Annotated in this window: 38 protein-coding genes (2 of these 38 only partly in view); 14 read left to right on the top strand and 24 right to left on the bottom strand. The window is 62.4% G+C overall.

The window, feature by feature from the left end:
* The 8 genes from QMA15_RS09185 to QMA15_RS09220 form a co-directional block, all read right to left on the bottom strand.
* Window positions 1-916, bottom strand: partial view of a ferrochelatase gene (locus tag QMA15_RS09185; RefSeq protein ID WP_279163905.1) — the 5' portion only. 149 nt of this gene lie to the left of the window's left edge; the window shows 916 of its 1,065 coding nt (coding positions 1-916); the start codon lies at window positions 914-916; its stop codon lies beyond the left edge, outside the window.
* A gap of 72 nt (window positions 917-988) precedes the next feature.
* Window positions 989-1,786, bottom strand: a complete 798-nt coding sequence (inhA, locus tag QMA15_RS09190; RefSeq protein ID WP_003944803.1) for an NADH-dependent enoyl-ACP reductase InhA — start codon at window positions 1,784-1,786, stop codon at window positions 989-991.
* A 54-nt stretch (window positions 1,787-1,840) separates the two neighbouring features.
* The gene (fabG1, locus tag QMA15_RS09195; protein WP_007727875.1) at window positions 1,841-2,590 is read right to left on the bottom strand and encodes a 3-oxoacyl-ACP reductase FabG1; all 750 of its coding nucleotides are present in this window, start codon (window positions 2,588-2,590) and stop codon (window positions 1,841-1,843) included.
* Between the two features lie 70 nt (window positions 2,591-2,660).
* A complete protein-coding gene (locus QMA15_RS09200) occupies window positions 2,661-3,641 on the bottom strand; it encodes a VWA domain-containing protein (RefSeq protein WP_019748426.1) in 981 nt (326 codons plus the stop codon).
* Window positions 3,638-4,630, bottom strand: a complete 993-nt coding sequence (locus QMA15_RS09205; protein ID WP_020969608.1) for a DUF58 domain-containing protein — start codon at window positions 4,628-4,630, stop codon at window positions 3,638-3,640. Before QMA15_RS09205 ends, QMA15_RS09200 begins: the two co-directional genes overlap by 4 nt.
* Window positions 4,627-5,730: a MoxR family ATPase gene (locus QMA15_RS09210; RefSeq protein ID WP_290284201.1), complete on the bottom strand. Its 1,104-nt coding sequence runs from the start codon at window positions 5,728-5,730 to the stop codon at window positions 4,627-4,629. Before QMA15_RS09210 ends, QMA15_RS09205 begins: the two co-directional genes overlap by 4 nt.
* Window positions 5,731-5,958: 228 nt before the next feature.
* Window positions 5,959-7,506 carry an NlpC/P60 family protein gene (locus QMA15_RS09215; RefSeq protein ID WP_030245593.1) on the bottom strand — a complete coding sequence of 516 codons (1,548 nt, stop codon included), beginning with the start codon at window positions 7,504-7,506 and terminating at the stop codon, window positions 5,959-5,961.
* Between the two features lie 450 nt (window positions 7,507-7,956).
* The gene (locus QMA15_RS09220; RefSeq protein ID WP_020969605.1) at window positions 7,957-8,547 is read right to left on the bottom strand and encodes a DUF6676 family protein; all 591 of its coding nucleotides are present in this window, start codon (window positions 8,545-8,547) and stop codon (window positions 7,957-7,959) included.
* A 456-nt stretch (window positions 8,548-9,003) separates the two neighbouring features.
* Here QMA15_RS09220 and acnA point away from each other — a divergent pair, with 456 nt between their 5' ends.
* Window positions 9,004-11,805: an aconitate hydratase AcnA gene (gene acnA / locus QMA15_RS09225; RefSeq protein ID WP_019748421.1), complete on the top strand. Its 2,802-nt coding sequence runs from the start codon at window positions 9,004-9,006 to the stop codon at window positions 11,803-11,805.
* Window positions 11,806-11,985: 180 nt separating this feature from the next.
* Window positions 11,986-12,552 (top strand): TetR/AcrR family transcriptional regulator, encoded by a 567-nt coding sequence (locus QMA15_RS09230; protein ID WP_003944970.1) that lies wholly within the window; start codon window positions 11,986-11,988, stop codon window positions 12,550-12,552.
* Between the two features lie 60 nt (window positions 12,553-12,612).
* On the opposite strand, the gene QMA15_RS09235 is transcribed toward QMA15_RS09230, so the two are convergent.
* Complete coding sequence (locus QMA15_RS09235; protein ID WP_020907739.1) at window positions 12,613-14,244, bottom strand: ABC-F family ATP-binding cassette domain-containing protein; 1,632 nt, start codon at window positions 14,242-14,244, stop codon at window positions 12,613-12,615.
* Between the two features lie 129 nt (window positions 14,245-14,373).
* Between QMA15_RS09235 and QMA15_RS09240 the strand changes: the two genes are divergently transcribed.
* Window positions 14,374-15,159, top strand: coding sequence for an SDR family oxidoreductase (locus tag QMA15_RS09240; RefSeq protein ID WP_019748418.1), 786 nt, complete (start codon window positions 14,374-14,376; stop codon window positions 15,157-15,159).
* A 10-nt stretch (window positions 15,160-15,169) separates the two neighbouring features.
* Entirely contained in the window at window positions 15,170-16,300 is a 1,131-nt protein-coding gene (locus QMA15_RS09245; RefSeq protein ID WP_279163906.1) for a lycopene cyclase family protein, read from the top strand.
* A gap of 32 nt (window positions 16,301-16,332) precedes the next feature.
* On the opposite strand, the gene QMA15_RS09250 is transcribed toward QMA15_RS09245, so the two are convergent.
* On the bottom strand, window positions 16,333-17,304 hold the full coding sequence (locus QMA15_RS09250) for an alpha/beta hydrolase family protein (RefSeq protein ID WP_141487273.1): 972 nt from the start codon (window positions 17,302-17,304) through the stop codon (window positions 16,333-16,335).
* 140 nt (window positions 17,305-17,444) lie between these two features.
* On the opposite strand from QMA15_RS09250, the gene QMA15_RS09255 reads away from it, so the two are divergent.
* Complete coding sequence (locus QMA15_RS09255) at window positions 17,445-18,293, top strand: Ku protein (protein WP_020907736.1); 849 nt, start codon at window positions 17,445-17,447, stop codon at window positions 18,291-18,293.
* 1 nt (window position 18,294) lies between these two features.
* On the opposite strand, the gene QMA15_RS09260 is transcribed toward QMA15_RS09255, so the two are convergent.
* The 8 genes from QMA15_RS09260 to QMA15_RS09295 form a co-directional block, all read right to left on the bottom strand.
* Window positions 18,295-32,619 (bottom strand): non-ribosomal peptide synthetase, encoded by a 14,325-nt coding sequence (locus tag QMA15_RS09260; RefSeq protein WP_290284084.1) that lies wholly within the window; start codon window positions 32,617-32,619, stop codon window positions 18,295-18,297.
* 340 nt (window positions 32,620-32,959) lie between these two features.
* A complete protein-coding gene (locus QMA15_RS09265; protein WP_003944963.1) occupies window positions 32,960-33,382 on the bottom strand; it encodes a metal-sulfur cluster assembly factor in 423 nt (140 codons plus the stop codon).
* The gene (gene sufU / locus QMA15_RS09270) at window positions 33,379-33,882 is read right to left on the bottom strand and encodes a Fe-S cluster assembly sulfur transfer protein SufU (RefSeq protein ID WP_003944894.1); all 504 of its coding nucleotides are present in this window, start codon (window positions 33,880-33,882) and stop codon (window positions 33,379-33,381) included. The genes QMA15_RS09265 and sufU overlap by 4 nt, the downstream gene beginning before the upstream one ends.
* Window positions 33,883-33,885: 3 nt before the next feature.
* Entirely contained in the window at window positions 33,886-35,151 is a 1,266-nt protein-coding gene (locus QMA15_RS09275; protein ID WP_003944865.1) for a cysteine desulfurase, read from the bottom strand.
* Window positions 35,152-35,156: 5 nt separating this feature from the next.
* Complete coding sequence (gene sufC / locus QMA15_RS09280; RefSeq protein ID WP_141487276.1) at window positions 35,157-35,963, bottom strand: Fe-S cluster assembly ATPase SufC; 807 nt, start codon at window positions 35,961-35,963, stop codon at window positions 35,157-35,159.
* Between the two features lie 61 nt (window positions 35,964-36,024).
* Window positions 36,025-37,245: a Fe-S cluster assembly protein SufD gene (gene sufD, locus QMA15_RS09285; RefSeq protein WP_020907733.1), complete on the bottom strand. Its 1,221-nt coding sequence runs from the start codon at window positions 37,243-37,245 to the stop codon at window positions 36,025-36,027.
* A complete protein-coding gene (gene sufB, locus QMA15_RS09290; RefSeq protein ID WP_003944799.1) occupies window positions 37,245-38,705 on the bottom strand; it encodes a Fe-S cluster assembly protein SufB in 1,461 nt (486 codons plus the stop codon). The genes sufD and sufB overlap by 1 nt, the downstream gene beginning before the upstream one ends.
* Before the next feature lie 155 nt (window positions 38,706-38,860).
* Window positions 38,861-39,607 (bottom strand): metalloregulator ArsR/SmtB family transcription factor, encoded by a 747-nt coding sequence (locus QMA15_RS09295; RefSeq protein ID WP_269455348.1) that lies wholly within the window; start codon window positions 39,605-39,607, stop codon window positions 38,861-38,863.
* A 130-nt stretch (window positions 39,608-39,737) separates the two neighbouring features.
* On the opposite strand from QMA15_RS09295, the gene mptB reads away from it, so the two are divergent.
* The 4 genes from mptB to QMA15_RS09315 are packed head-to-tail and all read left to right on the top strand — an operon-like array spanning window position 39,738 to window position 44,723.
* Window positions 39,738-41,492, top strand: a complete 1,755-nt coding sequence (gene mptB / locus QMA15_RS09300) for a polyprenol phosphomannose-dependent alpha 1,6 mannosyltransferase MptB (RefSeq protein WP_283308917.1) — start codon at window positions 39,738-39,740, stop codon at window positions 41,490-41,492.
* A complete protein-coding gene (locus QMA15_RS09305; protein WP_007727917.1) occupies window positions 41,489-42,430 on the top strand; it encodes an ABC transporter ATP-binding protein in 942 nt (313 codons plus the stop codon). The genes mptB and QMA15_RS09305 overlap by 4 nt, the downstream gene beginning before the upstream one ends.
* A complete protein-coding gene (locus tag QMA15_RS09310; RefSeq protein WP_290284097.1) occupies window positions 42,427-43,281 on the top strand; it encodes an ABC transporter permease in 855 nt (284 codons plus the stop codon). Before QMA15_RS09305 ends, QMA15_RS09310 begins: the two co-directional genes overlap by 4 nt.
* Window positions 43,282-43,328: 47 nt before the next feature.
* Window positions 43,329-44,723, top strand: a complete 1,395-nt coding sequence (locus QMA15_RS09315) for a hypothetical protein (RefSeq protein WP_021344236.1) — start codon at window positions 43,329-43,331, stop codon at window positions 44,721-44,723.
* A gap of 1,897 nt (window positions 44,724-46,620) precedes the next feature.
* Here QMA15_RS09315 and QMA15_RS09320 read toward each other — a convergent pair.
* The 4 genes from QMA15_RS09320 to QMA15_RS09335 form a co-directional block, all read right to left on the bottom strand.
* Window positions 46,621-47,328, bottom strand: coding sequence for a hypothetical protein (locus QMA15_RS09320; protein ID WP_279163871.1), 708 nt, complete (start codon window positions 47,326-47,328; stop codon window positions 46,621-46,623).
* A 471-nt stretch (window positions 47,329-47,799) separates the two neighbouring features.
* Window positions 47,800-48,093 carry a hypothetical protein gene (locus QMA15_RS09325; protein ID WP_290284099.1) on the bottom strand — a complete coding sequence of 98 codons (294 nt, stop codon included), beginning with the start codon at window positions 48,091-48,093 and terminating at the stop codon, window positions 47,800-47,802.
* Window positions 48,094-48,399: 306 nt separating this feature from the next.
* Window positions 48,400-48,624 carry a hypothetical protein gene (locus QMA15_RS09330; RefSeq protein ID WP_279163869.1) on the bottom strand — a complete coding sequence of 75 codons (225 nt, stop codon included), beginning with the start codon at window positions 48,622-48,624 and terminating at the stop codon, window positions 48,400-48,402.
* Window positions 48,625-48,881: 257 nt separating this feature from the next.
* A complete protein-coding gene (locus tag QMA15_RS09335; RefSeq protein WP_279163868.1) occupies window positions 48,882-49,622 on the bottom strand; it encodes a site-specific integrase in 741 nt (246 codons plus the stop codon).
* Between the two features lie 80 nt (window positions 49,623-49,702).
* On the opposite strand from QMA15_RS09335, the gene QMA15_RS09340 reads away from it, so the two are divergent.
* On the top strand, window positions 49,703-50,677 hold the full coding sequence (locus tag QMA15_RS09340; protein WP_269577220.1) for a heme A synthase: 975 nt from the start codon (window positions 49,703-49,705) through the stop codon (window positions 50,675-50,677).
* A 63-nt stretch (window positions 50,678-50,740) separates the two neighbouring features.
* On the opposite strand, the gene QMA15_RS09345 is transcribed toward QMA15_RS09340, so the two are convergent.
* Window positions 50,741-51,103 carry a hypothetical protein gene (locus QMA15_RS09345; RefSeq protein ID WP_020969598.1) on the bottom strand — a complete coding sequence of 121 codons (363 nt, stop codon included), beginning with the start codon at window positions 51,101-51,103 and terminating at the stop codon, window positions 50,741-50,743.
* 83 nt (window positions 51,104-51,186) lie between these two features.
* On the opposite strand from QMA15_RS09345, the gene QMA15_RS09350 reads away from it, so the two are divergent.
* Entirely contained in the window at window positions 51,187-52,152 is a 966-nt protein-coding gene (locus QMA15_RS09350; RefSeq protein ID WP_279163867.1) for a quinone oxidoreductase, read from the top strand.
* Window positions 52,153-52,208: 56 nt separating this feature from the next.
* Here the strand turns inward: QMA15_RS09350 and QMA15_RS09355 are convergent, their stop codons facing one another.
* A complete protein-coding gene (locus QMA15_RS09355; protein WP_003944994.1) occupies window positions 52,209-53,192 on the bottom strand; it encodes a heme o synthase in 984 nt (327 codons plus the stop codon).
* A gap of 201 nt (window positions 53,193-53,393) precedes the next feature.
* Between QMA15_RS09355 and tkt the strand changes: the two genes are divergently transcribed.
* The 3 genes in view from tkt to zwf are tightly spaced (at most 5 nt apart) and all read left to right on the top strand, a layout consistent with a single transcriptional unit that may run on beyond the window.
* The gene (gene tkt / locus QMA15_RS09360) at window positions 53,394-55,496 is read left to right on the top strand and encodes a transketolase (RefSeq protein ID WP_047888340.1); all 2,103 of its coding nucleotides are present in this window, start codon (window positions 53,394-53,396) and stop codon (window positions 55,494-55,496) included.
* A gap of 5 nt (window positions 55,497-55,501) precedes the next feature.
* Window positions 55,502-56,626, top strand: coding sequence for a transaldolase (gene tal / locus QMA15_RS09365; protein WP_279163866.1), 1,125 nt, complete (start codon window positions 55,502-55,504; stop codon window positions 56,624-56,626).
* 4 nt (window positions 56,627-56,630) lie between these two features.
* On the top strand, window positions 56,631-57,671 hold the 5' portion of the coding sequence (zwf, locus tag QMA15_RS09370) for a glucose-6-phosphate dehydrogenase (protein ID WP_020907722.1). 504 nt of this gene lie beyond the right edge of the window; the window shows 1,041 of its 1,545 coding nt (coding positions 1-1,041); its start codon is at window positions 56,631-56,633; its stop codon lies beyond the right edge, outside the window.

Here is a 57,671-nt window from a genome sequence, read left to right on the forward strand (position 1 = left end):
GCTGATCGCGGCCGGGTGTCGCTGCGCGCACGAAATCCATACCGAGTTCGGCCGCCTTGTCCTTGGCCTCGGTGTCCAGGTCCCACACCACTTCGAGGTGATCGGAGACGAAACCGACAGGACACACGATCACGGCGCGAACGTCCTTGGCGGACAGCGTATCCAGGTGATCACAGATGTCGGGGTCGAGCCACGGAACCTGCGGCGGGCCTGATCGCGACTGCCACACCAGATCAAAATCTTCGACGCCGACGGCCTCGGCAACCAACTTCGCAGCCTCGGCAACCTGTCGGCTGTAGAGGTTTCCGCCCTCTGCCGGCGGCCCTGCATTGCGGTCTGCGGCACTCGGGACCGAATGCGCCGTGAACACCAGGCGCGCGGTATCGCGAGTCGCTTCGGGCAACTCTGCGCGGGCCGCGCGCACACCGTCGGCGAACGCGCCGACGACGAGCGGATGGTCGTAGTACTGGCGAAGTTTTGTCAGCGTCGGTGCGCCGTCACCGACGGCTTCACGGGCACGGACGATGTCCTCGTGGTACTGCCGACACCCCGAGTAACCGCCCCACGCCGACGTGGCGAACACGGCGGCATTGCGGACACCGTCCTCGCGCATCTTGGCGACGGTGTCTTCGACCATCGGGTGCCAGTTGCGGTTGCCGAAGTACACGGGCAGGTCCACGCCGGCTGCTGCCAACTCACCTTCGACCCGTTCGATCAGGTCTCGGTTGAGCGCGTTGATGGGCGAAACTCCACCGAAATGCATGTAGTGCTCGACAACGGCGTCGAGCCGCTCCGGTGGCACTCCCCTACCGCGCGTGACGTTTTCGAGGAACGGTCGCACGTCTTCGGGTTTTTCGGGACCGCCGAACGACAAAACGAGAAGAGCATCGAACTGCATGTCCATACTTGCGGTCATGAGTTCAATCTTGCGTGATGCCGTTCGGCGGGGGTCACCCGGGTACTCACCTGTGTAGTAGAAGGGGTGCTACTAGCCGACCATCGCGTGGAAGCCGCCGTCGACGTAGATGATCGACGCGGTCGTGCCGGGCAACCAATCCGAGAGAACGGTGCAGACCGTTTTGGCGACCGGCTCGCGATCGTCGACGTCCCAGCCGATGGGCGCAGCACCGTCCCATGCGGTGTTCAGCTTGTCCAACTCCGCGCCCGGACCGGTGCTGTCGCCGGCAATGGCCTTGGCGGCCAGGGTCTTGATCGGGCCGGAGGACACCAGGTTCGAGCGGATGCCGCGGACGCCCACCTCTTTGGCCACGTAACGGTTGACGGCCTCGAGGGTTGCCTTGGAGACACCCATCCAGTTGTAGAAGGGCATTGCGCGTGCCGGATCGAAGTCCATTCCGACGATGGACGCGTTGTCGTTGAGCACCGGCAGCAAGGCCTTGGCCAGTGCGCTGTACGAGTATGCGGACACCTCGAGTGCGACCGCCACGTCTTCCCACGGCGCGTCCATGAACGGGCTTCCCAGGCAGGAGCGGGGAGCGAAGCCGATCGAGTGGACCACGCCGTCGATACCCTCGGGAGCCAGCTCGCGCACACGCTCGGCGAGAGATGCGAGATCCTCCGAGCTCTGGACGTTGAGCGAGATTGCCGGCGGCACGGGCTGCGGCAGTCGCTGGGCGATGCGATCGATGAGGCGCAGACGATCGAATCCGGTGATCAGCACCTTCGCACCCTGCTCCTGCGCGACCTTGGCCACGTGGAACGCGATCGACGAATCGGTGATGATGCCGGTGACAAGAATGGTCTTACCCTCGAGCAAACCGCCCATGAGATGTCCTCCTGATTTCAGACGTACGAGAAAGGTGTGTGTGCGAAAAGCGGGTCAGTGCCCCATGCCGAGTCCGCCGTCGACGGGGATGACTGCACCCGAGACGTATGCCGAATCGTCGGAGGCGAGGAAACTGACAACTGCTGCAACATCTTCCGGCTTTCCGGTCCGCTGCAACGGGATGAACTCGGTGGCCTTGTCCTTCACGTCGTCGCCCAGTGCTGCCGTCATGTCGGTCTCGATGAAACCCGGTGCGACGACGTTGGCGGTGATCGAACGCGAGCCGAGTTCCCTTGTCAGGGAACGAGCGATACCGACGATGCCTGCCTTGGACGCGGCGTAGTTGACCTGGCCGGCTTGTCCCGCCAGACCCACCACCGAACCGAGGAAGATGAAGCGTCCGAAACGCGCGCGCAGCATCGACCGGGTCGCACGCTTCGAGAGGCGGAACGTACCGGTGAGGTTCGCGTCGACGACGCTCGTGAACTGCTCTTCGCTCATTCGCATGATCAGTGTGTCGTCGGTGACGCCGGCATTGGCGACGATGACCTCGACCGGCCCCTGGTGCGCTTCGACCTCTTTGAATGCACGGTCGATCGACTCGGTGTCGGTGACGTCGCAAACGACGCCGAACAACCCTTCGGGGACACCGGAACCGCGGTGCGTGACGGCTACCTTGTGGCCGTCTGCGGCGAGCCGCTGAGCGACGGCCAAGCCGATTCCGCGGTTACCGCCGGTGACGAGCACCGAGCGCGGTGTGGTGACGGTCCGTTCGGAAACCACTGTCGTGGGAGGGGTAGACATGGCGATCAACCTATCAATTCTCTGCGGGCCGCGTACCAGCGGTATTTGGACAATTCGGAACTGCTCTCGATCAGGGCAGACGCTGCCTGCGTACCAGGGCAATCGTCAGACCAGCGGTCGCGAACACGACGCCGAGGACCAACCACGGTCGACTCGCATCGCCTCGTGTCGTCTCGAAACCGATCTGCTCTTCGAGCGTGTCGTACACCTGGCGCAGTTCTTCGAGGCTCGATGCCGTGAAGAAACTTCCGCCGGACAGGTTGGCGATCTCCTTCAGCGACGCATCGTCGACCGGGACGGGGATTCGGTCTCCTTCGATCTCGACTCGCCCGTATGTCGTTCCGAAGGAAATGGTCGAGATCGGAACGCCCTTGTCCTTGGCCTGACGGGCAGCGGTGAATCCGCCCCTCGGATCGTCCGAGTTCTCGGGAACGGTCTGCTTACCGTCGGACAGCAACACGATGCGCGCCGGTGGCGCCTGATCGCTGCCGCCGAGAACAGCCGACAGCGTGTCGATCGACTGCAACGAGGTGAAGATCGCTTCGCCCGTCGCCGTTCGCTCACTGAGCTTGAGGTTGTCGATGGCGACCTTCGTCGCGTCACGATTCGTGGTGGGCGACACCAGAACCGAAGCGGTTCCGGCAAATGCGACCAACCCGAGGTTGATGCCGGGAGTCAGACCGTCGGCGAACGACTTCGCAGCTTCCTGCGCTGCTGCCAATCGCGTCGGCTCGACGTCGGTGGCCTGCATCGACAGCGACACGTCGATCACGAGGATCACCGTGGCACGGTTTCGCGGGACCTTCTTGTCTGCCGTCGGACCGGCAAGGGCGACGGTGAAGAACACCAATGCGACGACCATCAGAATCGCCGGAATATGACGCCACCGCCCGGGCCGCGAAGGCGCCACCTTCTCCAACAGTGCGAAGTTCGTGAACCGAAGTGTGTGCTTGGCTCGCTGCTTCTGTACGAGTACGTAACCGACCACCAACGCGGCAATGACAGCGAGGAACAGCAGCCACCACGGTGCGGTGAATTGAGAAAGACTCACGAACGAACGCCCCCAGTTCCGGCGCCGGCACCATAACTGTGGCGGCGTGCCGAGATGAATCTCACGACGTCGGCGATCCAGTCCCGATCGGTGTGCAGGGACATGAGCGGTGCGCCACAACGACGTAGAGCTTGCCTGACCTCGACGCGGTGCTCGGCGGCGACTCTGGCGAAGTCGGCGCGCAGTTGCGGCGTCGTGGTGAATTCTCTGGTCCGGCCGGACTCGGGATCGTGGAGCACAACGTCGCCGACGTCCGGAAGTTCGAGGTCGCGCGGATCTACCACCTCGACGCCGAGCACGTCGTGACGTCCCGAAATGGCGCGCAGCGAGCGTTCCCAGTCGATCGGCCCGAGGAAGTCGCTGATGACGACCGCGAGTCCGCGCCGACGCTGTGGCCGTCTGAGCGCTTCGATCGCGCCGACCAGATCACCGCGTACCCCGTCCGGAGCGTGCGGAGTCGTCGCGATCTTGCGGAGCATCGCCTGTGCGTGAATGCGCCCACCGCGGGCCGGAATTCGAGTTGTCTGGGCGCCCGTCGAGATGATGGCGCCGACGCGGTTACCGCCCGAACTGGTCAGGTGAGTGATCGCCGCGGCTGCGGCGACAACCAGGTCGCGCTTCTCGCATCCAGCGGTCCCGAAGTCGAGACTTGCAGACAGGTCGATGACAAGCCACGTCTCGAGCTCACGATCCGCGACCGACTGGCGCACGTGTGGGTGCGTCGTCCGCGCGGTCACGGACCAATCCATCTGCCGCACGTCGTCGCCCGGCTGATACTCGCGGGCGTCACCCGGTTCGGAACCCGGGCCGGGAATCAGGCCGAGGTGATCGCCGTGCAGCACACCGTCGAGGCGACGACGAACCGTCAGCTCGAGGGTGCGCAGCGCAGCGGTGAGTTTGGGATCGCTGAGCTCGCCGGATCGGAACGACGGCGGAGAACCGGTGGTTCCGGCGGGTGTCGCCTGGCCACCGTCGCGGCCTTCGGTCACTGCGGGCGACTCATCGTCTCAGCGGTCACGATCGGCGCGCCGTTTCCCTGTGGATTGACTGCGGTGCCCTGTGCGTTGAACTGAGGTGCCTGCGGTGCGCCCTGCTGAGGCGGACCGGGAACGGTGGGAACCGGCCGCGCGGCGATCTGCGGCAGTCCGACGGTCTGCAGCACCCTGGCGATGACCGCGTCGGGAGTCACCTCGTCGGCCATGGCGTCGTAGGAGAGAACGAGGCGGTGGCGCAACACGTCCGGGATCACCTCGATGACGTCCTGCGGCACGACGTAGTCGCGGCCGCGGACCAGAGCGAGAGCCCGCGACGCGGCGATGATGCCGAGCGTCGCGCGGGGTGAGGCGCCGTACGCGATCCAGCCCGCGACGTCCTCGAGTCCGACCTCACGCGGCGTACGCGTAGCGGCGATGACCCGGACAACGTAGTCGACGAGCGCGTGGTGGACGAAGACGTTGCTGGCGACGCGTTGGAGCCTGACCAACTCCTCCGGACCGAGGATCTGGTGCGGCTCCGGGGCTGCCACACCCATCCGGTAGACGATTTCGCGTTCTTCCTCGACAGTCGGGTAGTCGACGAGGATCTTGAACAGGAAGCGGTCGCGCTGCGCCTCGGGGAGCGGATAGACACCCTCGTTCTCGATGGGGTTCTGCGTCGCCATCACCAGGAACGGATCGGGCATGTGGTACCGCTTGCCACCGATCGAGACGTGGCGTTCTGCCATCACCTCGAGGAGCGCGGACTGCACCTTGGCCGGGGCACGGTTGATCTCGTCGGCCAACACGAAGTTGGCGACGACGGGTCCGAGTTCGGTGTCGAACTCCTCGCGGCCCTGACGGTAGATGCGCGTGCCGATGAGGTCGGTTGGCACCAGGTCGGGGGTGAACTGGACGCGGGAGAACGAACCGCCGACGACCTTCGCGAAAGTCTCGACGGCCAGCGTCTTGGCGACACCGGGTACGCCTTCGAGGAGGACGTGACCCTTGGCGAGAAGTCCGACGAGAATGCGCTCGACAAGCCGGTCCTGCCCGACGATGACTCGCTTGACCTCGTAGATCGCTCGTTCCAAGGTCTGAACGTCGGCTGCCAGGGAAGGTGCTGCTCCGTCCGCACTTCCGCTCGCCTTGCTTACGTCGACCGTTCCGACCGAATCTTCACGTGAGGTCACCAAGAATCCATCGCTTTCACCTAGAAAAGTACCGACAGTAACGTGTTCCCCGTCAACTATTCCAGGTAGTTGCGCTCGATGCCGTAACACCACGTCGGGAACTTGATAGTTCCCTGACAATGCGGGTGTCAGCGGCATTTCCTCTGACGGTCAGGACACCAGTCGGACGGCGTACGGCGTCATTCCGCCCCAGCGAACCGGGGAGACCATGACACTCGAACCGGATTGTGGTGCCTCGAGCATCTGCCCGTTACCGAGGTAGAGCGCCACGTGCTGGCTGGCGTTGGGGCCGTAGAAGATCATGTCGCCGCGTTTCATCTCCGAAGACGGAACCTGCGTGCCCGCGGTGTACTGATAGCCGGTGTAGTGCGGCAGCGAGATTCCGATGCCGGCGAAGGCGTAGATCATCAAGCCCGAGCAGTCGAACCCGACTTTGTTGAAGTCGCCGTAACTGTCGGCGACGCCGCCGTCACGGATGCCTCGCGTCGGACCGTTTTCGTCGCCGCCGCCCCAGGCGTACTGCACGCCGAGCTGAGACATTCCGCGGTCGATGACGGATTCGATTGCAGCGCTTCCGGTAACGGAAGGCTTCGGCGTGCTGGGCTTCGGCGTCGTCGGCTTGGGGGTGGTGGGCTTGGGCGTCGTGACCGTTTCCTCTTCGGTACCGGTCTCTTCGTCCGTGCCTGTTTCCTCGTCGGTCCCGGTTTCCTCGTCAGTCCAGGTGTCGTCGTCGTCCGGGATGACGGTCGGAGTCGGGTCTTCCACAGCGGTGTGCGGACGCTGAGCCGCTGCCAGTGCTGCAGCTCGATCCTTGGCGGCCTGGTCGGCAGCTGCGCGGGCAGCAGCCTGTGCGGCAGCTTCCTTGGCGGCAGCTTCGAGAGCCTTCTGATGAGCTTCCTCGGCGCGACGCTGCTCGTCCCACGTCGCATACGCCTGGCGTTGGCCCTGCAAACCTGCGACTGCATTGCGGGCGGCGTCGAGCTGAGCCTGAGCGGAGTTCCGCTCGGCTTCGATCGCGGCCTTCTTGGCAACCTGCTGATCGAGAGCGTTGCGCGCGATCTGAATCGCCTGCTCGGCCAGATCCTTCAGTTGTGCCGCGACCTCGGCGGCGGCGTCGGCCTGCTGCTTTGCCTGGCGGGTCGCGGAGTCCTTGTTCGCCTGCTCGGTACGTGCTCGTTGGAGACCGTCAAGCACTGCGCTCTGCGTATTGGCGAGCAGTTTGAGGACCTGCGCGCGGTCGAGGACGTCGCCCGGGCCCTTGGCGTCGAGGAACGACGAGATGGACGCGGTGTTGGTGCCCTTGACGTAGCTCGAGCGTGCGTACTTGTCGAAGTCCGTCTGAGCGACCTCGATCTGCGCCGACGCGTCCTTAAGAGCTTGTTTGGTGACGCCGACGGCCTGCGCTGCGGTGTCTGCGGCGCCGCGAGCGTTCTGCAGATCCACGAGCGTCTTGTTGACGTCTTCACGCTTGATCGCAACTTCGTTGTCGAGTGCCGACAACTGTTCGTTGGCCGATGCGACTTGATTGATGAGCGCGCTGACGGTGCCGACGCTCGACGAGACCTGCGAATCGGCCGCAGCGATGTCCGAGTCACTCGGATTCGGCGGCGGCGGTGGTACGGCCGAGGACATGGCGGGCGTACCGACGATCAGGGACCCGACAATGCCGAATCCGATGACCAGTTGCGCCAGGCGCATCGACTTACGGGAAGGACCACGACGGGACTCGCCGCCACGTGTTACTTGCCTCACAAATAACTCTCCCTCGCGTGTAACGCCACGGCCCGCTGGGTCGCCGATCCGTGCGGGGAGGGAATGCGCAGACCAAGCACCGGTCGCCCACAGCCCGAGAGCTGCTCGTCGACCTGGACGTGCCGTACGAACGCCACCGTCGACACCTCGAGAACAAGGCAACCGACAAGTACGCGTCGAACAACATCAGCCTGTCTGCGACACTTCTTCCCCAAAAAGTGCCAGTTGTACCGTACGACACTCAAGCGTTCTTTGGAAACTTTAGCCACAAATAACACAAACGGTATTTGAGCTGGTCGAATGGCATGCAGGTACCAAAAAGGGCAGGTACTCACCGCAAACAGCGGTGAGTACCTGTTTTCGACGAGTTACTGAAAATCTCGCAAAGGACCAAGGTCAGACGGAATCGGCCCGGTGGTCGGAAGATGTCGCCGTTTCTGAAGTCGAAGCGATATGTCTGGTTTGCGCGTTTTCCGGCTCTCGCCGCCACTTGACGGCAAAGGTAATTCCGGCAATAACCGCAACCAGTGCGATCACAAGGACCGTGTAAAGCGTCCACGGCGGACCCGGCGCCACGATCTCGTGCGAGAAGCGGTCCGCGGTCACGCTCGCGCTTTCTCCGAAAGATCGGTCCTGCGCGGTTTCGAGCTGCACACGACTGATCGAGTCGCTGTAGCTACCCATCCAGTCTGGGCTCAGAACGAGAACCGTGCCGCCTTCGGTTTTGCCGACCGTCGTGGCCAGGTCGCGAAGATCGGACGGCCGGCCCGGATTTGCGTCGACCACTACGACGCTCAAGTCGACACCACGTTCACGGGCGTCGGTCACCACCGCAGTCAGCCCCACAACATCGGACTCCGGGGCGGAGACGCCGTCCGTCGAAAGGTCCGCGAGCACGTCGTCGAGATCGACATCCGACGGAACAGCGACGTGCAACGGGGACTTCACGTGCACAGGCGCAAAAGCGTGATTGGTAGGAGCAGACATCTCTCATCCGGGTGCTGTTCGGATTCCGTCCACCGCTGAGATGCGGGGAGTTCTTCCGAGGTCGTTTTTCGGCGGCCGACCCGCGACGGGCCTGCATGCAGCCTACTTCAGGTCGACTGCCACCAGGCGTCACACGCAACCGCCGCGCGTGCCGCCCGAGCGGTAACTGTGGGTGTGGTCACCCAGCCAAGCCTGCGTTGCGCAGGCCCGCAGTCTGCATGAAGATTGTTTCGGTCAACTTGCCCTGAATTCTCACAGGACAAGCGTACTGTTAGACTTGGACCAAGAGGTACCACCGGTCAGGACAGGTTCTACTGCAGCTCCGATGTTCGGACAGTTCTCACGCGAACTGTGCGATTGGCGTGAGCTACGGAGGGTCTTCCCGGCCGAAGTACCTCGCTTCAGCTGCCGACACAGCCCCGTCGGTAGCGACCCTCATAGACGAGTGGAGCAGACGTGAGCACCAGTATCGATTCATTCGGAGCCAAGGGAACCCTCGAGGTCGGTGAGAACTCTTACGAGATCTTCCGCCTCTCGGCCGTCCCCGGCACCGAGAAATTGCCCTATTCCTTGAAGGTTCTCGCCGAGAACCTTCTCCGCACCGAAGACGGTGCCAACATCACCGCGGATCACATCCGCGCAATCGCGAGCTGGGATCCCTCAGCCGAGCCGAGCATCGAAATCCAGTTCACGCCTGCCCGCGTGATCATGCAGGACTTCACCGGTGTTCCTTGCATCGTCGACCTCGCCACCATGCGTGAGGCCGTCACCACCCTCGGCGGCGACCCGAACAAGGTCAACCCGCTCTCCCCCGCCGACATGGTCATCGACCACTCGGTCATCCTCGACGTCTTCGGCCAGGCCGACGCACTCGAGCGCAACGTCGACCTCGAATACGAGCGCAACGGCGAGCGTTACCAGTTCCTCCGTTGGGGCCAGGGCGCATTCGACGACTTCAAGGTCGTCCCCCCGGGAATGGGCATCGTTCACCAGGTCAACATCGAATACCTGGCGCCCACCGTCATGTCCCGTAACGGACAGGCATACCCCGACACCTGTGTCGGCACCGACTCGCACACCACGATGGTCAACGGCCTCGGCGTGCTCGGCTGGGGCGTCGGCGGCATCGAGGCCGAGGCAGCAATGCTCGGCCAGCCCGTCTCCATGCTGATCCCCCGCGTTGTCGGCTTCAAGCTCTCCGGTGAGATCAAGCCCGGCGTCACCGCAACCGACGTCGTGCTCACCGCCACCGAGATGCTCCGTAAGCACGGCGTCGTCGGCAAGTTCGTCGAGTTCTACGGCAACGGTGTTGCCGAGGTTCCGCTCGCGAACCGCGCAACGCTGGGCAACATGAGCCCCGAATTCGGTTCCACCGCAGCGATCTTCCCGATCGACGCCGAGACCATCGAGTACCTGCGCCTCACCGGCCGCAGCGACGAGCAGCTCGCTCTCGTCGAGGCGTACGCCAAGGAACAGGGCCTGTGGCACAACCCTGACAAGGAACCCGTCTTCTCGGAGTACATCGAGCTGGATCTGGGAACCGTTGTTCCCTCGATCGCCGGCCCGAAGCGCCCGCAGGACCGAATCCTGTTGTCGGAGTCCAAGACTGCGTTCCGCAAGGACATCCACAACTACGTGGAAGAGAACTACCCGACCGAGCACACCCAGCTCGACGAGGCCGTCGAGGAGTCCTTCCCGGCTTCCGATCCCGCGGTTCTGTCGTTTGCCGACGACGGAGCGGTCGACGTTCTCTCTGCTGCCAACGGTGCAGAAGGCCGTCCGAGCAAGCCGGTCGTCGTCAAGTCCGACGCCGGTGAGTTCGTTCTCGACCACGGCGCCGTCGTTGTTGCAGGTATCACCTCCTGCACCAACACGTCCAACCCGTCGGTCATGCTCGGTGCTGCACTGCTCGCACGCAACGCCGTCGAAAAGGGCCTCGCCACCAAGCCGTGGGTCAAGACCAACATGGCTCCCGGTTCGCAGGTCGTCACCGATTACTACGAGAAGGCCGGCCTGTGGCCGTACCTCGAGAAGCTCGGTTACTACCTCGGCGGTTACGGCTGCACCACGTGCATCGGTAACACCGGACCCCTGCCCGAGGCAGTCTCGAAGGCCATCAACGACAACGACCTCTCGGTCACCGCGGTGCTCTCGGGTAACCGTAACTTCGAGGGACGTATCTCCCCCGACGTCAAGATGAATTACCTGGCTTCCCCGCCGCTCGTGATTGCATACGGCCTCGCCGGAACCATGGACTTCGACTTCGAGACCGATTCGCTCGGTAACGACACCGACGGAAACCCCGTCTACCTCAAGGACATCTGGCCGTCCACGCAGGAAATCGAAGAGACGATCAAGTCCTCGATCGACCAGGACATGTTCCGCAAGTCGTACGCAACCATCTTTGCGGGCGACAGCCGCTGGCAGAACCTCGAAACCCCGAAGGGTGACACCTTCGAGTGGGACGTGAACTCCACCTACGTGCGGAAGCCACCTTACTTCGACGGCATGACGATGGATCCGGCTCCGGTCAAGGACATCAAGGGCGCTCGCGTCCTCGCACTGCTCGGCGACTCGGTCACCACCGACCACATCAGCCCGGCAGGTCCGATCAAGGTCGGTACCCCCGCTGCTCAGTACCTCGACTCCCACGGCGTCGAGCGTGCGGATTACAACTCGCTCGGCTCGCGTCGCGGTAACCACGAGGTCATGATTCGCGGAACGTTCGCGAACATCCGTCTGCGCAACCAGCTCCTCGACGACGTCTCCGGTGGTTACACCCGCGACTTCACGCAGGAAGGCGCACCGCAGGCATTCATCTACGACGCGTCGCAGAACTACCAGGCAGCCGGCATCCCGCTGGTCGTCCTGGGCGGCAAGGAGTACGGCTCCGGATCCTCGCGTGACTGGGCAGCCAAGGGCACCAGCCTGCTCGGCGTCAAGGCCGTCATCACCGAGTCGTTCGAGCGCATCCACCGCTCCAACCTCATCGGCATGGGCGTTGTCCCGCTGCAGTTCCCGGTCGGCGAGTCCGCAGGTTCGCTCAAGCTCGACGGCACCGAGACCTTCGACATCGAAGGCGTCGAGAAGCTCAACGAGGGCGTCACCCCGAAGACCATGAAGGTCACGGCGACGCGCGAGAACGGCGAGAAGGTCGTGTTCGACGCAGTCGTACGCATCGATACCCCCGGCGAAGCGGATTACTACCGCAACGGTGGCATCCTGCAGTACGTGCTTCGCAACATGATCCGGGGCTAGTAGGCACTACGTGCCTGTGAGCACTTTCGGCCCCTGACGGGTCACAAAGCGCTCACGACCACTTTCGCCGGAAGGCGAACCATGTTTCATCGGTGGTCGTGAGCGCTTTGTGCACTGAGTCGACATTCAGCGCCTAAGGCCGAAAGTGCTCACAGGCGACCCGACAAAGGAGGGATGCCCGTGCCCAAGGTCAGTGAAGACCATCTCGCGGCACGGCGCAGTCAGATCCTTGACGGCGCCCGCCGCTGCTTTGCGGAATACGGCTACGACGGCGCCACAGTTCGCCGTCTCGAAGAAGTCACCGGTTTGTCCCGAGGAGCGATCTTTCATCACTTCAAGGACAAGGACGGCCTGTTCCTCGCTCTCGCAAGCGAGGATGCGAGCCGGATGGCAGATGTCGTCGCCGAAGAGGGCCTTGTCCAGGTCATGCGGGACATGCTCGCGCAGCCCGATCAATTCGATTGGCTGGGAACGCGACTGGAGATAGCGCGTCGACTGCGCAACGACGCCGACTTCCGCGAGAAGTGGTCACAGCGCTCCGTAGAACTGACGGAAGCGACCAGTGCGCGCCTCGCCAGACAGAAATCGGCCGGTCGGCTCCGTGACGACGTTCCCACCGAAATTCTGATCGGATACCTGGATCTGGTGATGGACGGCCTGGTCGCGAGAATCGCCTCCGGCCACGGCGTCGACAACCTGTCAGCGGTTCTCGATCTGGTCGAGGAATCGGTGCGGCGGCGAGATTGAGGGGCTTCGCCCCTGTGCGCCTTTTTGGTAGTTCCCACTACCAAAAAGGCGCACAGGGGGTTAGGCGAGCTGGATCAGCTCGAGGTATTCCTGCGACCAGTGGTCCTCGTTGCCGTCGGGCAGGAGGATGACTCGCTCGGGGTTGAGTGCCTCGGCAGCGCCCGGATCGTGGGTGACCAGGACGACGGCACCGGTGTAGCTGCGGAGCGCGTCGAGCACCTGCTCGCGTGAAATCGGGTCCAGGTTGTTGGTGGGCTCGTCGAGAAGCAGAACGTTGGCAGCGGACGACACCAGACCGGCCAGAGCCAGACGCGTCTTTTCACCACCCGAGAGCGTTCCGGCCGGCTGTTCGAGCTGTGGGCCGGTGAACATGAAGGCACCGAGCAGAGAACGCAGTTCCTGCTCCCCTGTATCCGGCGCAGCGTGGCGGATGTTCTCCCACACGGACGCGTCGTCGTCGAGGGTGTCGTGCTCCTGAGCGAAGTAGCCGACCTTGAGTCCGTGACCGGCGATCAGCTCACCCGCGTCCGCCTTCTCCGCGCCCGCAAGGATGCGGAGCAGTGTGGTCTTACCTGCACCGTTGAGTCCGAGGATAACCACACGAGACCCACGATCGATCGCGAGATCGACACCGGTGAAGATCTCGAGCGAGCCGTACACCTTGGTGAGGTTCTTGCCCATCAGCGGAGTCTTGCCACAAGCGGCGGGCTCGGGGAAACGAATCCGCGCAACCTTGTCCGAGACACGTTCGGCATCGAGGTTCGCCATCAACTTGTCGGCTCGCTTGGCCATGTTCTGAGCCGCGACGGCCTTGGTTGCCTTTGCACCCATCTTCGCTGCCTGAATCCGCAGCGCACCGGCCTTCTTCTCGGCGTTCGCGCGCTCGCGGCGACGACGCTGCTCGTCAGTGGCACGAGCGTCGAGGTACTTCTTCCAGTTCATGTTGTAGACGTCAGCCTCACCGCGGACGGCATCGAGGAACCACACACGGTTGACGACGTCGTTGAGCAGGTCGACGTCGTGACTGATGACCACCAGTCCGCCCTCGTGGTTCTGGAGGAATCCACGCAGCCAGGTGATGGAGTCGGCGTCGAGGTGGTTGGTGGGCTCGTCGAGCAGCAGAGTCGTGTCCGAGCGGGCACCGCTGCCGTCGGAGGCGGCAAAGAGGATTCGCGCCAATTCGACACGACGACGCTGACCGCCGGACAGCGTGCTGAGCGGCTGCCCGAGAATACGGTCCTCGAGGCCGAGGCTGCTGGTGATACGGGCGGCTTCGCTCTCGGCTTCGTAGCCGCCGAGGGCCGAGAATCGATCCTCGAGCTGGCCGTACTTCTTGACCGCGCGGTCCTGAGATTCCTGATCGAGCACCTCGCCCATCAGGATCTGCTGCTTCTCCATCTCGCGGAGCATCGTGTCGAGGCCGCGGGCAGAGAGAACCCGGTCCTTGGCGAGAATGCTCAGGTCGCCCTCTTTGGGGTCCTGCGGGAGGTATCCGAGTTCACCGGTGCGTACGACGCTTCCCGCATATGCCTCACCTTCACCGGCGAGGATGCGCAGAGTGGTCGTCTTTCCGGCACCGTTACGTCCGACGAGTCCGATCCGGTCGCCCGGCTGGATGCGCAGCGAAGGTCCGGGAGCTGTGAGAAGGGTGCGGACACCGGCACGAACTTCGAGGTCAGTGGCGGTAATCAAGCAAACTCCTCAGGAAAAACGACGAATACGGGTAAACAATGCCTGACTACAGACACAAGAACTATCGATTTTACCGTGACCTGACGGTCGTTCCGACCAGGAGCGTGTGAGTCCGCTAACGTTCGGGACATGACTAGCGAAAACAGCACTCGTCCTCGCGACCTCGAAGGCCGCGCCGCCATCGTCACCGGCGCAAGTCGCGGAATCGGCAAAGCTGTCGCCGCCGAGCTCCTCGCTCGCGGCGCCGACGTCTTGATCACAGCCCGCAAGCCGGAGCCCCTCGAGGCCGCAGCATCCGAACTGTCCGATCTGGGGCACGGCGGCAAGGTCGTCGCATTCGCGGGCAACGCAGCCGATGCCGAGGCCCGCTCCGGTGCCGTCGACCGCGCCGTCGCCGAGTTCGGTTCGCTCGACATTCTGGTCAACAACACCGGAATCAATCCCGTCTTCGGGTCGCTCATGGAGGCGGACCTCGACGCCGTGCGCAAGATCTTCGACGTGAACGTGGTTGCCGCCCTCGGTTACGTCCAACAAGCACATCGGGCGTGGATGGGCGAACACGGTGGAGCCGTCGTGAACCTGGCAAGTGTGGCCGGGATCCGATCGACGGGCGTCATCGCGGCGTACGGCGCGTCGAAGGCTGCGCTCATCCGGTTGACGGAAGAACTGGCCTGGCAACTGGGACCGAAGATTCGTGTCAATGCCGTAGCTCCCGGGATCGTCAAGACGCAGTTCGCGGCAGCACTGGTCGCTGCCGGCGAGGACAAGGCGTCGGCGGGCTACCCGATGAAGCGGCTCGGCACCCCCGAGGACGTTGCCGGCTTGGTCGGCTTCCTCGTCTCCGACGCGGCGGCATGGATCACCGGCGAAACGGTCCGGGTCGACGGCGGTCTGCTCGCAACGGGATCGATGTAGTGCGCCGATCATGAGCACACTCGACTCCTCCGCCGACGTGGTGATCGTGGGCGGAGGGCCGGCGGGGCGGGCACTCGCGACGCGCTGTATCGCCCGGCAACTCACCGTTGTCGTTGTCGATCCGCATCCTCATCGGGTGTGGACGCCGACGTACTCGGCGTGGGCAGACGAGCTGCCGTCGTGGCTGCCGGACGAGGTGATCGCGAGCCGGATCGAACGCCCGAGCGTGTGGACAAACAAGCAGAAAACGCTTGATCGCATCTATTGCGTATTGAATACATCTTTACTGCAATCATTTCTCTCCGACACATCCATACAGTTCAGAGGCTTACGCGCTCAAACACTGTCCACCACCACTGTCGTGTGCGTGGACGGATCGCAGCTGACGGGATCCGTCGTCGTCGACGCCCGAGGCACCGATCTGGCAGTGACAACCGCGCAGCAGACGGCCTTCGGAATGATCGTCGACCGCGCACTGGCCGATCCGATTCTGGGCGGCAGCGAGGCCTGGTTCATGGACTGGCGAACAGACAACGGCACCTCCGACGCCGACACTCCGTCGTTTCTCTACGCGGTCCCGCTCGACGACGAGCGAGTCCTCCTCGAGGAGACCTGCCTCGTCGGCCGGCCGGCGTTGGGGTTGCGCGAACTCGAAACACGTCTGCGCACCCGACTTCACAATCGGGGCTGCGAAGTCCCCGACGACGCGCCGGTCGAGCGAGTCCGTTTTGCGGTCGAAGGCCCGAAGGACTCGTCCCCGGACGCTGTCCTCCGGTTCGGCGGGCGAGGCGGTCTGATGCATCCGGGAACCGGATACAGCGTTGCCTCCTCACTCGCCGAGGCCGACACTGTCGCGAAAGCAATCGCCGACGGTGAGGATCCGAACGCGGCACTCTGGCCTCGCTCGGCCAAGGCGGTATCCGCTCTCCGCCGCGTTGGTCTGAACGCACTTCTCACCCTCGACTCGGGCGAAGTCACCACATTCTTCGACAAGTTCTTCGATCTACCGGTCGAGGCTCAGCGGTCATACCTTTCCGATCGGCGGGACGCGGCCGCGACGGCGAAGGTGATGGCAACACTGTTCCGATCGTCACCGTGGCACGTGAGAAAGACGTTGATGCGCGCGCCGTTTTTCCGGTGACTAGATCCGCACCGACTACTGATCCGCACCGACTACTGCGCTGCCATCGAGCTGGCGATCATCGGCCAGGAGTTGTGGAGGTCGTCCTGCCAGTAACCCCACGAGTGGGTTCCGCTCGGCTTGAAGTCGAAGGTCGCGGGGATGCCCAGTGCGTTCAGTCGGTCCGCCAATCCGTGTGTGCACCCGTTGACCGCGGATTCGATGATGCCTCCGACGATGATCTGATTCAGGAGCGCTCCGGGATTTCCGTTCACATCGGGTGCCTGAAGGTTGTCGTGCGGACCTGGCAGCCCGGATCCGGTGGAGACGTACAGTTCGGTCCCCCGCAGCTTCTCCGCGTTCACGACGGGATCGTTCTCGCGCCATCCCGGACCGTCGAACGGTCCCCACATGTTTGTCGGATCAGCGCCACCCCGCGCACCGACCACCAGTCGCACGTAGTCCTGACCCGGCTGGGTGGAAGTCTCCGCGCACCCGCTGTAGGCCCCGACACTCCGATACAGCCCTGGGGCTGAGATCGCGAGATTGAGTACCGAGGTCGCGGTCATCGAGATCGCCGCGATGGAGTTGACCCCGTTGGTACCGAACTGCGCATCGATGACTGGCGGCAGTTCACGCGTGAGGAACGTCTGCCACTTGTTGCGTCCGAGTACGGGATCGTCCTTCTGCCAGTCGGTGTAGTAGCTGAACGCTCCTTCCAGCGGCGTCACGACGTTGACGTTCTTGTCGGCAAAGAAGTCCAGGACATCGGTCCGTCCTTCCCACGTTGCACTGTCCTCGCCACCACCGGCGCCGTTGAGCAGATACAACGTGGGCCGTGGGGCGCTCGTGTCGGCGGGGAGGATCACCTCGAGTGGAATGTCGCGGCCCATCGCATCGGAGTGGACGCTGATGGTTACGGTGCGTGCCGGATCTGCGTTCGCGGGCCAGGGCGCAAACAGCAGTGGAACCAGTGAAATTGCCAGCGCTGCTGCTAGGTGTCGACGGTAGGTTCGGATACTCATCGGAGTATGCCCCCAGGTGTGCGAGTCGGATTCTCGGAGCGGATACCCGCTCGCCACGCCTCGAACCGGCCCACCCGGACGCAACGGTTCGGGATCAACCGTGAGCGTTTGCCTCGCGCAATCGGCTGGGGGCGACCATCATGGGAGGCATGCGCTCGATTTGGAAAGGCTCGATAGCCTTCGGTCTGGTCAACGTTCCGGTCAAGGTGTACTCGGCGACCGAGGACCACGACATCCGATTTCACCAGGTCCATGCAAAAGACGGTGGCCGCATCAAGTACAACCGTGTGTGTTCCGAGTGCGGAAACACGGTTCAGTTCGCGGACATCGACAAGGCGTACGACTCGGAAGACGGATCGCGCGTCATCTTGAGCGACGAGGACTTCAACAAACTCCCGGCCGCGGAGAAGCACGAGATTCCGGTGCTGGAATTCGTGCCGAACGATCAGATCGATCCGATCTTGTTCGAGAAGAGTTACTTCCTCGAACCGGATTCGGCGTCGCCGAAGGCGTACGTCCTGCTTTCGACTGTGCTCACCGAGAGTGATCGAACGGCACTGGTGCATTTCACTCTGCGACAGAAGACGCGCCTGGCCGCGATGCGCGCTCGCGACGGCGTCCTCGTGATCCAGACGTTGCTGTGGCCCGACGAAGTTCGCGCAGCAGAGTTCCCTTCGCTCGACGACGTGGAGAAGCCGAAGGCCAAGGAACTGAAGATGGCGCAGACGCTCGTCGAGAGCATGGCGGGCGATTTCGATCCGACCGAGTTCACCGACGACTACCAGCTCCAACTGCGGCAGTTGCTCGACGAGATGATCGAGAACGGCGGCAAGAAGGTCATACCCGCCGCCGAGGTCGACCAGGAGGGCACCGATGCAGAGGTGGTCGACCTCGTTGCCGCACTGCAGCGCAGTGTGGACGAAGCGAAGTCGAACGCCTCCAAGGCCGGCTCGTCGAAGTCCACCACACCGAGGAAGAAACGAGCCTGAGTCAGCCGCGCACGTCTTGGATCTCGATCAGAGCGTCCAACTCAGCGTCGACGTCCGGGGCCGCGTGACGACCGGTTCCGACCGCCAGGTTGATCACGGGCCCGATCGCCTCCAGACCTGCCTCGGTGAACATTTCGGCGTGTGACGTGGGCACCGGACGGTCGATGATCACCCCGGACACGAACGGTCGCCACGCCGACGCCGTTCGCAGCGGGTCGAAGGTGTCGGTCTGTGCCGAGAAGAACAGCAGATCGCCCACGAACTTGCCCGGGCGGTACCGGTGGGCAAGCTCCGCGCCTGCGGAGTATTCCTCGAACAGTCGCTCGATCCGATCGCTCGAGACCAAAGGGTGATCGCCGATGGCTTCATGCAAGAGCGCTTCGGCATCCTCCGGTGTCAGATCACGCTCGTCGGCGTCCGGGACCGAGATCCCCAACCCGCCGATCAGTTCGGCGAGAGAAGGCTGCGCGCCCGCCATCGTCGGGTCTTCGAGAACGAAGCTGTCGAGAAGAATCAGGTCGGCGACGCTCTCACCCGCGGCTTGCAACTGCACCGCCGCCGCATGAGCGATCAATCCCCCGATCGACCACCCCAGCAGGTGATACGGACCGTGCGGCTGAACTCCTCGAATTTCCTCGACGTACCGCGCCGCGAAGTCCTCGATCAGCTCCGCCCGGAATTCGGGGTCCGTCAGAATCGGCGACTGCAGGCCGTAGAGCGGCCGGCTGGAATCGACGTACCGATCGAGTGCCCCGTAGCACCAGGCCAATCCGATGGCCGGATGGATGCAGAACAGTGGCTCGGCGCGGCCTTCCGGGCGTAGTGGCAGGACTACCGCAAGTGCGGAGGTATCCGCGTCACTTGTCACAACTGTTGCCTCGAGTTCGAAGAGTCTGCGCGCCAATGCCTCCGGTGTCGGGTCGGAGAATATCCACGCGACGGGGACGGCCATACTGGTGCGTTCCTTGATGGCAGCGACCAAACGCGTTGCCATGAGCGAGTTTCCGCCGAGTTCGAAGAAGCTCGAATCGGCGTACGTGTCTGCGTCGGCGAGATCGAGGACCTCCGCGAAAGCAGCGCAGATCGCAATCTCGTCGCTGCCTTCCGGACTGCGTCCACTCGGCGCCTCCCAGAGGGGCGCAGGCAGAGCTGCGCGATCCAGCTTGCCCGCCGGTGTGGTCGGGACTGCATCGATCGTGACAAAAGCGGACGGGATCATGTGCGCAGGTAGGGATGTGCCTGCGTGGCGTCGTAGTGCGGTGACGTCGACGTCCCCGTGTGCCGGGACGACGTACGCGACTATCCGAGCGTCGACGCCGTCGCCGACGACCACGCTCACAGCCGAATGCACGGACGCCTCCGACGCCAGCACCGCGTCGATTTCACCGAGTTCGATCCGAAACCCTCGAACCTTGACCTGGTGGTCCGCGCGTCCGAGATAGACAAGCGACCGTGCGCGATCTTCACGCACAAGATCCCCGGTGCGGTACATCCGAGAGCCTTCGGGTCCGTGCGGGTCGGCGACGAACCGCGCTGCCGTGAGCGCGGGGTTGCCGAGGTACCCGCGGGCGAGACCGTCGCCGCTGACGTAGAGCTCACCGACGACCCGTCCGGGGACCGAGTGCAGTCGGGAATCGAGAACCTTCGCATCCACGCCTCGGATCGGACCGCCGATCGTCACGGTCTCCCCCGCGACGAGTGAATCGCTGATGGTGACTGCGACGGTAGCCTCGGTCGGGCCGTACGCGTTGAACATTCGGCGCCTCGGCGCCCACCGAGATACGAGGTCGGCGGTGCAGGCGTCGCCACCGACAACGACGGCCTCGAGATGGTCGAGACCGGCGGGATCGACAGTCGCCAGGGCGGCCGGAGTCACGAATGCATGGGTGATCGTCTGCTCGTCGAGCAGTTCGTGCAATTCGACACCGCCGAGAACCGTCGGAGGCGCAATCACCATCGTTGCGCCGGCGCCGAATGCCAGAAGGAGCTCGAGGACCGACGCGTCGAAGCTCGTCGAGGCGAAGCTCAGAGCGCGAGAGTGCGCGGTGACGCCGAAACGTTCCCGCTGTTCGTCGGCAAACGCGGCCAATCCCGCGTGAGTGACCAACACGCCCTTGGGTTTTCCGGTCGAGCCCGAGGTGTAGATCAGGTAGGCCGGGTTGTCGAACTCGAGTGGCGCGTCCGGCAGTGTCTCGGAATGGGCTGCCTCGATTTCGGTGGTGAATTCGACCGCGTCGAGCTCGATCCACGACGTGGCGCCCGGAAGGCCGGCCACATACTCACCCCTGGTGATACCGAGTACCGCCCCACTGTCGGTGAGCATGTGCTCGATCCGCTCGGCGGGGTACGCCGGGTCCACGGGAAGAAACACTCCGCCGGCTTTCGCTACGGCCCAGAGCGCGATCACATAGTCGGCCGACCTCGGAAGCGCGAGTGCCACAATCATTTCCGGCGCAATCCCGCGAGCGATCAACGCAAACGCCATTGCGTCGGAGCGTCGGTCGAGTTCGCCGTACGTGAGCGTGGCGGAAGCCGCGACGTCGACGATTGCCGGAGCATGCGGATCGGCCGCGCCGCGAAGCAGCAACTCCGGCAAGGTCAAAGCATCGCCGGCCGGACGTCCGGGCAACGCACGCAGGCCACGTCCCGCAAGATCCACGTCACCGACGACGGCGGAGGGCTGGGCAGTCAGTGTCTCGATGACCGTTTCCAGCATCACCGCAAACGACTCCGCCGTATCGGTGTCGAAGAGGTCCTTCGCGTAGGTGAGGGAGGCCTCGTAGCCGCCGCCTTCCTCCGCGGTCTGTTCGACAACGGTGAACTGCAGGTCGTACTTGGCGATGTCCGGTGTGATCTCGTGGGCACGAACGGCAAGTCCAGGCAGGTCCCACGTCGTCGGGTGGGCGCCGTGGAACGAGATCATCGTCTGGAACACCGGATGACGGTCGGTGGTCCGGGTCGGCGCCACAACGTCCACGACCTGCTCGAACGGAATGTCCGCGTGGGCGAAAGCGTCGAGATCGACGGAGCGGACAGTACGCAGAACGTCGACGAACGTCGACCCGGGATCGACCGTCGTGCGCAGTCCGACCGTGCCCACGAACATTCCCACGAGGTCGTCGAGAACTCGGTGTCCTCGCCCGGCGACCGGAGATCCGATCACGATGTCCGTGCTTCGACTCAGCCTGGACAGCAGCACGGCATAGGCAGCGTGCAACACCATGAACGGCGTCGCCGCATTCGAGCCGGCGACCGCCTCGACCGCGATCCGGGTGTGCGCCGGAAGCGAGACCGCGGTGTGGCCGCCGCTCAACGACTGGGTGAGCGGGCGCGCTCGATCGCTCGGAAGGTCGATCAGCTCAGGTGCTCCCCGCAACGTCTCCCGCCAGTACGACGCCTGTGCCCCGAGCACGCTCTCGGATTCGTTCACAGAGCCCAGCGCTTCCCGCTGCCAGATGGCGAAGTCCGCGTAGTGCACCTCGAGCGGGGTGAACTCGGGAGCGCGTCCCGAACTTCTCGCGACGTAGGCGGTGAGCACGTCCTTCATCAACGGCGCGATCGACCATCCGTCCGCCGCGATGTGGTGGATCACGATGACAAGTGTGTGGTGCTGCGGCGTCGACTCGAGCAGGAGCGCGCGAACGGGAGCTTGGGTCGTGATGTCGAATCCACGCGACGCGAATTCTCTGGCGAGCTCTGCCGGTTCACGGGTGTCCGCATTTGCGTACTCCAGCGAGGTGAATGCATCCTGGATCACCTGGTGTGGGCCGGTGTCGGAGTCGGGGAACACCGTGCGCAGGATTTCGTGCCTTTCGATCACGTCGAGGACCGCAGCTTCGAGGGCTGGGACGTCGAGTGCACCGTCGAGGGAGATCGCGGCAGGGACGTTGTACGCGGGTGAGCCGGGATCCATCTGGTTGAGGAACCAGATGCGGGCCTGCGCGTAGGACAGCGGAACTTGCTCGGGGCGGTCGACGGCGGTGATCGGTGGTAGCGCCTTCGCCCCGGCGGATGTGTCGAGCACGGTGGCAAGTTCCCGAATTTCGGGGTGCTCGAACAGCATTCGGACAGGTACCTGCCTGCCCAACGATTCGCCGAGTCGCTGGGCAAGTCTGGTGGCGAGCAGTGAGTTGCCACCGAGTTCGAAGAAACTGTCGGACGCACTGATCTGTTGGATACCCAGCAGTTCCGCCACGACGCCGGCAACCTGGAGTTCGGTCGCGGTGGTCAGCGGCTCGACACTCCGCTCGGACGAACGCAGCGTCGGCGCCGGCAGCGCCGATCGGTCGAGTTTCCCGACGGGGGTCAGCGGAACGTGCTCGATCGGGGTGATCGCCGACGGCACCATGAAGGCGGGCAGTGAGCGGCGCGCATGGATCAGCAATTCGTCCATCTCGACCGCATCGGAGCCGAGCACGACGTACGACGCCAACATCGTCTCACCGGAAGCTGCGTCGATGCCCACGGTGACCGCGAACTCGACGCCGGGGTAATCGCTGAGGACGGAGTCGATCTCGCCCAGTTCGATGCGGAATCCGCGTACTTTCACTTGGTGATCAGAGCGTCCGACGTATTCGATCGTCTCGAGCGGCGTCCACCGAACCAGGTCACCGGTCCGGTACATGCGGGCGCCGGCCGGGCCGAACGGCGCTGCCACGAATCGCGTCGCCGTCAACGCGGGTTGGTCGAGGTAGCCGCGGGCAAGTCCGAGGCCGGCGATGTAGAGCTCACCGGTGACCCCGACGGGTACCGGCTGAGCCGAGCCGTCGAGAATTACCGCGGACACGCCCCGGACGGGCCCGCCGATGGTCACGGTCTCCCCCACCGTCAGGGCATCGCTGATGCACACCATGACCGTGGTTTCCGTCGGCCCGTAACCGTTGAACAACCGGCGACCCGGTGCCCACTTGCGGACCAGTTCGGGTGAACAGGCCTCGCCGCCGACAACGATCGACTGCAAGACGTCCAGCCCGGTGGGATCGACCGAGGCCAGCGCTGCCGGCGTGATGAACGCGTGGCTCACCTGGTGATCGGTGATCAGTTTTGCGAGGTCCTCGCCGCCGTACACATCGGGAGATGCGATCACCATCGTCGCGCCCTCACCGACGGCGAGCAGCAGTTCGAGGATGGATGCGTCGAAGCTCGGTGAGGAGAAGTGCAGCGTCCTCGACTGCGCCGAGATGCCGTAGCGCGCCGTCTGCTCGGCGGCCAATGCGCTCAGGCCACGGTGAGTGACGCTGACACCCTTGGGCTTTCCCGTCGATCCGGAGGTGTAGATGATGTAGGCGAGGTTGTCGATTCGGATCGGCGCGGCAGGAACCGGCTGCCAGACACCGTCGCCGTGGATGTCGTCCATCGTCATCCACGGAACCGGACGGGGCAGTGATTCGATCACCGCTTCCGTTGTCACTCCGCGAGTGGCTCCGGAGTCGGTGAGCATGTGCAGAATGCGATCGGCTGGGTATCGCGGATCGACCGGAACGAACGCGGCGCCGGTCAAGGAAACGCCCCACAACGCGACGATCGAGTCGATCGAACGCGGAATCGCTATCGCCACAATGTCTTCGGCGCCGATACCTTCCGTGGTCAAACGGTGCGCAAGCGCCGATGCACGGGCGAAGAGATCTCGGTAGAGCACGGTGGTGCCACCAGATCGAAGGGCCACCGAATCGCCTGAACGGTTGGCGGTCCGCGTCAATATTTCGGCCAAGGTGCGCGAACTGGTCCACGCCGGACCTCGTACCGGCATCAGCGACGCCCGCTCGAGGGTGCTGAGAAATTCCATGTCGTCGATTGCGGTGTCCGGGTCTGCGGCGACGGCACGGGCCACCGACTGCACACGTGCGGCGATCGTTTCCGCAGTGGAAATGTCGAAGAGCGCCTCGGCAAACCTGAGCGACCCGGTGATCTCCGCCTTCTCGGAATCGCCTGCCAGCAGGGTGAACTCGAGGTCGAACTTCGCGACGGACGGTTCGAGCGCTTGCGCCTCGAGATGCGCGTCGTGGACGGTTACCTGCGGCGAGACCACATTCTGGTGGTACGACAGCATGACCTGAAACAGCGGGTGTCGCGTAGTGGACCGGTCGAGATCGAGGGCGTCGACCAGCACCTCGAATGGCAACTCGGGGTGCGCGAAGGCGGCAAGGTCGCGTTCACGGACGACCTCGAGCAGGGAGGTGAACGACGCTCGGTGATCGACCGGTGTGCGAAGCGGTACCGAATTGACGAACATCCCGATCAGGGAATCCAGTTCGGGTCGGCCGCGGCCAGCCACCGGAGTGCCGACCACCACGTCGTCGGTAGCACCGAGACGCGCCAGAACAACCGTCAAGATCGCGTGTACGACCATGAATTGCGTCGTGCCACTGCGCCTTGCCAAGGCGGAGAGCCGCTCCCCGGTCGCCGCGTCGATGACGATCGGCACCGATCCGACGGCGGTCGTGGTGACAGATCCGCGTGGGCGATCCACCGGTAGCAGTACCTCGTCCGGGGCACCAGCCATGGCAGCGGTCCAGAAGGTCAGCTCGCGGGCAACCAGAGACTCCTGGTCGTCGATCTGCCCGAGCGAGTCTTGCTGCCACACCGCGTAGTCGGCGTACTGCACGTCGAGCGGTGTGAAAACCGGGGCGTCTCCGACGACGCGTGCGGAGTACGCCGCGACGAAATCTGTCGCGAAGGGAGTCAGGGACCAACCGTCGAAGGCGATGTGATGGATGACGACGACCAGTACGTGAGCGAAAGTGTCCTCGCGCACCAGCATGGCCCGAATCGGCAGATCCGAACCGAGATCGAACCCACGCGCCGCGAACTCCGTCGTCGCGGATTCGATACCTTCGGATCCGCAATAGCGCTCGACGGAGAACTGCACGTCGGAAATTGCTCGGATGACCTGACTCGGGCCGTCGGCGCTGTCGACGTAGATCGTTCGAAGCACCTCATGGCGTGCAATGACGTCCGCAAGCGCCTCCTCGAGTGCATCGCCGTGGATGTCTCCGGTGATCCGGATCGCGAACGGAATGTTGTAGACCGCGGACTGCGGGTCGAAGCGATTGACGAACCACAGCCGCTGTTGCGCAGCGGAGAGCGGTAGTCGGTCCGGGCGAGCACCGGCGCTCAGAGCAGGTCGATCGTCTGATTCTTCGGCGCTCGCCGCCAGACGTGCAGCGAGCGCTTCGACGGTCGGCGCTTCGAAGATCGAGCGCACGTCCACAGCGAGTCCCGTCGCTGCGCTCAACCGCGCGGACACCTGCGTCGCGACGAGTGAGTTGCCACCGAGATCGAAGAAACTGTCTCCGGCCCGGACCTCGGGTACGTCGAGCAGTGAAGCGAACACGTCGGCGACGGTGCGTTCGAGCCCGGTCTCGGGTTCACGACCCGTACCGAGGACTTCGCGCGGTATCGGCGTCGGCAATGCTCTCCGATCGAGTTTGCCGACCGGAGTCAACGGAATCGCGTCGATCGGGGTGATCGACGACGGAATCATGTACCGCGGCAGCGTGTCGGCGAGTGCCGCAAAGAGCGACTCGATATCAGCGTCGCCGCTGAGCAACACGTACGACGCCAGAGTGGTGCCTGCGGCGGATTCGACGGGAATCGTCGTGGCGAAGTGAACGAGAGGGGAATCCATCAGAGCAGCGTCGATCTCGCCGAGTTCGATGCGGAACCCGCGGATCTTGAGCTGATGATCGCTGCGGCCCACGTAGCGGAGGGTCAGGTCCTTGGTCCAGCGGACCAGGTCACCGGTTCGGTACATCCGGGCACCGGGCGTCGAGTACGGATGCGCGACAAAACGATCCGACGTCAGCGCGGGACGAAGGTGGTAACCACGTGCAAGCCCCGGCCCACCGATGTACAGCTCGCCGACGCCGCCGATCGGGACCGGTTGCAGCCGAGCGTCGAGCACCACGGCGTCGATTCCGCGGATGGGACCGCCGATGGTGATCGGATCGCCCGGTGAGAGTGGGTCACTGATGGCAACCATGACAGTGGTTTCGGTCGGACCGTATCCGTTGTGCAGTCTGCGCCCGTTGCCCCAGCTCGAGACCAATTCCGGGGTGCACACGTCGCCGCCGACGACTACGCATTCCAGTGCCGTCACGCCCGCCGGATCGACGGTCGCCAGAGCAGCCGGAGTGATGAAGGCATGAGTGACCTCGCGGCTTCGGAGGAACTCGCTCAACGCCTCCCCTCCGTAGATGTCGGGAGGGGCGATCACCATCGTCGCGCCGGTCGAACCGGCGAGCAGTAGCTCGAGTACGGCGCCGTCGAAGCTCGGTGACGCAAAATGCAGAGTCCGCGACCCGGCGGTGATCCGGTACCGATCCTGTTGTTCGCGAGCAAGATTGGCCAAACCTGCGTGAGTGACGACGGTGCCCTTCGGCACTCCGGTCGAGCCGGAGGTGTAGATGACGTACGCAGCCGACGCCGCAGTGATCGACGCTGTTCTGTCAGCGTCGTCGATGGCGGCGTCGTCGATGGCAGCGTCGGAGTAGGCGGCACATTCTGCAACCGTGTCCGCGTCGCCGAGGTCGATCCAGACTGCGACGTTCCCGCCGGTTGCCGGACCGGCCGCAACCTCGGCGGACCGAATTCCGATCCGCACACCCGAATCCTCGAGCATGTGCGCAACTCGATCTGCGGGATAACGGGGATCGACCGGGACGAAAACGCCGCCGGCTTTGGTGACCGACCAGACTGCGAGCACGGAGTCGACCGATCGGGCGACGGCCAGTGCGACCGGTGTCTCGGGGCCGACGCCCAGGTCCATGAGGTATCGAGCGATCCGATTCGATCGACGCTCCAGCTCCCCGTACGAGAGTGAGCGATCGGAGTCTTCGAGGGCGATCGCGTCGGGATACGTCCTCGCGGTATCCCCGAGGATCTGCGCCAGCGTCGATTCGCCCACCGAAGCCACGCCGCGCCGCGGCAATATCGCGGCACTCTCCCGAGATCCGAGTACACGAAGATCACCAACCGGTGCAGTCGGTTCCGACACTGCCGATTCCACGAGGGTCACGAAGTTTCGCGCCAAGGCTTCGACGGTCGCGTTGTCGAACAGGTCGGTGGAATAGGTGAACGTGGCATCGATTCCAGCTGCGGTCCCGGACTCGTGACGTTCGGTGACGGTGAGCTCGAGGTCGAACTTGGTCAGCCCCGTCTCGACTGCCCGCGCCGTCATCGACACCCCGGCCAGTTCGGCTGTGTGAGCGGTGGTTATCCGAGAGGTGATGGCAGCTTGAAAGACCGGATGGTGCGCAGGCGAGCGGTCCAGTTCGAGCGCGTCCACGACGACGTCGAAAGGCACGTCCGCACTGTCGAAGGCATCCACGTCGACGGCCCTGACCTGCGACAGGTGTGCGGCGAACGTCGCGTCCCGATCGACGACGGTCCGCAAGGCCAGAGTGTTGACGAACATGCCGACGAGCAGATCGAGAGATCTGTCCCCTCGTCCTGCCACCGGTGTTCCGATGACGATGTCGTCCGTCCCGCTGTACCTGGCCAGAAGCAGGGCGAAGCACGCGTGCAGGGCGATGAACGGCGTGGCGTCGTGATCGCCGGCAAGTACAACGAGCTTCTGATGAGTGGAAGCGCCAATTCTGATGTCGACTCCGGCCCCGCGCATGGTCGGGTCGAGTGGGCGCGGACGGTCCGTCGGCAGGTGGAGTTGCTCGGGCGCTCCCGCCAGCTGCTGCTTCCAGAACGCGATCTGTGAGTGGGCAAGCGAATCGGTGGATGCCACGTCGCCGAGGTGTTCTCGGTGCCAGAGCGTGTAGTCGGCGTACTGCACCGGAAGGGGTGCCCACTGCGGGCTGTTGCCGCCGACGCGGGCGGCGTAAGCGCCGGTGAGATCAGCAGCCAACGGCGCGATCGACCAGCCGTCGGCCACCATGTGGTGCAGAACTACGACGAGGACTGCTTGCTCGTCATCGCCGTCCTTGTCATCGCCGTCCTCATCGTCGGCGACAGTGATCAGCAGGTATCGGACCGGGCGTTCGCGGACCAGATCGAAACCCGCCGAGGAGAATTCGAAGATCACTCTTTCGAGATTCTCGCGTTCCACTTCGATCGACTCGAGCCCCGCGATACCCTCGCCCAGGCCCAGAACCTTCTGCGTTGCGTTGTCCCCGATTTGAGGAAACACGGTGCGTAGTGATTCGTGACGTGTCACGACGTCCACGATCGCGGCGCTCAGTGCGTCGGGATCGACGTCGCCGCGCAACGACACCGCCAACGGAATGTTGTATGCACCTGATTCCGGTGCGACGCGGTTCAGGAACCACAGTCGCTGCTGCGCGGGAGCAAGAGGCAGTACCGCCGGCCGGGCCACGACCTGGATACCGTCGGCGTCCGGGGTCTGGGCGGCACGCTCGATCGTCGCCGCGATCCCGGACACCGTGGGATGGTCGAAGAGCGCACGCAGCGGCATACGAACTCCGGTGGCTTCGGTCAAGCGCGCCACAGCCGTCGTCGCTACCAGCGAGTTTCCGCCCAAATGAAAGAAATTGTCGTCGAGCCCGAGCGGTCCACTACCCAGGATGTCAGCCAGAACCGCGGCTACCTTGCCCTCGGTCGGAGTCGTCGGGGGCCGGAAGACCTTGGTGGAGGCGAGGATCGGCGACGGCAGCGCACGCCGGTCGAGTTTTCCGTTGGTGGTCAACGGAATCGAATCGATGACCATGAAGGCATCGGGAACCATGTAGGTCGGGAGGGCTTCGGCGGCGTGCGTGCGAAGGGCTTCGGCGTCCACGGCGTCCGAAGCGGTCACATAGGTCACGAGAGCGCCGCCGGCCGGCGTCGGAGCCACGACGGTCACGGCGTCGTCGATTCCCGGCGCGCCGAGGATGACGGAGTCGATTTCGCCGAGTTCGATCCGGAATCCGCGGATCTTGACCTGCGCGTCGCCGCGTCCGAGGTATTCGAGTTGTCCGGGCGCAATCCATCGTGCGCGGTCACCGGACCGGTACAACCGTCGTCCGCCGGCATTGAACGGATCGGCAACGAACCGGCCCGCGGTGAGGTCTGGTCGGCCCAGATAGCCACGGGCGAGTTGACCGCCGGCGACATAGATCTCCCCCGCAATCCCCACCGGGACCGGGGAGAGATGCTCGTCGAGCAGGTACACACGAAGTCCGTCGATCGCGTCACCGATCCGGCTGCCGGTAACCGCACTCGCGCTCGCCCGGTCGAGTTCGAGATGGGTGACATGCACCGTCGTCTCGGTTATGCCGTACATGTTGACGAGTGCGGGCCCGGATTCCGTGTGATTGTCGTGATTGTCGTAGCCCGCGTGATTGTCGTACCAGCGCCCGAGGCGACGAAGATCCAAGGCTTCGCCACCGAAGATCACGTACCGGAGCCGGGTCTCCGAATCGGCGCGAAGGTCGGCTTCGATGTACTGGTAGAAGGCCGAGGGCGTCTGATTGAGCACGGTGACGCCTTCTGCGGCGACGAGCGCGCGGAAGGCATCGGGGTCGCGTGAGACTTCGTGATCGACCAGAACCAGCGTTCCACCGTGGAGCAGGGCGCCCCACAGTTCCCACACCGAGAAGTCGAAGGCGAACGAGTGGAACATCGTCCACACGTCGTTGCCGTCGAATCCGAATTCGACCTGCGTGTTCTCGAACAATCGCACCACGGTGGCGTGGGTAACCGAGACGCCCTTGGGTCGGCCCGTCGACCCCGAGGTGTAGATCACGTATGCCAGATTGTCGACTCCGTGCCCGCGCGGGCACTCATCGGTTTCCAGACCCTCACCGGAGTACTCGTCGGAGTCGACCCCGACGACCACCACGTCAGAGTTCGGGAAGGCGGAGTTCGGGAAAGTGGAATCGGAGATGACGCACACCGGTTGCGCATCCTCGACCACGTATGCCAAACGCTCGGCGGGGTGCGCACGATCGAGTGGGAGGTATCCGCCGCCGGCCTTCACTACCGCGACAGCGGCAACGATCATGTCCACGGATTTCGGCAGCATGATTCCGACCAACGACTCGGATTGCACGCCATGCTCGACGAGCTTGCGCGCCAACTGATTCGATCGTCGATCGAGTTCGCGGTACGACACGCGCTCGCTACCTGCGACAACGGCGATCGCTTCCGGGGTCGCCCGAATGCGATCGGAAAGGATGTCGGAGAGCGTTCGGACCGGGGTAATCGGGAGAACGGGCGGCACCAGCGCCTGGCGCGCGTCCGGGCGGAGCAGATCCACTGAGCCGAGCGCCGAGTGCGGAGCACCGACCATCGCGGTCAAGATTCGTAGATAACGGTCGGCGAGGTCCTCGGCTTGCTCGTTCGTGCCGAGCCAATCCAGAACACCGGAGATCGGCTGATCGAAATCGGCATGCTCACCAGTCGGAATCGCCAGGGAGACAAACAGTTCCGGCACGGTGGCCAGATCCGATCCGATAGGCGCACCGACCATGAGCCCCGGAAATCTCGGGTGAGCATCCAGCGGCTCCTCGAAGCAGACCATCGCCCGGAACAACGGGCCCGTCTCCACCCAGCGGCCGTCACCGAGTGCGGCGGTCACCGAAGACAGAAGAATGTCTGCGTGTTCGAAAGCTTCGATTGCGACGGTGTCCACCGCACCGACCAGGTCGTTGAGCGTCATGGTGTTCGACACCGTCGAGCGAAGCACCAACTGGTTGGCGAACATCGAGACGAAATCGTCCGGGTTCGAGGCGCCGTACCCGCGGACCGAGACGCCGATCGACACCTCGTCAGCCGAACCGACGCGGCGCAGCAGTCCGGCCATCGCAGACTGGAACAGCACGAACAGACTCGTGTTCATCGTCGTCGCCATCGTCTCGAGGCGGCGGCAGAGGTCTGCCTCGATCTCGAGGGGCGTGGACGTCCGACCGGATCCGGCGACGACCGGCAAACCCAGATCCTCGGCGGGGTTCGACAATGTCGAAGACCAGTACTCGACGTTGCGGGCGTGTTGAACTTCGGCGATCCACTTCCCCGCGGCGTCCGGGTCGATGTCCATCAATCGAGTTCCCGATTCCGCAGCGCAGAACAATTCGAGGAATTCGAGGAAACGTCGGTGGTGACGCGTGATGTCCTCGTTGGTGTAGAGGTCTGGGTTCGCGGCGAAGTCGATCTGGATCTCTTCGGCTGCGGAAGTCTGATAGACGTTGACCGAGAGGTCTTCGATCGGCCCGGTCGAGATCACGTTCAGTTCGCCGTGCGCGTCCCCGAGAGTGATTCCCGAGTGGAACAGCATGAGGTTGATCAACGGCCCGTGGAAGCCGCGTCCGTCGGCGATGCTGTGATCACCGGCGTTGAGGTCGCGTCGCAGATCCTCGTGGCGGTACTTCTGATGACGCAGTGCGCCGGTGAGTTCGATCTTCACCTCGTGCAGCAAATCCCCGACCGCGAAGTGCGGATCGACACTCGCACGTATCGGGACGACGTTCGACATCATTCCGCCGGACCGGCGAGCAGCTTTTGTCGTCCGCCCCGAGACCGGCAAGCTGAGGACCACGTCGCGGGTCCCGGTGGCCCGGGCGAGGTAAGCCGCCAGTGCACCGATCACCACTGACGACGTAGTCACGTCGTGAGCGACGGCAAGCCTTTCGAGGGAGCTTCGCAGTTCCGTAGGTACCGTCGCCGACCGTAGGCGTGACCATGCCTGCGACGGAGCAGTCGAGGACGCGAGCGAGGTTCCGCCCGGCTTGTCGGCCATCTTGGTGTTCCAGTAGTCGCGATCGCGTTCCCACCGGGAAGAGCCCAGATAGTCGGCCTCTGCCTTCACCAACGATTGGAGGGGGGCAGTTACCGCTGGGGGAACTGGCAGATCCCGCACCGCGGCGGTGTAGATCTCGGCTGTGCGGTTCATCATCGACATCGCGCCGAAACCGTCGAGCGCCACATGATGAATACGGCTGTACCAGTAGTAATGGTCGTCGCGAAGCACCAGGACTGCCAGCCTGACCAGGCGATCGGCGAACGGATCGATGGCAGCAGTGTGCTCTTTGCGCATCCATTCTCGCGCCGCCGATTCCGGATCGGATTCGGCGCGCAGGTCGACCACGTCGAGGGAGTCGTCCATGTCGAGATCGAGCCACTGACGCGCAACCCCGTCCACCTCGACCAGGCGCAGGTATCCGGAGCCGATCTCACGGCCGGTCTGTTTACTGGCAGCGGTCAGCAGCTCGATGTCGAGCGGGCCGTCCACGTCGACGTACTGAGCGATGCTGACGGGAATCTCGGGTCGAAGCTGTTGTGCGACAAGCAGGGAAAGTTGCGCGGCAGAAAGAGGGAAGGTGAGTTCGTCGTCCGGACGAGCTGCGGAAACGATTCCTCGGTCGGGACTGCCATCCACACGAATCTCCCTCTTACAACTTGATCATGATGCAAACAGGTACATGCGTCCGCTGGACGCTTCGAACTGATCGGGGCACTTCGAAATGAGACGAATACATTGGAAAGCTCGGGTGGAAACTGGCAAATCGCCCGCCGGAGATCACATCGTGACAATCAGCTGCGATGTTACCGATCAGTCAGCTTCCAGCAAATATTCATCAAACAACCATTTGGGACTATTGTCCTGAATATCATGGCTAAAACGGCCCTATATAACAAACCGAAGCGCCGGTACCCGACGAACGGGCACCGACGCTCCGGTGAAATGTATTCAGTTGATCGTGCAGCGAGGCTGCTTGTCAGACCGTGAAGCCGAGTGCGCGCAGTTGCTCGCGTCCGTCTTCGGTGATCTTGTCCGGTCCCCACGGCGGCAACCACACCCAGTTGATCTTCATGTCGGTACACAGATCGCTACGCACAAGTGCGCCGCGCGCCTGGTCCTCGATCACGTCGGTCAACGGGCACGCCGCCGACGTCAAAGTCATGTCGATCGTGACGACACCGTCGTCTTCGAAGAGTCCGTAGACCAAGCCGAGATCGACGACGTTGATTCCCAGTTCGGGGTCGACGACGTCGCGCATCGCTTCTTCGAGTTCGTCGAGTCGCTCAGGCGACGGGACAGTGCCACTGCCCTGTGCGCCACCGAATTCCGCAGTGGAATCGGGATTCGGATTCACCGGAGCGCCGACCTCGGCGTCCTGCACTGGTTGTGTCTCGGTCATGATCCCTGTCCTTCAGTCGTGTCGACCAATTCACTGCTGCTGTCCGCCGTCGTCACAGCACTGCCGTCGACAATCTGGACTACAGCATCCTTGAATGCCATCCATCCGAGCAAGGCGCACTTCACGCGTGCCGGATACTTCGAGACACCGACGAACGCGATGCCGTCGCCGAGAACGTCCTCGTCCCCCTCGACGGTGCCCCGACTGCTCACCATCTCGTTGAACGCCGTCACCGTCTTCAGTGCGTCGGTGACCTGCATCCCGATGACGAGGTCGTTCAGCACCGACGTCGACGCCTGGCTGATCGAACAACCCTGCCCGTCGTACGAGACGTCGGAGACCGTTCCGTCCTCGGATATCTGGACGCGCAACGTCACCTCGTCGCCACACGTCGGGTTGACGTGGTGCACCTCGGCGCCGAACGGCTCACGGAGTCCGCGGCCGTGCGGATGTTTGTAGTGATCGAGGATCACTTCCTGATACATCTGCTCCATGCGCATGATTCAGTTCAACTCCCCTGCGACACCGAAAAATTCCTGCGCACGCTTGATCGCTGCAACGAGAACATCGATTTCCGCGGTGGTGTTGTAGAGCGCAAATGACGCACGGGCCGTCGCAGCGACACCGAACTTACGATGCAGCGGCCACGCGCAATGGTGTCCGACGCGGATCGCGACGCCCTCGTCGTCGAGGATCTGTCCGAGGTCGTGGGCGTGAATACCGTCCACGACAAATGAAATCGCTCCGCCGCGGTTCTCGGACGTCTGCGGTCCGATGATGCGCAGACCTTCGATCGCCGACAACTTTTCGAGAGCAGCCTCCACCAACACGTGCTCGTGCGCAGCGACGGCGTCCATCCCGAAGGTGTTCAGGTAATCCACGGCAGCGCCCAGTCCGACCACCTGTGAGGTCATCGGTACGCCGGCTTCGAAACGCTGAGGCGGCGGCGCGTAGGTGCTGACCTCCATGGTGACCGTCTCGATCATCGACCCGCCGGTGATGAACGGAGGCATCGCTGCCAGCAGTTCACGACGGCCGTAGAGAACTCCGACCCCCGAAGGGCCGAGCATCTTGTGGCCCGAGAACGCCGCGTAGTCCACTCCCAGTTCGTGGAAGTCGACGGCCATGTGAGGCACCGACTGGCACGCGTCGAGCACGACGAGTGCACCGACGGCGCGTGCTCGTCGCACCAATTCCTCGACGGGCGCGATCGCGCCGGTCACGTTGGACTGATGGGTGAACGAAACGACCTTCACCGCGTCTGTCAGCTCCAGCGAATCGAGATCGATCCGGCCGTCGTCGGTGACGCCGTACCACTTGAGCGTCGCACCGGTTCGGCGCGCAAGTTCCTGCCAGGGAACGAGGTTGGCGTGGTGTTCGAGTTCGGTGATGACGATTTCGTCGCCAGGACCGACATGGCGGTCGAAGCGATCGTCACCGAGAACGTAGGTCACCAGATTGAGAGCCTCGGTGGCGTTCTTGGTGAACACCAACTCGTCCGAATCCGCGCCCACGAAAGAAGCGATGGTGGCGCGAGCATTCTCGTACGCGTCCGTCGCCTCTTCTGCGAGCTGATGAGCACCCCGGTGTACTGCCGCGTTACACGTGGTCAGGAAGTCCCGTTCGGCATCGAGAACCTGGACCGGACGCTGCGAGGTAGCGCCGGAATCCAAGTACACCAAAGGTTTTCCGTCGCGCACGGTTCGCGCCAGGATCGGGAAGTCGGCCCGAACCGCTGTGACGTCGAGCTCGCGCACCGAGGTGGTCATCGTGATTACGCTCCCTGGGTAGCTGCGGTGTCCGCGGTGAAACGAACGTAGCCGTTGGTCTCGAGCTCGTCGGCCAGCTCCGGTCCACCGGACTCGACGATGCGGCCACCGACGAACACGTGAACGAAGTCGGGGTTGATGTAGCGCAGAATGCGCGTGTAGTGCGTGATCAGCAGAACGCCGCCGTTCTCGCGCTCCTTGTAGCGGTTGACGCCTTCGGAGACGGTGCGCAGAGCGTCGACGTCGAGGCCGGAGTCGGTCTCGTCGAGGATCGCGATCTTCGGCTTGAGCATGCCCAACTGCAGGATCTCGTGGCGCTTCTTCTCGCCACCGGAGAAGCCTTCGTTGACCGAGCGCTCGATGAACGAGGGATCGATCTCGAGCTCGCTGAGGGCTTCCTTGACTTCCTTGACCCAGTGGCGCAGCTTGGGAGCCTCGCCTCGCACGGCCGTGGCGGCGGTGCGCAGGAAGTTGGACATGGAAACGCCGGGAACCTCGACGGGGTACTGCATCGCCAGGAAGAGCCCGGCACGTGCACGCTCGTCGACGCTCATTGCGAGGACGTCTTCACCGTTGAGGGTGATGGAGCCGGACGTGACCTGGTACTTGGGGTGACCGGCGATGGCGTACGACAGAGTCGACTTGCCGGAGCCGTTGGGGCCCATGATCGCGTGGGTCTCCCCCGAGCGGACCGTCAGGTCGACGCCCTTGAGGATCTGGATGGACTCGGCGTTGGCATCGGAGTTGGCGACCTCGACGTGCAGGTCACGAACCTCGAGGACCGAGGTGGTGGTGTTGTCACTGGTAGACATGAAATTCCTTCAAGATGAGGCGGGCGAGCGTAGCGACGGGGTGGTGTCGCAGGCGGGGCGGTCAGGAGCCGACGGCTGCGAGTTCGGCTTCGACTGCGGCTTCGAGGCGATCGCGCACCTCGGGAACAGCGATCTTGTTGATGATTTCGTGGAAGAACCCACGTACGACCAGACGACGAGCCTGATCCTCCGGGATACCACGAGCACGCAGGTAGAACAGCTGCTCGTCGTCGAAACGTCCCGTTGCACTTGCGTGGCCGGCACCGACGATCTCACCGGTCTCGATTTCGAGGTTCGGAACCGAGTCGGCGCGGGCGCCGTCGGTCAGCACCAGGTTGCGGTTGAGCTCGAACGTGTCGGTGCCCTCCGCTGCGGCGCGGATGAGAACGTCGCCGATCCACACGGTGTGCGCGTCGGGCTTGCCGGATCCGGGATCGCCCTGAAGCGCACCCTTGTAGACCACGTTGGACTTGCAGTTGGGCTGCGAATGATCCACCAGCAGACGCTGTTCCAGATGCTGGCCGGCGTCGGCGAAGTACAGGCCGAGCAGTTCGGCGTCGCCGCCCGGTCCGTCGTACTTGACGGTGGCGGACAGGCGAACCAGGTCGCCGCCCAGGCTGATCGAGGTGTATCGAAGCACTGCGTCGCGATTCAGGCGAGCGTGGTGTGACGTCACGTGAACTGCGTCGTCCGCCCAGTCCTGGATGGCCACCACGGTCAGCTGCGAACTGTCACCGAGAACGAATTCGATGTTCTCCGCGAAGGTTCCGCTGCCGCGCTGGTCGATCACGAACGTCGCCTTGGCGAACTGTGCCAGGTGAATCTGGGTGTGTCCGTAGGCGACGTTGTCGACTCCGGGGCCGGTCATGGTGACCACGACTGGCTTCTCGACCTCGACCTCGGCGCCCACCGAGATGACCGTTGCAGTCTCGAAGCTCGAATACGCCTGCGCTGCAATGCGATCAGCGGGAACGCCGGCTTTGCCCAGACGCGCGTCGTCACGGCCGACGGTCTCGACGGTGATGTCGCTTCCCCCGTCGACCTCGACGGTGACCTGTCCGTTGGCGACGGCGCTGCCGTCATGCAGTCCCCGGAGACGACGCAGCGGGGTGAACCGCCAGATCTCGTCACGTCCGCCGGGAACCTCGAATGCATTGACGTCGAACGAGGAGAACTGCTCGCCCTTGTTCGTGATAGGTGAGCCTGTGGCTGCACCCTTTACAGGAGCGGTCGGGTTCTCCCCGGCAACAGCTCCGATGACTCCGGTCTCTGGCGTGGTCACTAACCCACAGCCCCTTCCATCTGAAGTTCGATAAGGCGGTTGAGCTCGAGCGCGTACTCCATCGGGAGTTCCTTCGCGATGGGCTCGACGAATCCACGCACGATGGTGGCCATCGCCTCGTCCTCGGTCAGTCCGCGGCTCATCAAGTAGAAGAGCTGATCGTCACTGACCTTGGAGACGGTGGCCTCGTGACCCATGGTGACGTCGTCCTCGCGGATGTCGACGTACGGGTAGGTGTCGCTTCGGCTGATCTGGTCGACCAGCAGAGCGTCACACTTGACGGTCGACTTGGAGCCGTGGGCACCCTTGTTGACCTGCACCAGACCGCGGTACGACGCACGTCCGCCACCACGGGCGACAGACTTGCTGATGATGGTCGAGGACGTGTGCGGCGCGAGGTGGAGCATCTTGGCGCCGGTGTCCTGGTGCTGGCCCTCGCCGGAGAACGCAACGGAGAGAACCTCACCGCGGGCGTACTCGCCCATCAGCCACACGGCCGGGTACTTCATGGTGACCTTGGAGCCGATGTTGCCGTCGACCCACTCCATGGATCCGCCTGCCTCGACCTTGGTGCGCTTGGTCACCAGGTTGTAGACGTTGTTGGACCAGTTCTGGATGGTCGTGTAGCGGCAGTGGCCGCCCTTCTTCACGATGATCTCGACGACGGCCGAGTGCAGTGAATCGGACTTGTAGATCGGCGCGGTGCAACCCTCGACGTAGTGCACGGAGGCATCTTCGTCGACGATGATCAGGGTGCGCTCGAACTGACCCATGTTCTCGGTGTTGATGCGGAAGTACGCCTGCAACGGGATGTCCACGTGGACTCCCGGCGGAACGTAGATGAACGAGCCACCGGACCACACGGCGGTGTTCAGCGCGGAGAACTTGTTGTCGCCGGCCGGGATGACCGATCCGAAGTACTCCTTGAACAGCTCCGGGTGCTGCTTGAGACCGGTGTCCGTGTCGAGGAAGATGACGCCCTGCTCCTCGAGGTCCTCACGGATCGAGTGGTAGACGACCTCGGACTCGTACTGAGCTGCGACGCCGGCAACGAGGCGCTGCTTCTCCGCCTCGGGGATGCCGAGCTTGTCGTACGTGTTCTTGATGTCCTCGGGCAGGTCTTCCCACGACTCGGCCTGCTTCTCGCTGGACCGGACGAAGTACTTGATGTTGTCGAAGTGAATACCTTCGAGGTCGCTGCCCCAGTTCGGCATCGGCTTCTTGTCGAAGGTGCGCAGCGCCTTGAGGCGGATGTCGAGCATCCACTCGGGCTCGCTCTTCTTGGCGGAGATGTCCCGCACGACAGCCTCGGACAACCCGCGCTGCGCGCTGGCTCCGGCTTCGTCGGAATCGGACCAGCCGTAGCCGTAATGACCGAGGGACGCGATGGTCTCTTCCTGCGTGAGCGGCTCGGTGCCTGCTGCCGCAGTGGTAGTCGCCTGGTCTGATGTGACGGTCATGCGAGCTCCTTCCGGAGTCTTGTTTCTTGACGGCTGCTCGGGTTCAGCGAGGGCTGGTCGCTGTGGTCGAGCAGTTCTGACTTTGAAGAACTAGCTGAAAAATCTCTATTCGAACGCTGCACGGTGGCCGCGCTCTGTAGAACACTCTGGTCCGGTCATCTACTCCCGGTGGACACGAGGGGCACGTGCGTCGTGCAGGCGCAGTCACCGTTGGCGATGGTCGCCAGACGCTGGACATGAGTCCCGAGCAATTGCCGGAATGCTTGCTGCTCTGCCTCGCACAGTTCCGGAAACTCTTCTGCCACATGGGAAACCGGGCAATGGTGTTGGCAGATCTGCACGCCGTTGCCGACCGGCCGGGTCGACGCTGCGAACCCCACCGCGTTGAAGGCTTCGGCGATTGCGTCCGCTGTCGCCTCGACGTTGTCGACATCTGTCGGATCAGCCGGTTCGACGTCTCCGACGATCGCCTGGACCCGACGCTTGGCGAACTCCTCGATTGCCGCGTCTCCGCCGATTTCACGGAGTTGCCGCATCGCGGCTCCCGCCAGATCGTCGTAGGTGTGGCCGAGGCGGCCGCGACCGGTCGCGGTGATCTGGAACTGCTTGGCGGGACGACCTCGTCCGCGCTGACGCAGCGACGACGCCGAAGCGGTACGGGCTTCGCCCGACTCGATCAACGCATCCAAGTGACGTCGGACACCTGCGGCACTCAAACCGAGGCGTGTGCCGATTTCGGAGGCGGTAATGGGGCCTTCTTCGAGTAGCAGCTTGACCACTGCCGCCCGCGTCTGACCTTCGACGCTCACCGTAACCGGATTTGCGGCAGCACTCGGCGAGGCCGCTACAGTGGGCTGACCTGCAACTTCCTTGCTTCGTGGGTCTGACGCATTTCTTTTCACAACACAAGTGTGACGGAATTCTTTTCGCAGGTCTACTAAGGGCAACCTGCATTACATTCGGGAATATCCGGACAACGTACGTTGTTTGTGCTTGTCTGTCCGGCTGGATGGAGCCGCTACGCTGCCTGGTGTGCCGCAGACCCCCGAGAAGACGACGACCGCGCGATCGGCGCGCGCGATCCTGCTGGAAAAACCCAAGGCACTCGCGCTTTCCACAATCGGCGTTCGACCTTTCGGATCCGCTCCCCGGCAGAGTATGGCCGCAGTGCTGCACGGCGACGAGGACGAGCGCCCGGGCCTGAACGCGAAGGAAACCGCACAACTGCGAGGGATCCGCCGATTCGGCGCGACCGGCGCGGTCTTGATGGCAGTCGGAGCGCTCGGCGCCGGCGCACAACCCGTCCTGCAGAATCCGACCGCAGGACTTCGAGTCCTCAGCCTTCCCGGACGTATGCCGACGGTCTCACTCACCATGACGATGACCGGAACCGTGCTCGTCGTTCTGGCCTGGCTGATGATGGGCCGATTTGCAGTCGGGGACATACGCAGCCGTTCCGGCGCACCGCGGCGCATGACCCGTTCCCAGTTGGACCGCACACTCCTGCTGTGGATCCTGCCGCTCTCGGTCGCACCGCCGATGTTCAGCCGCGACGTCTACTCGTATCTGGCTCAAAGCGAAATCGCGGCCCGTGGACTCGATCCGTACGCCATCGGTCCCAAGGCGGCACTGGGTGTCGACCACGTTCTCACCCGCACGGTTCCGACGATCTGGCGCGACACCCCAGCTCCGTACGGTCCGTTCTTCCTGTGGCTGGGACGCGGGATCAGCTCACTGACCGGCGACAACATCGTGGCCGGAATCTTCTTGCACCGCTTGCTCGCATTGGCCGGCGTCGCGCTCATCGTGTGGGCGATACCTCGACTGGCCAAGCGATGCGGTGTCTCTGCCGTCAGTTCGCTCTGGCTCGGTGCCGCGAACCCGCTGTTGCTCTTCCACTTGGTGGCCGGCATCCACAACGAAGCGCTCATGCTCGGGTTGATGCTCGCCGGAATCGAGATCGCCCTCCGCGCAGTCGAAGGGTCCGGGCCCATCCGTGGGCGAGCGCTGTTCTATCTCATTGCGGGATCAGGATTGATCGCGTTGTCGTCGACGGTCAAAATTCCGTCCTTGCTTGCGCTGGGATTTGTCGGCATGGCCTTGGCTCGGCGTTGGGGTGGAACCTGGAAAGCCCTGGCGGGAGCCGCGATTCTCCTGGGCATCGTTGCCGCTGTCGTCACGTTTGTCATCAGCGTGGCCAGTGGGCTTGGTATGGGTTGGATCAACACCCTCGACACCGCCACGGCAGTCCGGAGTTGGATGTCCATCCCGACGCTCCTGGGCGTCGGCACGGGATTGGCCGGTGTACTACTCGGACTCGGCGATCACACGACGGCGATCCTCACGATCACCCGGCCCATCGCGTACCTGGTTGCCATTCTCATCACCGCACGGATGATGATCTCGGTGTACATGGGCCGCATACACCCGGTCGGTGGACTCGGCATCGCACTCGGAGCGATCGTTCTCCTGTTCCCCGTCGTTCAGCCGTGGTATCTGCTGTGGGCGATCCTTCCGCTGGCCGCGTGGGCCACCGCACCGATTTTCCGCATCCCTGCCGTCGTCTTCACCTCGATCGTCAGCGTCATGTTGATGTCCAACGGCGCCGAATACCTTCCGTTCATGATCGTGCAGGCCGTCATCGCGACCATCCTCACCGCCGGAACGCTCATCGTCTTCACCCGCAATTCACTCCCCTGGCGTAGCGACAAGCCAGTAGCGGAGATCACGAAAGGCGGACCGGTAGACGAAGACAACTCGGCGGGGGCTTACGCTGATTCCCCGTGACCTCGAGAGCCTCCAGATCGTCGACGCCGGCGGTACAGATCCAGGGTGTCGTCAAGTCCTTCGACGGTGTTCGAGCCGTCGACGGTATCGATCTCACTGTCGAGACGGCCCAGGTCGTTGCCCTGCTCGGCCCCAACGGAGCCGGTAAGACAACCACCGTCGAGATGTGCGAAGGGTTTGTCACCCCCGATGCCGGCACGGTTCGAGTGCTCGGTCTCGACCCCATCGCCGACTCCGGTGAAGTCCGCTCGCGAATCGGCGTCATGCTGCAGGGCGGCGGCGCGTACCCCGGGTCCAAGGCCGGGGAAATGCTCGACCTCGTGGCCGCATACTCGGCCGACCCGCTCGATCCCGCCTGGCTCCTTTCCAAACTCGGCCTCACCGATGCGCGCAAGACCCCGTACCGCCGTCTCTCCGGAGGCCAGCAGCAACGACTGTCACTGGCGTGCGCGCTGGTCGGCCGCCCCGAATTGGTATTTCTGGACGAACCCACCGCTGGGCTCGACGCTCAGGCGCGCCTGCTCGTGTGGGAACTCATCGACGCTCTGCGACGCGACGGCGTGAGCGTCCTGCTCACCACACACCTCATGGACGAGGCCGAAGCACTCGCCGACGAACTGGTCATCATCGACCACGGCAAGATCGTCGCGTCGGGAACGCCGGCCGAGGTCACCAGCAAGGGCGCCGAAGGACAACTCCGTCTGACGACGGTTCCCGGTTTGAGCCTCGATTCGCTGGCCGGTTCACTCGCCGGGTTCCGCATCGAGGAATCCAACCCAGGCACCTACGTCGTCGAAGGTGCAATCGATCCGGCAACCGTGGCAACAGTTGCGACGTGGTGTGCCGATCAGGACGTGCTGATCAACGACATTCGCGTCGATCAACGGAGTCTGGAAGACGTCTTCCTCGAATTGACGGGCCGGGAACTGAGGGGATGACGGAGATCAAGGTCATGAACGAAACAGCGTCGAACGGCCAGAACAGTCCCATCAGCGTTGCCAGAGACCGGCGGCTCGCCGAGAACCGCTTCGAGCCAGGCACCTTCTCGCCGGATCCCCGCCCCAATTCGGCGGCCAAGATGCTGGCGGCGCAGACCAAACTGGAGCTGACACTTCTGCTCCGCAACGGTGAGCAATTGCTGCTCACCATGTTCATCCCGATCACCCTGCTCATCGGACTGTGTCTACTTCCGATCGGCGATTTGGGCGATTCTCGGGTCGATACCGTGCTCCCTGGTGTCATGATGGTTGCCGTGATGTCGACGGCGTTCACCGGACAGGCAATCGCCGTCGGATTCGATCGCCGATACGGCGCGCTCAAACGACTCGGTGCAACGCCGCTACCGCGGTGGGGAATCATCGCAGGCAAGAGTGCTGCCGTCATCATCGTCGTGGCGCTGCAGTCGCTGTTGCTCGGCGCTATCGGTTTGGCGTTGGGGTGGCGTCCGTCGTTCGTCGAACTTGTACTCGGCGCAGTGGTCATTGCCATCGGTACTGTCACATTTGCAGCGCTTGGCCTTCTGCTCGGCGGTACTTTGCGAGCAGAAATCGTTCTCGCTCTCGCCAACGTCCTGTGGTTCATCATGGTGGGCATCGGCAGTGTGGTCTTCGCCAGCGGTGAACTCCCGACCGCTGTTCACACGCTGGTGCGCATTGTTCCGTCCGGCGCTCTGGCACACGCACTCGAAGCGGCCCTCGACACCTCGATGGACTGGTTCTCGATTCTCGTACTTCTCGTCTGGGCCGCAGTGGCCGGAGCCTGCGCAGCAAGGTGGTTCAAGTTCACGTGAGTACACGACGGACAGCTCAGATCGTCGGCTGTGTGGCCGCAACAGTGATGTTGTGTGCCGGACCCGCAACGGCGACCCCTTCGGTGTCCGGTCCACTCGCACCTGCAAATCCGCACCTCGGTCCCGTCGGTACTTCCACCATGCACGGTGACGCGGGCTCGTCCGACGTCACGCCGCTGCCTGGTCCAGGAACCGGCCCACACGAGGTGACAGCTTTCCCGATGATGGCCGCCTGCCCGACGGTCCTCCAGGGTTCCGACGGCATGATCGTCTCGCTCTGCACGACGATGATCGGCCAGATCCCGACCATCCATTTGATCGATCCGAAGGCCGACGCCACACCCTTGGGACGGTCGGTCGCGCAACTGCCGCTCGCGAAGGGCAGCCTGCTCGGCGGCGTCTACGCCTACCTCGACAACGAGAACCGTCTCGTAGCCGTCGACGGAAACCGTCAACTGGTCCGCATTTCCCATGCGCAGAATCCGGACGGCAGTTGGCGGCTGGAACTCGCGGATGTCATCGATCTCAGTGGTGCGGTTGCCGCCGACGACAACGTCACCGGCCTCGCCCCGGATTGGGACGGCAATGTCTGGTTCGCCACGGGGCACGGCACCGTCGGGTACGTCGGCGCGGATCGAATCGCGCACAGCATTGCGCTCCCCGAGGGTGAGCAGGTGCAGAACAGCATCTCCACCTCCCCGACGGGCACTGCCGTCGCAACGACCCACGCGCTCTACCAACTGAAGCGAAGTGGCGACGAAGTCGTCATCGACTGGCGTCAGCCGTACGACCGCGGGCCGGCCCGCAATCCGGGTCAGCTCAGCTGGGGAACCGGATCGACTCCGACATACTTCGGCCCGTCGACGGGCAGCGATTTCTTGACCATCGTCGACAACGCCCACCCGACGGTGAGCTTGCATGTCTATCGCGCTGACACGGGCGCCGAGGTGTGCACGCAGCCGGTGTTGTCCGCGGCCAGCAAGGACGGCTCACCGAGTGGCAGCGAGAACTCTCCCGTCGGCATCGGTCATTCGGTCTACGTGGCCGGCACTTACGGATACCCGTACCCCACGACTCCTGAAGGTGCCGGTCCAGCGGTCCCCGCCACGGCACCCTTCAACGGCGGAATGACCCGGGTCGACATCGATCCGGTCGGCTGCCATGTCGTGTGGGACAACACGATTCGTAGCTCCGCGGTACCGCACCTCTCGACGGCGGACGGCTCGATCTACACCGTCACGCGGGACGGTAATCCGAGCACCTCTCCGCTCGACGGGTACTCGTTCGCGGTGATCGACTCGAAGGACGGGTCACAGATCGGTTCGACTCCGCTGCCGTCGACGATCCTCAACGACACCCTGCAGATGTCGGCACTCATCACCGAGTCGGGCGAGTACTTCCAGGGAACGATCTCGGGAATCGTGCGCGTTCGCGCGAACTGACGCGAGCTGGTCCCGACGACGCGGGGCAGGCGCGGAGCGAGCTGGCCCCAACGACACTGTGTAGTTGATGGGGAACTACGATCGTTGGTGTGGTGAATCGTGTGTATGCCGGATAACCGCATGTAGTTGTACGTTCCACTACGCAATAGCAGTCGATCATCTGCTTGCCCTTGCAACGACAAGCACCCCAGCTCCGAAGAACTGGGGTGCCACGCATGCGGTTCGATGTTGAAGAACCTACTTGCGCTTCTTACCTGCATCACTGCGCTTGTCGCGCCAGCGACCATCCTTGTTGCGGTCACGATCCTGCTTGCCGCCACCAGGAGCAGGAACCTGCGGAACCTTCCCCGCGCTCATCGCTTCACCGGCTTAATGGTGATGGTGCGAGTAACCGTGACCCTGCGAACAGGAACGGTGATGGTGCGAGTGATGCGTCGAATTGAGGTTGGCATCAGCCAATCCTCCGATCTGCCGGATAACAGTTCCAACACAACTTGCCTACCGGTCGTAGGACTAGCTGTTATTTGGAGTAGAGTCACAAGTGCATCCGTGAGAAGTTGCAACTTTCAGACAAACCCCAGTGCTGGTTACCCCGCGTTGGGGTTTTTCTGCGTTCCTTTCCGACTAGGGAAGACGCTACACCTAGTGGCCGACAGAAACACATGCCCTACATCTAGTGAATGACAGGCAGAGCATTTGTAGGGTTTCCACAATTCGATAAACCCCAGGTCAACGAACCGAGCGGTACGGATCGACAGCTATTATCACGATTCCATAACGAAATCTGAATTACAAGCATGCAACTAGCAGAAAAACCCGACCTGCAGGAATGCCTGTAGTGCCGCCTGACAAGCACAACACGCAACCGGGTTCGTCTTGATACGTACAGACAACCAAAGTGGAAGAAAGTAGGGGAAAGTAAGACACAGCCTCATTTCTAACCACACACGGCCAGAATCAACCGGATTCGCATGTTCTGAGTCACTCGGTGGATTGAGTTCGACTTGACAAGTAGGCCCTGTAACTCTCTACAGGAAGCTCCTACAGCAAGTTCACACTGCAACTAGACACAACAACGCCACACCGCACGCTCCACAGCTAGCCACATCACGCACTAGAGGCGACAGAATCCTTCCGGGATACTTCGGCCACCCCCCCAGAGTTTGCGTTTCTTAGATTCACGTTCATATGCGTGCAGTGCATGCAACACACGCACCAGACCAGACCTCTACACTCTGCTGATGCCACCTGCACCTGACTGGTTCTGGATAGTCTCGCCTCTCATCCTCATTGCTGGCTGGTTCGTCGTGAACGCAATCACCAGCAAGCGAGAACTGAACACTGGCGACGTACCACTTTGACCAATGCCGTTTCGAATCTCATCGAAGCATCGAACAAGCGACTATCCCTGATTAAGAAAAAGAAATATGCGTCAGACGACACAGAGGCGTACGAACACGATATTCGAACAGCGGTACAGCAAATCGAAATATGTAGAGCCGCTCAAGTATACGCTTATGCATCACAGATACGAAAAGCACATATCCAGAGCCGCAACTCAATTGGCGACCTTGACTCTCTAAGAGAATCCATTATAGACCCATATCTCGAACCATTTACTCTTGAAGAACAAGCGTATACGAAAAATCGAACTCGGGAAATCAATAAGCTAATCGAGATGAATCAACGCAAACTACACTTCGATCATCGCATGCTAGTACGTGAACTTCAGATTGAATTGGGTTTACGAAAATTCGAGTTCGATCCGGACGCAGCACAAGTTTTAACTGGATCGAAACCATCCAAGATTCATCTACCGCCTCGAATTCATAAGTGGATATGGACGAGAAAACAGAATCATTTAGCGAAAAGGGCGGAAAAGAAAGCGCTGAAAAACTCACCAAGTATCGAACCATAGGTTTGTGAACGAGTCCACAGATTCTATCGACGGTAGCCAAGCAGACTGACGCTTTTCTCGCTGGAAGTAGATTTCTACTCTAATGTGATTGTTTTGCGCATACCATTCAATCTTTCTGATGAACGCTGCGTGCTCTTCGTTCTTGTAGTAGATACGTACTGCATCCAAGATTTCCAGTTCACTGATCTGCCTGAGTTGATTGAAGTTGTTCGGAACAAGCATGACTCTGGAAATTCTGTTCTTATGCAGGTCGTAATCGTTCAAGATGCCTGTTGACCATTCCAAGAAACTCGATCCGAAGTCTGCAATACGTAAGTCTTGGATATCACCTGTTCCTCTCACTACCGGGAATTTTTCAGCCTTCACTCGCACTTCAGGTAGTTCTAGAAGATACTCTTGCTTCTTTATCTCATATCTGATTGCGTGACTCATCAACACACCAGGCTCTACAGTATCTAATTTTTGTTCACAGGAGCTAATATTGGGTATATAGATCTTCTTCTTCTTGTTCGTCAAGTCATTCATGTAAGAACTAGCAGAAGCTAGATACTCAGAAGAACAGTGCAGTGACTCTTCCGATTCAAGGAACTCGTGGCAAAAATCCGACGTCCAAACTGTGTCTTCTAACGTCTTATCCCAGAATCGCTTCTCTAGAATTCTATCTAGTAAATCATTATCTATTGTCATTCAAATCTTCCTTTTCATAGTAAAATGCCCGGCAAAGATTCTCCACAACCTTTGCCGGGCATTCATCATTTTTACCATGAAATGAAGTTCTGTAGCCTTTCTATGGTAGTGGAGAACCTTTACTTGCTAATGTATATTTTAGCATACTATTTGCATTCTTGTTGGCGTGTCGATTTATCGAATCCATTAAGGTCTATATCGATTGCTTCGTTTCTTGACCGCCAGTTCTACTATTCTTCTTATTTATGTCTTCCCGATCCGTGACACAGAGAACCATATACCCAATATTAGCTCCTGTGAACAAAAAGCGCAGTAGAACAACAAGCAAGAAGAACTACCTACAAGCTAGCACATTCGGCTTCTTCGTGTGAGCCTTGCCGCCGGAGTGGGCAATAACTGTCAATCATCATCTGAGTCACTTGCCAAACATATAGTAATACTCCGAACAATAATAGAACGTACTCATCAGTATCACTGGAAAATCTTGTTTTGGTCCTGCGGCCACTTGTACGGAACAACCGTAGCAACATAGCGACCTATTTCTGCCAAGTCCTTCTCACTGATAGATCTATCTTTTGCAAATCCTTCTATTACAGTGCAATTACCCTGCAAAGCAGAATCAGAAACTCCTGTCACTTGGAATAAATGTTCCAAGTCATACTGAGCCTGGTCTTCTACCGACATTGCAACAGGCGTACCTGCTTGCGTGTTACTGCATGCCACAGCAAACAATGCTATAGCCAAGATGCCGATGTACTTCTTCACGTCTTCTCCTGCTGTCTGTAGGTAGGTACATCTGACACAGGGCGCATCAGAAGTACTTAGGGGTACATCGGGCCTAGCTTGGTAAATCGGACAGCCCTCATGCGCGTACAGGAGAGCCGGGTAGATCGGTAATCTCGAAGCTACACTAGGCCGCTAAAGAATCCAAGAGCATTAAAGAAAGTAGTCTACTAAAAAGAAATGCATACTTGACTAATAGAACAGCACAATACTTTAGACTTCACGGAGCACTTGGGGGTACCTCAGGTATGCACTTAGTTACGTCACAAACAAAACTGTTTGTGGAGGTCAAGACCCATTTTGCTTGTTGCTGATCTGCATCAACAGCTGGTAATACTTGGTCTTCCATTCATCAAGCGAATCTTGCAGTTCTTTGACTTGCGCCTTCAAAACACGCATCTCATCGAGCATCTCTTGCCGCTGAATTTGCCGGTTGGTAAAGAATCTTCTGAGTACTTCGACAATCACAGAACCGACTAGACCAATGACTGCGATAATAATTGCTTCTATCATTAGAGTAACTAGTTTTACCATTAAATCTCCAATCAAAGTTGATTATTGCGTACTGTCGTATCATTGCAGATATGGATAAAATAATGCACGAAGAACCCAACCCATGTATCCCTGAATACGATAGACAAAGAGCAATCGCAAGAGCACTGAGGGATGCACCAGAAATTACCGAAGATGATATCGAGTTCATGAATAAGCTCTTTGCGAGAAGGGCTTGACTACTGGGCAGAGGATCAAGTGCCTCTGCCCAGCCGCTACTACCCGAATGCTCGTTTGACCTGCGTTTCTACGTCATCGGTCGTGGTTTGCACGTAGAAGGTCAACGAAGTCTGCACACTGTGGTGCCGAAGCTGTCTACGCAGAATCTCCGGTGAACAGCCGTTGTTGACGAGTTCGGTTGCGAACTTGTGCCGTAGTGCATGCGGAGTGACTTTGATTTCTGCGTTGCGTCCTACTCGTTGCAGACCGAGGTACACAGTGTTTCGGGTGACCTTCGGATTCCACTGCGCATACTCCGCTGCATACCACTCAGGAACCACGACCGGACCGGACGACTTGGCTGAACTAAGCGTTCCGTTCGGTAGCAATTGCCGATCCACCAGCATGACGTTTCCCGAAATGCGTTGCTTCACAACAGATTCGCCCAAACGGAGTCTTGCGTAGAGCATCGAGAAGCCGTACATTTTGTATCGTGACGATTCGATTGCCTGGTGAAATGTCGTCAGCGGAGCAAGTGTGTAGATCCTTGGTTGCCCCTTGGACACTTTGAGCTGCACACCGAGCATCGAACGCAGTGCAATCGCATGCTTGTTGCGTGTGGATTGGTTCAGCACGGTTTGAAGACGGTTGTGCAGAAAGCCCACCGTTGCCTGTTCGATCGGTACCTCACACAGGTCGAGGCATCGCAGAGTGCTCAGATAGTGGTAGACAGTCGATGCCTTCACCTGCTTGTTGGCAAGGTTCTGCTGGGCAACGTCGAGAATCGTTGTAGTTGACACTTCCACTCCTCACATCGGAGCAGTCACCCGGCCTGGCCCCAACGACACTGTGTAGTTGATGGGGAACTACGATCGTTGGCGTGGTGAATCGTGTGTATGCCGGATTTTTACGCTTGGTGGATCGACTACCTCTCCCCTCGCTGAAAACGCAGAAAATCATCGCGTTCATCGTGATCCTGACGCAGGGCGGCATCGCTGTCACCGGCGCGGTGGTTCGCGTGACCGCGTCTGGGCTCGGTTGCCCGACGTGGCCGCAGTGCTTCCCCGGCAGCTTCGTCCCGGTCGGCCATGGCGAGGTCGCAGTACTTCACCAAGCCGTCGAGTTCGGCAACCGCCTGCTGACCTTCCTGGTCGTCATCGTCGCCGCCGCGATCGTGCTCGCGGTGACTCGTGCTCGTCGACGGAATGAAGTCCTGATCTATGCCTGGATGATGCCGCTCGGCACTGTCGTTCAGGCAGTGATCGGCGGTATCACGGTCCGAACCGGTCTGCTGTGGTGGACCGTCGCCATTCACCTGGTGGCGTCGATGCTAATGGTCTGGGTTGCCACGGTGATGTACGCGAAGATCGCGGAACCCGACGAGGCAACAACGCTGATCGTGATGCCGAAGCCGCTTCGCTGGCTGACCGCGCTGTCCGGAGTCGCGCTGGCCGGCGTGCTGGTCGCCGGCACCCTCGTAACGGGTGCGGGCCCCCACGCGGGTGACAAGAATATGGATCGGATTGTGCCTCGCCTTGAGGTCGAGATCGTGACCCTGGTTCATCTGCACTCGCAACTGTTGGTCGGCTATCTGGCCTTGGTGGTGGGACTGACCTTCGGCCTGTATGCAGTCGGGACATCCCCGGCTGTGAAGATCCGCCTGAAGGTCTTGCTGGCTCTCATCGTCGCTCAGGCACTCATCGGTGTCGTTCAGTACTTCACCGACGTACCGGCAGTGCTGGTCGTCTTTCACGTCGCCGGTGCGGGACTGTGCACGGCTGCGACCGCAGCAGTTTGGGCTGCGGGTAAGACCCGCCAGTACACGCCGACCGATTCGCCGATACCGGCTCTCTGACGCTTCAAGACACGTGTGGGGCGTAGGAACACCAAGAAGTGTTCCTACGCCCCACACGTCATTTCAGGCTTCGTTGCGTGCTTTCGGGAACCGAGTCTGGTTGGCGACCCAACCGGCCATCTTCTTGAAGTGGCCTTCCTGGGGGGTGACGATGCTCGTCAGCTCACGCTCCCACTCGGCAACGGTGACGGTGTCGAAGGACGCAACGACGGCATTGGCCGTGGCGAGGTCCTCGACGACCTGATCACCGAGGATGCCGTCGGCACCCACGAGAGTGATGCGAACGCCGGCCAGGCCGACCGGCTGAATGACGGCGCTGGCGGTGCCGCCGTGCTCGGCGACGAACTTGGTGATGGCGTTCACCGTGGACTTCGGCAGTTCCGGCGCGGACGGGGTGGCGTCCGACTTCTCGGTATCGGTGCTCATGACTCGACAATACTGGTCGGTAGCCCGGTAGCGACACCAGGCATGGACTGAGCGTCGGCCGTCTCGGGTGTAGAACAGAAACCATGCGAGCCATCTACGTGACCGAGACCGGCGGACCAGAGGTTCTGACTCTGACCGAACAACCCGAACCGACACCCGGCCCAGGCGATCTACTCGTCAGGACCGAAGCGATCGGCATCAATTTCATCGACACGTATTTCCGAATGGGCCAGTACAAGCGTCCGCTCCCCTACATTCCCGGCGACGAGGGCAGCGGCGTCGTCGAAGCTGTCGGTTCCGACGTCACCGAATTCGCCGTTGGTGACCGTGTCGCGTGGGCGGCCGCCACGGGCAGCTACGCCGAGAAGGTGGCTGTTCCCGCCGCAGTCGGCGTGAAAGTGCCTGACGGTGTCCCGGCATCGGCCGCAGCGTCGGCGCTCCTGCAGGGGATGACGGCGCACTACCTCGCGAAGTCGACGTATCCGATCCAGAGCGGCGACACCGTGCTCGTGCACGCAGGCGCGGGCGGCGTCGGGTTGATCCTGACGCAGATGGCCGTCAGCCTCGGGGCGAAGGTCATCACGACTGTGTCGTCGGATGCGAAGGAAGAACTCTCGCGCGGCGCCGGTGCCTCGGAGGTCCTGCGGTACGACGAGGACATAGCAGCGCGAGTCCGGGAGTTGACCGGCGGCGAAGGAGTCGCGGCGGCATACGACGGCGTCGGCGCGACAACTTTTGATTCGAGCCTGGCTTCCGTGCGTATTCGCGGCACTGTCGCATTGTTCGGTGCGGCCAGTGGACCCGTTCCGCCCGTCGATCCGCAGCGGCTCAATTCATCGGGTTCGCTGTTCCTGACGCGTCCGACGCTCGCGCATCACATTCGCACTCGTGAGGAACTGACCTGGCGTGCCGGCGATGTCTTCGACGCCATTGCGGCCGGGAAGCTCGATATTCGCGTCGGCGCCGAGTATCCCCTCGCCGATGCGGCAACAGCCCATCGGGATCTGGAAGGTAGAGCAACGACCGGGTCGATCGTTCTGATCCCCTAGCGAAGTGCTGTGCGCCTTTATTAACCGCCCGCGGTTAATAAAGGCGCACAGCAGAATCAGCTGAGCATGTCGCTGATCGTCTGGAGTCCGAGAACCGAGTCGACAGCGAGGCCGACGAAAACGATCGCAAGATAGTTGTTCGACTGCAGGAACAGGCGCAGCGGCTTGACCTGAGCACCGCCGCGAACGCTGCGGTACAGCTGATGAGCCATGAGCAGGAACCACGCACCGGCGACGATGGTGATTGCGGCGTAGATGACGCCCGACGCGGGGACGAGGACAAGCGTCGTGACGACCATCGCCCAGCTGTAGAACAGGATCTGCTTGGTCACGTGCTCCTCGGTGGCGATCACCGGAAGCATGGGAACACCTGCCGCCTTGTAATCCTCTTTGTATCGCATCGCGAGCGCCCAGGTGTGCGGCGGCGTCCAGAAGAAGATGATCAGGAACAGCACGACGGGCTGCCAGCTCAGCGACCCGGTGACAGCGGCCCAGCCTACGAGGACGGGCATACATCCGGCTGCGCCACCCCAGATGACGTTCTGCCAGGTACGACGCTTGAGAACCATCGTGTAGATGAGGACGTAGAACGCGATCGTGATCACGACGAGGATGCCGGCCAGGAGGTTGGCTCGCCACCACAGCCACAGGAACGACGCGAGTCCGAGAAGAAGTCCGAAGACGAGTGCGTTACGGGTCGGCACCGCCTCGCGGGCCAACGGACGCTTCGCGGTGCGCTTCATGACCTTGTCGATGTCGGCGTCGACGACGCAGTTGAGCGAGTTCGCACTCGCTGCGCCCATCCAGCCACCGAAGAGGGTGCTGAGGATCAGAACGATGTCGACCGTTCCGCGATCGGCCAGCAGCATTGCCGGAATGGTTGCCACCAACAACAATTCGATAACTCGCGGCTTCGTGAGCGCGATATAAGCCAGAACCTTGCCCGTTGCGCGACCCCACACCGTATCGGTATTGGTCGCCCGCGGGGCGGCACCTGGGCTGCCGAAGCCATGTCCGCTCGGCTGTTGCCCTGTCCGCACGTTCTCTCCTTGCACCACGCGTTACCGCACTAACTGTTCACGACACACTGCTGACACTGTCCTCTACTACGAACGATGGTAGACCGCAGCCATTGAGGAACCGAATCGACCCGGACAGCCAGGACCATTAGGCTGGGTTACGCAGTGGAGGGACACCCCACCCTCGCAATCCACGTACACCATGTCAGGAGACATCTGCCAGTGTCGATCACAGACGAGATCCACGTCCTCACGCAACCCGTCCACCCCTCGGACTGGACCGACCTGGACACCAAGGCTGTCGATACCGCCCGCGTGCTCGCCGCCGACGCGGTTCAGAAGGTCGGCAACGGCCATCCCGGAACTGCAATGAGCTTGGCGCCGTTGGCATACACCCTCTTTCAGCGCATCATGCGCCACGATCCTTCGGATGCAGAATGGGTCGGCCGTGACCGCTTCGTTCTTTCCTGTGGCCATTCGTCCTTGACGCTGTACACCCAGCTCTACCTGTCGGGCTACGGTCTCGAGCTTGCTGACCTCGAAGCTCTCCGCACATGGGGCGCACTGACCCCCGGTCACCCCGAGGTCGGCCACACCGTCGGCGTCGAGATGACCACCGGTCCGCTCGGCCAGGGCCTTGCGTCCGCAGTCGGCATGGCCATGGCTGCGCGTCGTGAGCGCGGGCTGTTCGATCCGGAGACCCCGGTCGGCTCCTCTCCCTTCGACCATCACATCTACGTGATCGCGTCCGACGGTGACATCGAGGAAGGCGTCACCTCCGAGGCGTCGTCTCTCGCCGGTGTCCAGGAACTGGGCAACCTGATCGTCTTCTACGACGACAACAAGATCTCCATCGAGCACGACACCGCCATCGCTCTCGGCGAAGATGTCGGAAAGCGCTACGAGGCATACGGCTGGCACGTTCAGCACGTCGAGGGTGGCGAGAACGTCTCCGGCATCCTCGACGCGGTTGCCGCTGCCAAGGCCGTCGTCGATCGTCCGTCCATCATCTTGCTCCGCACCATCATCGGTTTCCCGGCGCCGAAGAAGATGAACACCGGCGACGTTCACGGCTCCGCACTCGGTGCCGACGAGGTCGCCGCGGTCAAGGAAGCCCTCGGGTTCGATCCGAGCAAGTCCTTCGACGTCGACGCCGACGCTCTGGCTCACGCCCGTGAGGTCGTCTCGCGCGGAGCCGACGCACACAAGGCATGGCAGGTCGAGTTCGACGCGTGGGCCGCACGTGAGTCCGAGCGCAAGGAACTCTTCGACCGCCTGTTCGCCGGTGAGTTCCCTGCCGGCTGGGCCGACGCTCTCCCGACCTACGAGGCCGACGCCAAGGGCGTTGCGACTCGCAAGGCCTCCGGTTCGGCTCTCAACGCGCTCGGACCGATCCTGCCCGAGCTGTGGGGCGGTTCCGCCGACCTCGCCGGCAGCAACAACACCACCATCAAGGGCGCAGATTCGTTCGGCCCCTTCTCCATCTCCACGAGCGACTGGACTGCGCAGCCTTACGGCCGCACGCTTCACTTCGGTATCCGTGAGCACGCGATGGGCTCGATCCTCAATGGCATCGCGCTGCACGGCCCGACCCGCCCGTACGGCGGAACCTTCATGGTCTTCTCCGACTACATGCGTCCGGCGGTTCGCCTGGCTGCACTGATGAAGACTGCCGTCACCTACGTCTGGACCCACGACTCGATCGGTCTCGGCGAAGACGGCCCGACTCACCAGCCGGTCGAGCACCTCGCTGCTCTTCGTGCGATCCCGAACCTCGCCGTCGTCCGCCCGGGTGACGCCAACGAGACCTCGTTCGCATGGCAGGCAGCACTCGAGAACAAGACGGGCCCGACGGCTCTGGCGCTCACCCGCCAGGACATCCCGGTTCTCGAAGGCACCAAGGAGAAGGCTGCCGAAGGCGTCAAGCGCGGCGCTTACGTCCTCGTCGACGCTGCCAACGGTTCGCCCGAGGTCATCTTGCTTGCGACCGGTTCCGAACTGCATCTGGCCACCGAGGCTCGCGAGACCCTCGAAGCTCAGGGCGTCGCAACCCGCGTCGTTTCCGTGCCGTGCCTCGACTGGTTCCTCGAGCAGGATCAGGCGTACCGCGACGAGGTCATTCCGCCCGCCGTCCGCGCACGCGTGTCCGTCGAAGCCGGTATCGCAATGCCGTGGTGGCGCATCCTCGGCGACGCCGGCCAGGCCGTCTCGCTCGAGCATTACGGCGCTTCCGCCGATTACAAGACCTTGTACCGGGAGTTCGGCATCACCGCCGACGCGACTGTCGAAGCCGCGCAGCGCTCCCTCGCATCTGTGAAGGGATGATCTCGATGACACAGAACGTGAATACCGAAAAGCTCTCCGCTGCAGGCGTTTCCATCTGGCTTGACGACCTCTCGCGAGATCGCATCCAGTCCGGCAACCTGCAAAACCTCATCGACACGAAGTCGATCGTGGGTGTCACGACCAACCCGTCGATCTTCCAGGCGGCACTGTCCAAGGGCTCCGACTACGACGCTCAGGTTCGCGAGTTGGCCGAGCGCGGCGCCGATGTCGACGCCACCATCACGGCCGTCACCACCGACGACGTGCGCGCTGCGTGCGACATCCTAACCCCGCAGTTCGAGGCATCGAACGGCGTCGACGGCCGCGTGTCCATCGAGGTCGATCCTCGTCTGGCGCACGACACCGACGCGACTGTCGCGCAGGCGATCGAGCTGCACAAGATCGTCGACCGCCCGAACGTCCTCATCAAGATCCCCGCGACGCTGGCCGGTATCCCCGCCATCGCCAAGGTGATCGGTGAAGGCATCAGCGTCAACGTCACTTTGATCTTCTCGGTCGAGCGCTACGAAGCTGTCATGGGCGCGTACCTCGACGGTCTGGACACCGCCAAGGCTGCCGGCCGCGACATCTCGTCCATCGAGTCGGTCGCCTCGTTCTTCGTCTCCCGTGTGGATTCCGAGATCGACAACCGCCTCACGGCGATCGGCACGCCGGAAGCTCTCGAGCTTCGTGGCAAGGCTGCACTCGCAAACGCTCGTCTGGCGTACAACGCGTACCAGCAGATCTTCGAGGTGCAGCCGCGCTTCCAGGCTCTCCTGGCCGATGGCGCCAAGGCTCAGCGCCCGCTGTGGGCGTCGACCGGCGTGAAGAACCCGGATTACCCGGACACGCTCTACGTCACCGAGCTGGTTGCGCCCAACACGGTCAACACCATGCCGGAGAAGACGCTCGACGCTCTCGCCGACCATGGTGAGATCACGGGCGACACGATTTCGGGCACCGCTCAGGACTCGCAGGTCGTCTTCGATCAGCTCGCAGCTGTCGGCATCGATCTTGCGGACGTGTTCAAGGTCCTCGAGACCGAGGGCGTCGACAAGTTCGAGGTGTCCTGGAACGAGTTGCTCGACGCAACTGCCGAGCAGCTTCGCGCAGCAACCCAGAAGAGCTGAGCCTGTGAGCGATTCCGCGGCGGCATCAGATTGGGTGAATCCCCTTCGGGACAGCACCGACAAACGGCTTCCGCACATTGCGGGGCCCTGTGCCCTGGTGATCTTCGGCGTTACCGGCGACCTCGCCAGGCGCAAGCTCATGCCAGCCATCTACGACCTCGCCAACCGTGGACTGTTGCCGCCCGGATTCGCTCTGGTCGGGTTCGCCCGGCGTGAATGGACGGACGAGGACTTCGCGAACGTCGTCCTCGAAGCAGTCAAGGACGGTGCTCGCACCAAGTTCCGTCAGGACGTCTGGGAGAGGCTCGCCGAAGGTATCCGGTTCGTGGAGGGCAGTTTCGACGAGGCCGAGGCCTTCCAGAACCTGTCCGAGACGTTGGCCACGCTCGACAACGAACGTGGTATCGGCGGCAATCACGGGTTCTACCTTGCGATTCCGCCCAACGCGTTTCCTCAGGTGCTCGAGCAACTGTCGGCGTCGGGCCTCGCGCAGGCCGAGGACGGTCAGTGGCGACGAGTTGTCATCGAGAAGCCGTTCGGTCACGACCTCGAGAGCGCTCGCGAACTGAACGCCGTCGTCAACAAGGTGTTCCCCGAGGACACGGTCTTCCGTATCGACCACTACCTCGGCAAGGAAACGGTCCAGAACATCCTGGCTCTGCGCTTCGCGAACCAGTTGTTCGATCCGATCTGGAACGCGCACTACGTCGACCACGTCCAGATCACGATGGCCGAGGACATCGGCCTCGGCGGCCGTGCCGGGTACTACGACGGCATCGGCGCGGCCCGTGACGTGATCCAGAACCACCTGCTCCAATTGCTCGCGTTCACGGCGATGGAAGAACCCATCAGCTTCGAACCGCTCAATCTGCAGGCGGAGAAGATCAAGGTTCTTTCGGCAACGCGTCTGGCCGAACCACTCGACGAGACCACTGCCCGCGGACAATACGAAGGTGGTTGGCAGGGCGGGTTGCCGGTAGTCGGACTCCTCGAAGAAGAGGGCTTCGCAGCGGACTCCACAACGGAGACCTTTGCCGCCATCACC

This window comes from Rhodococcus sp. APC 3903 (genome assembly GCF_030407755.1).
Taxonomy (GTDB): Bacteria; Actinomycetota; Actinomycetes; order Mycobacteriales; family Mycobacteriaceae; genus Rhodococcus_F; species Rhodococcus_F erythropolis.

Bases quoted from the DNA above. Each gene is read 5' to 3' on its own strand.
- inhA (WP_003944803.1), bottom strand. From the start codon at position 1,786: ATGGGCGGTTTGCTCGAGGGTAAGACCATTCTTGTCACCGGCATCATC.
- fabG1 (WP_007727875.1), bottom strand. From the start codon at position 2,590: ATGTCTACCCCTCCCACGACAGTGGTTTCCGAACGGACCGTCACCACA.
- QMA15_RS09215 (WP_030245593.1), bottom strand. From the start codon at position 7,506: ATGCGCCTGGCGCAACTGGTCATCGGATTCGGCATTGTCGGGTCCCTG.
- QMA15_RS09220 (WP_020969605.1), bottom strand. From the start codon at position 8,547: ATGTCTGCTCCTACCAATCACGCTTTTGCGCCTGTGCACGTGAAGTCC.
- QMA15_RS09240 (WP_019748418.1), top strand. From the start codon at position 14,374: ATGACTAGCGAAAACAGCACTCGTCCTCGCGACCTCGAAGGCCGCGCC.
- QMA15_RS09245 (WP_279163906.1), top strand. From the start codon at position 15,170: ATGAGCACACTCGACTCCTCCGCCGACGTGGTGATCGTGGGCGGAGGG.
- QMA15_RS09250 (WP_141487273.1), bottom strand. From the start codon at position 17,304: ATGAGTATCCGAACCTACCGTCGACACCTAGCAGCAGCGCTGGCAATT.
- QMA15_RS09255 (WP_020907736.1), top strand. From the start codon at position 17,445: ATGGGAGGCATGCGCTCGATTTGGAAAGGCTCGATAGCCTTCGGTCTG.
- QMA15_RS09265 (WP_003944963.1), bottom strand. From the start codon at position 33,382: ATGACCGAGACACAACCAGTGCAGGACGCCGAGGTCGGCGCTCCGGTG.
- sufU (WP_003944894.1), bottom strand. From the start codon at position 33,882: ATGCGCATGGAGCAGATGTATCAGGAAGTGATCCTCGATCACTACAAA.
- QMA15_RS09275 (WP_003944865.1), bottom strand. From the start codon at position 35,151: ATGACCACCTCGGTGCGCGAGCTCGACGTCACAGCGGTTCGGGCCGAC.
- sufC (WP_141487276.1), bottom strand. From the start codon at position 35,963: ATGTCTACCAGTGACAACACCACCACCTCGGTCCTCGAGGTTCGTGAC.
- sufB (WP_003944799.1), bottom strand. From the start codon at position 38,705: ATGACCGTCACATCAGACCAGGCGACTACCACTGCGGCAGCAGGCACC.
- QMA15_RS09310 (WP_290284097.1), top strand. From the start codon at position 42,427: ATGACGGAGATCAAGGTCATGAACGAAACAGCGTCGAACGGCCAGAAC.
- QMA15_RS09315 (WP_021344236.1), top strand. From the start codon at position 43,329: ATGTTGTGTGCCGGACCCGCAACGGCGACCCCTTCGGTGTCCGGTCCA.
- QMA15_RS09320 (WP_279163871.1), bottom strand. From the start codon at position 47,328: ATGACAATAGATAATGATTTACTAGATAGAATTCTAGAGAAGCGATTC.
- QMA15_RS09330 (WP_279163869.1), bottom strand. From the start codon at position 48,624: ATGATAGAAGCAATTATTATCGCAGTCATTGGTCTAGTCGGTTCTGTG.
- QMA15_RS09345 (WP_020969598.1), bottom strand. From the start codon at position 51,103: ATGAGCACCGATACCGAGAAGTCGGACGCCACCCCGTCCGCGCCGGAA.
- QMA15_RS09350 (WP_279163867.1), top strand. From the start codon at position 51,187: ATGCGAGCCATCTACGTGACCGAGACCGGCGGACCAGAGGTTCTGACT.
- tal (WP_279163866.1), top strand. From the start codon at position 55,502: ATGACACAGAACGTGAATACCGAAAAGCTCTCCGCTGCAGGCGTTTCC.